Origin of the sequence: Xanthomonas sp. NCPPB 1067 (genome assembly GCF_020783795.1) — a bacterium.
Classification (GTDB): domain Bacteria; phylum Pseudomonadota; class Gammaproteobacteria; order Xanthomonadales; family Xanthomonadaceae; genus Xanthomonas; species Xanthomonas melonis.
Map to the genome: position 1 here is coordinate 1 of NZ_JAJGQG010000017.1, position 56,177 is coordinate 56,177.

The window sequence follows — 56,177 nt, forward strand, 5'->3', positions numbered from 1 at the left end:
CGGCTCGGCGATCTGCGCAGATCGCCGGGCCGGGATCGCCGCAAGTAACGCCGGGGCAGACGCCCAACGCTGCTGGATCAACGCTTGCGAACGCGGAGGCCGCCATCGTTCAGCGCGCAGGCCGCTTTTTGCCTACCATATCGGCAGTAACCGGTGTGTCGTGTCTGATGAAACTTGGGGTGGGCGCCCGCGGCAGGGGCGAGAACGGAAATGCCGGCAAGGCGCGGGTACGCAGGCATCGGCAGTGGTGGCGCTGGCTTGGCGCCGGCGTGTGCACATGGTTGTTGCTGTGCGCATTCGTCGTAGCCGCCGAGCCCGTCGGCACTGCGCCATTGCGCAACTACGCCATCGATAGCTGGAGCTCGCGCAACGGCCTGCCGCACAATTCACTGCGCGATATCGCGCAGACGCCAGATGGCTACCTGTGGTTCGCCACCTGGGAAGGGCTGGTGCGCTACAACGGCTTGGAATTCAGCGTCATCGACCGCAGCACCCGGCCGGGTCTGCCCGACAACGGCGTCGGTGCCCTCTACGCCGATCGCGACGGCGCGCTGTGGCTGAGCGATGCGCGCGGCAATCTGGTCCGGCATGGCGCCGATGGGCAGTGGCGTGACTGGCAGCGCCAGGGGCAATGGCCTCAGGCGCTGATCCATGCGATGACGATGGACCCGCAAGGCCGCATGTGGCTGCTGTTCGAAGGGCATGGGTTGGGATGCCTGTGGCCTGACGGACGCTTCGTGTATTTTCCGCCGCGCGACGGTGTGCCGCTGCAGAGCAGCTTTCCACGCATGTTGTTCGACGCACGGGGCCGGCTGCTGATCGGCACCCTGGATGGATTGATCTATCGCGAGCCGGATGGACGCATGCACCGTGCACCGGCCGCCTTCGGGTTTCCACCCGGCCTGGCGTGGCCGTATCGCGCCGCGGACGGCACGCTGTGGGTGGTGGCGGGCGATGGGGTGTACCGCCTGCACGACGAACGCGCCGAGCGGGTGCATCGCCTGCCGGGGCAGGGACACTTCACCGCGATGCTGCAGGATCGCAACGGCGATCTGTGGCTGGGCAGCGAAAACCGGGGGCTGTTGCGCATCGGCAGGCATGGGGTGGAACACCTGCCAGCGGGGCGCGGCCTGCCGACTGGCCGCATCGTCAGCCTGCGCGAGGATGCCGAAGGCAGCATCTGGGTGGGCGCCAACGGGGGACTGTTCCGTCTGCGCGAGACCTTGTTCAGCAGCTACAGCCAGCGCGACGGGTTGAGCGGCGACTATGCGCGTGCCGTGCTCGAAGATCGCGACGGCAGTCTGTGGATCGCCAGCACCGCAGGCCTGGATCGCATGTTGCCGGACGGCCGCATCGTGCCGGTACCGGTCGCGTTGCCGTCCGGACGCCGGCCGTCGGTACTCAGTCTGGCGCAGGATCGTCGCGGCGACCTATGGGTGGGGACCTACGCCGACGGCGTCTTCGTGCTGCGCGACGGGCGGCTGCTGCGGCACTTCGGCGAGGCGCAAGGCATTCCCAGCGGCCATATCCGCGCCATCGCCATCGACGCACAGCAGGCGGTGTGGCTGGCCACCCAGCGTGGTGTGGTGAAGCTGGTGGACGGCAGGCGCGTGCCGCTGGCGATCGCCGGCATGCCCGATGGGGTGATCACCGCGTTGGCCAGTCTGGATGGTGCGCTGTGGATCGGCTCGGTCGACGGTGCGGCGGTGCTGCGTGATGGCCGCTTGCAGCAACTGGATCTGGAGCGCCTGGGCGGCGCGCGTAGCGTGTTCGGATTCCGCTCCATCGGTGACGCGGTGTGGATCTCCACCGATCGCGGCCTGTATCGCACACGTCGCGGCACGCTCGCACGCGTGGGCCTGGAGCAGGGGATGCCGGTCGATACGGTGTTTCAGCTGGTCAGCGACCGGCTCGGCAATGCGTGGATCAGCAGCAACCGCGGCGTGCTGCGCACCGAGTTCGAGGCACTCGACGCAGTGGCCGATGGGCGCGGCACGCTCGCGATCGAGCGTTACGGCGAGATCGACGGCATGGGCAATGCGCAGGCCAACGGCAGCTCCGGCCCGAGCATGATCGAGCGCACGGACGGTTCGGTGTGGGTGGTGACCGCAGGCGGCGTGAGCACGGTCGATCCGGCACGTCTGCAGCGTTTTCGCGAACGCCGCCCGCCGCCTTCGGTGATCGAAAGCGTGCAGCTGGATGGGCAACCGTTGGGCTGGCGTCGACAGGCCAGGCTGCCTGGCGGTCGCCGGCTTACCGTGGCCTACGCCGGCATGAGCTTCCTGCTGTCCGAACGCATCGAGTACCGCACGCGCCTGGATGGCCTGGACAGCGCCTGGATCGAACGCGGGCGGCAACGCAGCGTCGAATTCATCGGGCTGCCTCCCGGCCATTACACGCTGCGCGTGAGCGCACGCCACCCGGGCGGGGCATGGAGCGGGCAGGAGGCACGCTGGACCTTCGACGTGCTGCCGCTGTGGTGGCAACGCCAGGATGTACGCCTCGCGGCGCTGCTGGCGGCGCTGATCGCGCTGACCCTGTCGTACCGGCTGCTGCTGCGCCGTTACAAGACCCACAACGCCCGGCTCGCCGAACTGGTGCGCAGCCGGACCCAGGATCTGCAGCGGCAGGCGCAGCGATTGCTGCAGGCCAACCAGGAGAAGAGCGAGTTGCTGACACGCCTGCGCATCAAGTCCGAGGTGTTCGAGCGCCAGGCCCACGAAGACGCGCTGACCGGGCTGCCCAACCGTCGCCATTTCGACGAAGCGCTGGCGCGCGACATCAGCCGCGCGCGTCGCAGCGGGCGTCCGCTGGTGCTGGCGATCCTGGATATCGATCACTTCAAGCGCATCAACGATCATTACTCGCACGCCAGCGGCGACGCGGTGCTGCACGAAGTGGGCGCACTGCTGACCGCCGCCGCACGCGCCACCGACCTGCCGGCGCGGTTGGGTGGCGAAGAGTTCGCACTGCTGCTGACCGACACCGGGCTGGACGACGCCCAGCCGCTGTGCCTGCGTATTCGTGCGCTGTTCCACGCCCGCCGCGATTGGGGAGGTGTGGAAGGACTGCAGGTGACCTTCAGTGCCGGCCTGGCGCAGTTGCGCGACGACGACACCGCATCGTCGCTGATGCAGCGCGCCGATCATGCGCTGTACGACGCCAAGAGCGCGGGCCGCGACCGGATCAGCGTGGGTTAGACGCCGGGATTGGGCATTCGGGATTCGGGATTCGTAACGCCTGCTGTGCCGGCGCTTCGCCTTTCCGATGAAGGCCTACGCTTTGCAGTGGTGAGGTGTTCAAACCGATTGTGAATACATGCTGCGAGAGGATCTGTGGCCACGCACAAGCTGTGTTCATGGTTTCAATAGGACAAGCTCTCAGCCCGAACGCGGCGTGCTCTTGCCAATCCCGAATCCCGAATCCCCAATCCCGGCCTAAACGGGCCCCGGCCAGGCATTGGCGATCGTGCAGAACAGCCGAGCGGTCTGCTCGGTATCGTAGACCGCGCTGTGCGCATCGGCGGTGTTCCAGTCCAGCCCAGCCGCCTGCGCGGCGCGCGCCAGCACGGTCTGCCCATAGGCCACGCCGGCCAGGGTCACCGTATCGAACACGCTGAAAGGGTGGAAGGGGTTGCGCTTGTGCCCAACGCGCGCGACGGCCGCGTTGAGGAAGTTCAGGTCGAAGTGCGCATTGTGGCCGACCAGGATCGCACGCTGGCAGCCGTACTTCTTGACCGCCGCGCGTACCGGCGCGAACACGTGGTCCAACGCGTCCTTTTCCTGCTTGGCGAAGCGGAACGGGTGGTCCAGCACGATGCCGGTGATTTCCAGTGACTTCGGGTCGATCTCCAGCCCTGGCGCGGGCACCAGATGCGCACTGGCGGTTTCGCCGGGAAAAAAGCGCCCGTCAGCATCCATTTCGATCGGCACGCACGCGATCTCCAGCAGGGCGTGCCGGTTCCAGTCGAAGCCACCGGTCTCTACGTCCACCACCACAGGCAGGTAGCCGCGGAAGCGCCGCGACATGGGCAGGAAGGCAGGGGCAGGCTGCGGGTCGACCGGTTCGTTCATCCGCATAGCCTAGCAGGTCGCACCGCGGCGCTGACCTGGGTCATCCTTTGCCATCCGGTGTGCTCTTTCGCTCGATAGCCAGGCGCTGGGAGACGCGGGCGGGGCGGTGGCCGGCATGTGGTCCGTGGGCATCCTGACCGTCGACGCGCGCCCCGAGCGCGCGAGGACCTGCCCGCTTGAATCGATGGACCGCGGTGGTCGGAAAAACAAGGCCCGTGCCACGGAGCCGTGGCACGGGCCAACCCGACGACGCTTCAAGCCGACGGCGGTGCGCAACCAGCGCGCCGCGCACCGGGTACCGGTCGGCAGCGCTCGATACGCGGCTTCTGGCGGCTCAGACCACGCCGGTGGTACTGGTATCGTCGCGCTTCACGCGAGGCGGCAGCGGCTGTTCGCCATGCACCAGGAACCACACGTTCTCGGCGATGTTGGTGGCGTGGTCGCCGATGCGTTCCAGATTCTTGGCCATGAACAGCAGGTGCGTGCAGGGAGTGATGTTGCGCGGGTCTTCCATCATGTAGGTGAGCAGTTCGCGGAACAGCGCGGTGTATTGCGCATCCAGGCGCGCATCTTCGTCGCGTACGCGCACCGCCGCATCGGCATCCTTGTCGCGATAGGCCTGCACCGCTGCGCGCACCGCATCGGCCGCCATCCGGCCGAGCGCGCGCAATCCCACCGTCTGCGGCAGCGGCGGTGCGGAATTGAGGGCGATCGAGCGTTTGGCGACATTGGCCGCGTAGTCGCCGATCCGTTCGATATCTGCCGGAATGCGCAGGCCGGCCAGGATCTCGCGCAGGTCGCGCGCCATCGGCCCGCGTAAGGCCAGGCGCATCACGTCGTGGCTGATGGCATGCTCCAGCGCATCGATGGCTTCGTCGTTGACCACGATGCGGTGCGCGGCGTTGTCGTCGCGGCGTTCCACCACGTCCAGCGCAGCTTCCAGCTGCGCCACCGCCGTCTCGCCCATGCGCACGATTTCGGCGACGAGACGGTGTTGCTCCTCGTCGTAGCTTTTGACGATGTGGTCGTTGAGGTGCTGGTTCATCGTGGTCTCGCTCGTGGCAGGGGTGGATGTCCCTCGCCTGCGCACGCACGGCGTCACGCGCGCGCGGGCAGGGCAGGGGAGCCGCTTCGCTGCGGCGCAGGTGACGCGTCGTCTTACATCAACCGAACCGGCCGGTGATGTAGTCCTCGGTCTGCTGTTTGGACGGCTGGGAAAAGATCGTTTCGGTGCGGTCGTGCTCGATCAGATCGCCCAGATACATGAAGGCGGTGTAGTCGGACACGCGTGCAGCCTGCTGCATGTTGTGGGTCACGATCACGATGGTGTAGTCGCGCTTGAGTTCTTCCACCAGTTGTTCGATGCGGCTGGTGGAGATCGGATCCAGTGCCGAAGTGGGTTCGTCCAGCAGCAGCACGTCCGGCCGCAAGGCCACCGCACGCGCGATGCACAGGCGCTGCTGCTGGCCACCGGACAGGCCCAGCGCGCTTTGCCCCAGCTTGTCCTTGACCTCGTCCCACAGCGCGCCCTGGCGCAACGCCTGCTCCACGCGGTCCTGCATGTCGGCCTTGGACAGTTTTTCGTGGTGACGGATGCCGTAGGCCACGTTCTCGAAGATCGTCATCGGGAACGGCACCGGCTTCTGGAACACCATGCCGACCTTGCTGCGCAGGCGGTTCATCGGGTACTTCGGCGACAGGATGTTTTCCCCGTCCAGCAATACCTCGCCGCGCGCTTCCATCTTCGGATACAGCGCATAGATGCGGTTGAAGATGCGCAGCAGGGTCGACTTGCCGCAACCCGATGGACCGATCAGCGCGGTGACGCGCTTTTCCGGAATTTCCAGATCGATGCCTTTCAACGCGTGGTACTTGTCGTAGTAGAAGTCCAGATTGCGTGCGGCCACCTTCACCGACGCCTGCGCCGTCGGTGCCCCCTTGGCGGCCGGAACCGCGATGCGATGCATCGGCTTGGCGTTTTGGAGATCGTTCATGTCAGGTGTCCGGAGGGAAAGGTCAGTCATTGGAAATCTTGTTGCGCACCAGCAGCGCACGTGCGCCAAGGCTCACCAGCAGCACGAACACGGTCAGCACCAGCGCGCCGGCCCAGGCCAGCGTCTGCCAGGACTCGTAAGGGCTGCCGGCGAACTGGTTCATGATCACCGGTACGCTGGCCATCGGTTGAAAGATGTTGCTGTTCCAGTACTGATTGCCGAAGGCGGTGAACAGCAACGGCGCGGTTTCCCCGCTGATACGCGCCAGCGCCAGCAGCACGCCGGTGACGATGCCGGCTGAGGCGCTGCGGTACAGCACCTGCACCGTCACCTTCCACTGTGGAATGCCCAACGACAACGCCGCCTCGCGCATCTGCGCAGGTACCAGCCGCAGCATCTCGTCGGTGGTACGTACCACCACCGGCAGCACGATGAAGGCCAGCGACAACGCGCCGGCGAACGCCGAGAAGCGACCGCCGGTCTGCATGACGTACAAGGTGTAGACGAACAGACCCAGCACGATCGACGGCGCCGACAGCAGGATGTCGTTGACGAAGCGCACCACGATACCGGCCTTGCGCGCATTGCCGTATTCGGCCAGCCAGGTGCCGGCCGCCACGCCCAGCGGGGTGCCGATCGCCAGCGCCAGGCCACACATCACCGCACTGCCGAAGAAGGCGTTGAGCAGGCCGCCTTCCTGCATCGGCGGCGGTGTCATCTCGGTGAACAGCTTGAGGTCGATGCCAGGCACGCCCTTGGACAACAGGGTCCACAGGATCCAGGCCAGGAAAAACAGCCCGAACAGCGCGGTGATGCACGAGATCAGCAAGGCCACCGCATTGGTGATGCGGCGCCGGTTGTACAGCGACTGCGAGACCGAGGACATCAGTTGCCCTCCCGGCGCGACAGCTGCATGAGCATGAGGCGCGCGATGGCCAGCACGATGAAGGTCACGATGAACAGCACGAAGCCCAGCAGCAGCAATGCCGAGCGATAGGTCTCTGTAGCCTCGCCGAAGTCGTTGGCGATCAATGCGGCGATGGTGGTTCCAGGCTCCAGCAGCGACGGCGACAGGCGCACCGTATTGCCGACCACGAAGGCCACCGCCATGGTCTCGCCCAGCGCGCGCCCCAGGCCCAGGAACACGCCGCCGATCACCGCCGAGCGCGTGTACGGCAGCACGATGTCCCAGCTGACCTCCCACTTGGTGGAACCCAGTGCGTACGCCGATTCCTTCAGGCGGGTGGGAACGGTCAGGAACACCTCACGCATCACCGAGGAAATGAACGGGATCACCATGATCGCCAGCACGAAACCGGCGGTCAGCAGGCCGATCCCCAGCGGCGGCCCCTGGAACAGCGGGCCGATCAACGGCAGCGTGCCCAGGTGGTCGTTGAGCCATGGCGTCACGTGTTCGGTCATCACCGGGACCAGCACGAACAGGCCCCACATGCCGTAGATGATCGATGGAATGCCGGCCAGCAATTCGATGGCGGTGCCGATCGGGCCCCGTAGCCAGCGCGGCGCCACCTCGGTGAGGAAGAACGCGATGCCGAAGCTCACCGGTACCGCGATCAGCATCGCGATCAGCGCCGTGACCAGGGTGCCGTAGATCGGCGCCAACGCGCCGTACTTGTTCTCCACCGGATTCCAGTCGGCGGAATAGAAGAAGCTCAGGCCCTGCATCTGCAACGCATGGCGGCCTCCCCACAGCATCGACAATGCCGCGCTGCCCAGTGCGAGCAGTACGAACACCACGGTGGCCGCCAATGCCAGCTTGAACAGACGATCGGCGCGCGCATCGCGCAGGTCGCGGCCGCGCGGGGCGGTCATCGCTTCGGGAATGGCAGTGGCATTCATTCGATTGAACCCGTCACCCGCGCAGTGGCGGGGCGTGAGAGATCAGGAGCGGCAAGGCACCCGCAGGCACCTCGCCGCCGCGCAGCCCGCCGCGCAGGCGGGTGCAGGCCTTACTTGAACTCGCTGCCCCAGTAGGCTTCGATCTGCTTCACCAGCTCCGGCGGCAGCGGCACGTAATGCAGTTCGCTGGCCTGAGCCTGGCCGTTTTCCAGCGCCCACTTGAAGAAGTCGAGCGTCGCCTTGCTGCGCGCCGCGTCCTTGGCCTGCTTGTGCATCAACATGAAATTGGTGGCGGTGATCGGCCAGGCCTTTTCGCCCGGCGCGTTGGTGATCACCAGGTTGAAGTCCTTGGCGTTGGCCCAGTCGGCACTTGCGGCCGCGGCGGCGAAGCTGTCCGCGTTCGGCTCCACCCACTGGCCGGCCGCGTTCTGCAGCGAGGTATAGGGCATCTTGTTCTGCAGCGCATAGGCCAGCTCGACATAGCCGATCGAGCCCTTGATCTGCTGCACGTACGAAGCCACGCCCTCGTTGCCCTTGCCGCCGACGCCGCCCGGCCATTGCACCGAGGTACCTTCGCCCACCTTGCTCTTCCACTCCGGGCTGACCTTGGACAGGTAGTTGGAGAAGTTGAAGGTGGTGCCCGAACCGTCTGAGCGATGCACCAGGTTGATCTTGGCAGCCGGCAGGGTCACGCCTGGGTTGGCCGCGACGATCGCCGCGTCGTTCCACATCGTGACCTTGCCCAGGAAGATGTCGCCCAGCAGTGCGCCGGTCAGGCGCAGCTTGCCCGGTGTGATGCCTTCCAGATTTACCACCGGTACCACGCCGCCGATGGCCGACGGGAACTGGCCCAGGCCGGCCTGCTGCAGTTCGGCGCTGTCCAGCGGCTTGTCGGTCGACCCGAAGTCCACGGTGCCGGCCTTGATCTGGGCGATACCGCCGCCGGAGCCGATCGACTGGTAATTCACCTTGTTGCCGGTGGCAGCGTTGTAGTCGGCCGACCACTTGGACACCAGCGGATAGATGAAGGACGCACCGGCACCCGAGATTTCGGCGCTCTTGCTGTCGCCTGCCGTTGCGCCGGCGCTGGCGGCGCCCTTGGTCGCATCGCCGGATTGCGCGTCCTTGCCGGGCGAGCACGCGGCAAGCGCGATGGCGAGGGTAAGAGACAGGGCGGTCAGGCTGGCCGACTGCAATTTCATGGAAGCTCCGAGACTGGATTGGCCGGATGTCCGGCAGACCACGCTATGAAATGATGTTTTTGTTACACGTGCATGACAGCGTCTTCTGGCGAAGGCATCACAAAAAAAGACGCGGACCACGGAGGGCGGTACACCCTCCGGGATCCGCGTCCCGGTCCCGGCGCCGGGGAGAGAGACGGCGTCGGTCCTGACCTGCTGGGCGCCTACGGCGAGGGCGGCACGACAGGATTCACCACGTGCCAGCCGATGCGCCTGGGGCAGGGTGTCTGCGTGGACCACGGTCCCCTACCGGCCGAGGCATCGCATGTCCCTGTTGCCACCGTATCGCCGAGATGCGGTGTGCTCAGTGCGGCAGGTTCGTGGCCCAATACGCTTCGATCCGGGTCACCAGCGCGTCCGGCAGCGGCACATAGTCCAGTTGCTTGGCCTGCGTATCGCCCTTGCTGTACACCCAGCGGAAGAACTCCAGGGTGTTCTTCAGGCCGGCCGGATTCTTGGGCTTCTTCTGCACCAGGATGAAGTTGGTGGCGGTGATCGGCCAGGCGTTTTCGCCGGCGGCATTGGTCATCACCAGGTAGAAGTCCTTGGCATTGCCCCAGTCGGCGCTATCGGCAGCGGCGGCGAAACTCTCATCGGACGGCTGCACGAACTTGCCGGCCGCATTCTGCATCGCCGTGTAGGCCATCTTGTTCTGCAGCGCGTACGACAGCTCGACATAGCCGATGCCGCCCTTGATCTGCTTCACGTAGGCGGCCACGCCCTCGTTGCCCTTGCCGCCGATACCGGTCGGCCACTGCACGGCGGTGCCTTCGCCGACCTTGCCCTTCCAGTCGGCGTTGACCTTGGACAGGTAATTGGTGAAGTTGAAGCTGGTGCCCGAACCATCGGAACGGTGCACCACGGTGATCTTGCCGGCCGGTAGCTTCATGCCCGGGTTGAGCGCGGCGATGGCCGGATCGTTCCAGGTGCTGACCTTGCCCAGGAAGATGTCGCCCAGGATCTTGCCATCGAGCTTGAGCGCACCGGCCGCGATGCCCGGCACGTTGACCACCGGCACCACGCCGCCGATCACCGACGGGAACTGCGCCAGGCCGGCGGCGGCCAGCTCTTCCGGCTTCAGTGGCGCATCGGAGGAACCGAAGTCCACGCTGGCGGCCTTGATCTGCGCGATGCCGCCGCCCGAGCCGATCGACTGATAGTTGACCTGCTTCTTGGTGGCGGTGTTGTAGTCGGCCGACCACTTGGACATCACCGGATAGATGAACGACGCACCGGCACCGGTGACGTCGGCGGCCTGGGCGCACAGCGCCAGCGAAGCGGCGAGTACGCCGACGGCCAGACGGGTCTTGAAGAGATGGATCACGAAGCGGCTCCAGAATGGGTTGGGTCAAGACAGCCCCGCAGTCGCGCCATTGCAGGGCAGGGGCGTGACCGCGCGGTGTCGCATGGATGACAGATCGATGACGGGCAGGGGCGTGCCCGCGGTGACAGGGAGTTGCAGGTGGGCGTGCATGGGCGCAGCCCGGCACCGACGGCACTACCAATAGAACTGCGCGCGCGCCTCGACGATCGACGGGTTGTCGTCGACCAGACCCCGGGTGGTGCTGTTGTAACGGGTGCTCTCGACCTTGGCGTAGTTCAGCGCAAGCTTGAAGTTGGAGCGCCAGTACCAGTTGGCACCGATCGTCCAGACGTCCATCTTGCCGCCCAGCACGCCATCGACGAACGGCGTGTTGCCGTTGGACACCAGGTGGCCGTCGTTGAGATCCAGGGTGTCGTAGCGCACCGCCAGTTGCCACATGCCCGAGGCCGGCGCATTGGGTAGCGGGGTGGTCGGCACGCCGGCCTTGTAGCCCCAGGTCTCGCCGGTCAGGTTCCAGACGCCGCTGACATACCAGCCGTCACTCTTGTAGTCCTGCGCGTTGCCGATGCGCTTGGCGTCTTCCTGGAAATACTCGCCCTGCAGCTTGAACGGGCCGCCGATCCACATCGCCTCGGCGCCGGCCACGCCCACGCGGTCCACATTGGTGAGCGCGCCGGTGTCGATCAGGCGAATGGTGGTGAGGTCCGCATCCGGGCGCGCACGCAGGCGCAAGGTGTCGTCGTCGGTGTCGTAGTCCAGATAGCTCAGGCCGAAGTGCAGCACACTGCCGGCTTCGTTGATCGGGGCCCAGGTGCCGCGTGCCCCATAGCCGCTGCCGTGGGCCTGGTTGCGGGTCAGTTCGCGGCCGAAGGCGCTGGCTGTCACGCTCCAGTCGTTGTCGCCCATGGCATAGGCCAGGCCGAGGCGACGCGAGATGCCGTAGGTGTTGGTGACCGCGGCCTTGGAGACGAAGTCGTTGTTCCGGGTGCTGGACAGTTCTTCCAGGCTGTTGGGCTGCTTGAACTGGCCGATCTGCAGGTAGTTGTTGGCGTTGCCGCCGAACTTGTACTTGATGTTGTTGTCCAGGAAGCGCCCGCTGCTGCGGATGGTGGTACCGCGGATGGTCACCTCCTTCAGCACGCTCGGGTCGTAGCCGGCCACCCAGTCGATATTGCCCGGGCCCTTGCCTTTGAGCGACAACTCGGCGCGGCGGATGCTGAATTCGGAGTTGTCGCCGTTCGCACCGATCGGGCCATTGAGATCCTGCACATCGTTGTGGAACCAGTTGCCATCGGCCTGGATCAGGCCCTCCAGCGAGATCTCCGAGCCGCCGATGACGTCGATAGCGATCTCGGCGTGCGCTGCCGGCGCAGCGAGCACCAGCAGCAATGCGGAGCAGAGCAGGGTAGGAGCGGATTTCATGGAGCGTGCGACCTGGCGGGAAAGTGGGCGCAGGCTATGGTGTGAAGGTTGCGTTAATGTGACAAATCGGCAAACCGTCACATTGTATTTTTTGTCAATAAAGACAATAGTTTACGGGTGTTTCAATTATGTCGTCGTGTGTCGTCGGCCTGAACGTCGCCAGCGTGTAACCACCGTCCGGAGAGCGGGGAAAATCGGCACCCGGCGGGTTACCGGGCTGGCGACCTGAACCGGAAACATGACACCCTGAACATATATGTCAGCTTGTGCAACGCACCACTTGCATATGCCCGTTCCAACTTGTTAGTTTCGAGGCCATGTTTCCGCGAATTCTCCAACTGCTGCTGGTCTGCCTGCTCGCGCTCGGCGTGTGGTCGGCTGCCAGTGCCCAGACGCGCGTCCAGGACGCGTGGGTGGGCGACGGCGTGGCGGTGATGGCGGAGGCTGGCGACGAGCGTGATAGCGCAGACATCCTGCAGGGCGATGCCGACGCGCAGAGCCAGGTCGACACCCATCCTGCAGACGATATTCCCTTGCCCTCCCAGGCTTGGCCGATGCTGGCGCGATACTCGCCCTCCTGGCATGCGCACCATGCGCCTGCCAATCAGAAACGCGACCTGATCCCACAACTGCGTCCTCCAAACGCGTTGCTTGGCTGATCCCCGCTGTCGCGATACCCGGTGCGCTGCGCGCCGGCTTTCTCTTTGATTTGATTGTCTTTTTCAATCCGCGGCTCGCGTCGGGGATTGCTATCCGTTGCCTAGAGGAATCTCCCATGGAAAGTTTGCTAGAAGGTTTTCGCCATTTCCGTAAGGAAGTCTATCCGCGCCAGAGTGCGCGCTTTCAGGAGCTGGCCGGCGGCCAGAGCCCGCACACGCTGTTCATCACCTGCGCCGATTCGCGCGTCATGCCGGAATTGATCTTCTCCGCGCAACCCGGTGAACTGTTCGTCTACCGCAACATCGGCAACGTGGTGCCGCCGTACTCGCAGCACGTCAGCGGTGTTGTCGCGGCGATCGAATACGCCATCGCCGTGCTGGGCGTGCGTCACATCGTGATCTGCGGACACACCGACTGCGGCGCGATGAAGGCCGTACTCAAACCGGAATCGCTGGAAGACGTGCCCTCCGTGGCGGCCTGGCTCAAGCACACCGACGCAGCGCGTCATGTCACCGCCCACCACGGCCACGATCCGCACAGCCATGATGCACTGAGCTGCATGACCGAGGAAAACGTGGTCTCGCAGCTGGATCACCTGCGCACCCAGCCGGTGGTTGCCGCGCGTCTGGCTGCCGGTACCTTGCGCATCCATGGCTGGATCTACGACATCGCCCATGGCGATATCCGCGCATTCGATGCCGAGAAGGGCGGCTTCCGGCCGTTGCTGGCCGATAGCACGCCCGAAGCCACCCCGCGTCCGCGACTGCAGCAAGTCGTTCGCGCCGAACTCGCCTGACGGAGCCGATCATGAGCACATCAGGTATCGGCGGATATTTCCGTCAGGGACTGTTCGGGCGCGATTTGTTGTCGTCGGTCGTGGTCTTCCTGGTCGCATTGCCCTTGTGCATGGGCATCGCGATCGCTTCCGGCATGCCGCCGGCCGCAGGCTTGATTACCGGCATCGTCGGTGGTCTGGTCGTCGGCTTCCTGGCGGGCTCTCCTCTGCAGGTGAGCGGGCCGGCCGCCGGCCTGGCTGTGTTGGTGTTCGAGCTGGTGCGTGAGCATGGTGCCGCAGCCCTGGGGCCGGTGATCCTGGTCGCCGGTGCGATCCAGCTCATCGCCGGCCTGTGCCGCGCAGGCGTGTGGTTCCGCATGACATCGCCGGCCGTGGTGGCCGGCATGTTGTCCGGCATCGGCATCCTGATCGTGGCCTCGCAGGCGCATGTGCTGATGGATGCAGCGCCCAAGGCGCGTGGTCTGGAGAACTTCGCTGCACTGCCTGGCGTGTTGTGGCAGGCCATCAGCGAAGGCACCGGGCGCACCGCGTTGTTCGTGGGTCTGGCAACGATCGGCATCATCCTGGCTTGGGAGAAGCTGCGTCCGCAGCGTCTGCGCTTCCTGCCCGGCGCGCTGATCGCAGTGGTCGCCGTCACCGCCACCGCGCAGTTGCAGGGGCTGAACGTCAATCGCGTCGACGTTCCGACCAATCTGTTCTCCGCGATCTCCATCCCCAGCGTCTCCGACATCTTCGGCGTGTTCAACCACACGCTGCTGGTGTCGGCAGTGACCTTTGCGTTCATCGCCAGTGCCGAGACTCTGCTGTCGGCAGCGGCCGTGGACCGCATGCATCAGGGTGCACGCACGCAGTACGACCGCGAGCTGGCGGCACAGGGCGTGGGCAATATGCTGTGCGGTTTCCTGGGTGCGTTGCCGATGACCGGCGTGATCGTGCGCAGTGCGGCCAACGTGCAGGCCGGTGCCGCCACACGCGCGTCGACCATCCTGCATGGCAGCTGGCTGCTGGTGTTCGCAATGCTGCTGCCGTGGCTGTTGCGGATGACGCCGGTGGCGTGTCTGGCCGGCATCCTGGTCTACACCGGCGTGAAGATGATCAAGATCGGGCAGGTCAAGGAACTGGCGACCTATGGCCGTGGAACGGCTGCGATCTATCTGGCGACCACTCTGGCGATCGTGGCGACCGACTTGCTGACCGGCGTGCTGATCGGCTTCGGACTGTCGCTGTTCCGTCTGGCGCTGCACTCCTCGCGTCTGAAGGTCGAAGTGCGCGAGCACGCCGACAAGAAGGACGAGATGCATCTGACCCTGCAGGGTTCGGCCACCTTCCTGAAAGTGCCGGCAATGGCGCGTACGCTGGAAAGCGTGCCGCCGAACACCGCGCTGCATCTGGACGTGGCCAAGCTGCATCACGTCGACCACGCCTGCATCGAGTTGCTGCGTGATTGGAGCCGGAACGCGGCTTCGCGCGGGTGCGAACTGGTGGTGGACTGGAACGAGCTGGATCGTCGCGTCGAAGGCCCGGCGAAAACCGAAACTGCGGTGGTGGACGCGCCGCGCAAGGCGGCCTGACGCCGTTGCAGCCCCGGCGTACGCGCCGGGGCCAGTGTGTCGCGATCGGATGATGCATGGCGCCATAAGACGCATCATCCGGTCGCGATTTTTTTTGGGCCGGGATGTGGGAAGCGGGATTTGGGATTCGCAAAAGCACGTGCCGGCTTTGTCGGCGTGATGGCCTGGCGTCGGTTTGCGGGTTGGTTGTCGTGACGCCTGGTCAGCCTTTGGGTGCTCTCGGCCGTTCGGCGGGTGCGGGGGTCTTGTCGCGATAGCGGCACAGGTCGTGGATCACGCAGCCTGGGCAATCGGGTTTGCGCGCCTTGCAGACATAGCGGCCATGCAGGATCAGCCAGTGGTGCGCGTCATGCAGGAACTCGGCGGGAATGACCTTGACCAGCAGGTCTTCGACGGCGCGCACGTCCTTGCCGGGCGCCAGGCCGGTGCGGTTGGCGACGCGGAAGATGTGCGTATCCACCGCCATGGTCGGCTCGCCGAACGCGGTGTTGAGCACCACATTGGCGGTCTTGCGGCCAACGCCGGGCAGCGCTTCCAATGCGGCGCGGTCGTGCGGGACCTCGCCGCCGTACTGCTCCAGCAGGACGCGGCAGGTGGCGATGGCGTTCTTGGCCTTGGCGTTGAACAGCCCGATGGTGGAGATATAGCGCTTCAGGCCCTCTTCGCCCAGATCCAGGATGTCGCGCGGCGTGTTGGCCACCGGATACAGCTTGCGGGTGGCCTTGTTGACGCCGACATCGGTGGCCTGCGCCGACAGCAGCACCGCGATCAACAACTCGAACGGGGTGGTGTATTCCAGTTCGGTGGTGGGGTGCGGATTGAGTTCGCGCAGGCGTTCGAACATTTCCTGTATTTCGGGCTTGCGCATGCGGCCGCTGCGGCGTGCCGGAGCAAGCGAAGGCGTGGCGCTCATGTCGGGGTCTGGCCTGCCGCCCGGGCTTTGGCACGCGCCAGGATCGCTGCCGCCAACGGCGGCAGCGCGGGGGCTGCCGGTTGGCTGGGTGCCGGTGGTGGCGTACGGCGGGCATCGCGTTCTGCGGCACGCCGCTGCAGCCGCGCCGCGCGTGCGCGGTAGCGTTCGCGGGCGGCCCAGGCAACGCGCAGGCGTTGCTGCGCGGCGAGCAGCGCGGCAACCACCTGCGCGGTCGCCGGATCGCCAGCGTCGGCGTGCGGTTCGGGCCGGTAGTCCATCAAGCCAAGCGCCAGCGCGCGATCGAGATCGTCGGCCTGCACGCAGTCGAACAGTTGTAGAGGCAGCGGGCGGGGTGCGGCAGCGGTGTCGGGCAGCATGGCCGCGCTCACCGGTTGCGGAACTGCGCGGGGCGCTTTTCGATGAAGGCGCGAGTGCCTTCGCGCATGTCCTCGCTGGCGAACAGTAGCGAAAACTGCGCGGTTTCCAGCTGCAGACCTTCTTCGATGCCGCATTCGCCGCCGAACGTCACCGCGTCCAGGACGCCGCGCACGGCCAGCGGCGCGGCGGTTGCCAGGCGCTGCGCCATGGCCAGGGTCTCTTGTTGCAGGGCGTCCGGTTCCACCACGCGGTTGACCAGGCCCAGTTGCAGGGCGCGGGAGGCTTCGATGGGCGCGCCGAGCAGGCATAGCTCCAGCGCAGCAGCGCGCCCGGTCAGGCGAAGCAGGCGCTGGGTGCCGCCAAAGCCCGGGATCAGGCCGAGGTTGATTTCCGGTTGGCCCAGACGCGCGGTGGCCGCGGCGATGCGCAGATGGCAGGCCATCGCCAGCTCAAGCCCGCCACCGAGCGCAAAACCGTTGACCATGGCGATCACCGGCTTGGGCATGCGTTCGATGCGGCGCATCAACCGTTGACCGACCAGGGAGAATTCGCGTCCTTCCATTGCCGACAGCGCGCTCATTTCGGCGATATCCGCGCCCGCCACGAAGGACTTGGGGCCGGCACCGGTCAGGACCACGACCCGCACGTCATCGGCATTGGCCGCGTCTGCAAAGGCCTGGTCCAGCGCCAGCATGGTGTCGCGATTCAGGGCGTTCAGTTTGTCCGGTCGATTGACCGTAATGGTCCGGACGGTGGCGTGGTCGGCGATCAGAATGGCGTCAGTGGACATCGGGAACCTTGCGAACGTAAAAAAATAGTAAATGCGGAACTTCCGAAAGCCTTGCTGGTCCTAGCTTTCGCGACAGGTAGCGGTTCGGTATCGCGGCCGCTATCCTAGCGCGTCATCTCAGGCGGCAGACCCGTCCTGTGCCACCACCCTGGAGAATTGTTTGATGAAGTTGCGTTCTATCGCGGTCGCCGTGGCGGCCCTGGCCCTGACGGGCAATGCACTGGCCCAGGACACGACGTCCGAGAAGGGCAAGTTGAGCTACTACTTCGGTTACGACTACGGCAACAACCTTGCCGAGCTCTCCGGTCGCGGCGAGCAGCTCGACATCAACTCGGTGGTCAAGGGTCTGCAGGACGCCTACGCCAAGAAGCAGCCGGCGATCACCGCCGATCAGCTGAAGCCGGCCGTGGAAGCGTTCCAGAAGCGTGAGCAGGGCCGTGCACAGCAGGCCAAGGCCGAATACGACAAGGCCGCTGCCGCCAACAAGACCAAGAGCGACGCGTTCCTGGCCAAGAACAAGGGCACTGCGGGCGTGCAGACGCTGCCGAGCGGTGTGCAGTACCGCGTGATCGAAGCGGGCAAGGGCGCCAAGCCGACCCAGGCCAGCACGGTGCAGCTGGAAGTGGCCGGTCCGTTCCCCTTCGGCGACCGTGAGAAGGCGCGTCCGGCGCAGCAGATCCCGGCCATCAAGGTCAGCGAAGTCGAGATGCAGGCCATGCGCGACACCTTGCTGCAGATGCCGGCCGGTTCCAAGTGGGAAGTGACCCTGCCGCCGGAAAAGGCCTATGGCGCCGATCCGCGGACCCCGTTCCCGCCGAACGTGGCGGTGCAGTTCGAGATCAAGCTGGTCAGCGTCAAGTAATCGCATCCGATGGTGCAGTGACAACGCCGGCCGTGGGCCGGCGTTGTCGTTTCGATCCGTCCAACTGTTCGGGCAATGCGATGCGAAGCCACTTCGGCGAGCCCAGGAGCGGGCGATGAGCGGCACTGTTGCGGCCAACGGGCGGCTGCCCAGCCCGTGTATCGGTGTATGTTCGCTGGACACGCAGTCGCACTGCGTCGGTTGCCTGCGCAGCCTGGATGAAATCGCACGCTGGATGAGCATGAGTGAGACCGAACGCCAGGAGTTGTTGCAGACCGTGCTGCCGGCGCGCGCGCTGGTGGCAGCGCTGGCCGAACACGCGCAGCTGCAGCGTGCGCTGTACCCGCTGGACACCGCACCGGATGGACCGGGCTGGAATCACGCCGAACTGGTGGATCTGAGTGAAGGCGGCCGCCTGGCCGAGGCGGCGGTGCTGTGCGGGCTGGTGCCGCGCGCGGAAGGCACCATGGTGTTGCTGACCCGGCGCACCGACAGCCTGCGTCACCATGCCGGGCAGGTCAGCTTTCCCGGTGGGCGGATCGAGCCTTCCGATGCCGATGCGGCGGCCGCAGCGTTACGCGAGAGCTGCGAGGAGATCGCGCTGGGCGCGCAGCAGGTGCATGTCCTGGGTTATCTGGATCCATTTCTGACCGTCAGCGGATTCCGGGTGACGCCGGTGGTGGCGGTGATCGATCCCGCGTTCGTCGCAGTCCCGCAGCCCGACGAGGTGGCCGAGGTGTTCGAAGTGCCGCTGGCCTACCTGATGGAGGCGGACAACCTGCGCAGCGTGGAACTGGAGTTCCGCGGGCGGCCGCGGCGTGTGCTCGAATACGACTGGCCCGGGCAGCGCATCTGGGGCGCCACCGCCGCCATTCTTCTCAATCTCCGTCGCCGCCTGGAGCAGGTTGCATGAGTGCCGATCCGAACTGGACCACCTTGGTCGACAGCGCCGCGCTGGCGGCTGTCTTGGAACACCCGCAGTTGCGCCTGCTGGATGCGCGCGCTGCGCCGCCGACCGCACCGGATCCGGCGGCCGCACGCATCGCCTATGCGCAGGGGCATCTGCCGGGCGCCCATTACGCCGATCTGGATGGCGATCTGGCCGACCTGTCGCGCGCCGGGCAAGGGCGGCATCCGCTGCCGCATGGCGCGACCTTCGCCGGGCGTCTGGGTGCCTGGGGCATCGATCCACAGAGTCAGGTCGTGGTCTACGACGCGGGCGACGGCAGCATGGCCGCCGCGCGCGCCTGGTGGATGTTGCGGCTGATGGGCCATCGCCGCGTGGCGGTACTCGACGGTGGGCTGGCCGCCTGGCGTGCCGCCGGCTTGCCGGAGACGACGCAGCTGCCGGCAAGGCGCGATGGCCCTGCATATCCGGGCCGTTTCGACGCCGACGCGGTGGTCGATGCCGAATATCTGCTGGCACGGCTGCAGCAGCCGCCGGGTTGGCTGCTGGACGCGCGGGCGGGCGAGCGCTTTCGCGGTGAAGTGGAGCCGATCGATCCGGTCGCCGGGCACGTGCCCGGCGCGCTGAATCGTCCGCTGGGCCTGAGTCTGCGCGACGGCCGCTTCAAACCCGCCGAAGAATTGCGCGCCGAGCTGTCGGCGTTGCTGGGAGCGTATCCACCGGAGCAGGCGGTGGTGATGTGCGGATCGGGTGTGACCGCCTGCCATCTGCTGCTGGCGCTGGAAGTGGCCGGCCTTTCCGGTGCGCGTGTGTACGCGGGCTCGTGGAGCGGTTGGCTGCAGGATCCGGCGCGCCCGGTCGAAACCACGGGCTGATGCATGCACAATGGCTGCAGGAACGGTGGCCTGTGCAAGTGCGGGCTCGCTGCGCGGAGCGCAGTTTCTTGCGGTGGTGGGGACGCGCATGTGGCTGCAATGGCGAGCTTGTCTCGTGGGGGTGGCGCTGTGTTCGATGGCGGCGTGTAGTGCAGGGTCGACAGCCGAGGCCGACGGTACGCCGGAGGACCGGCTCGGCGACGCGCAATCCAGTTACCAACTGACGCTGGCGCATGCCCGCGCGCAGCGCCTGGCGCGCCTGCGTGCGCCCGAGGGCTGGCTGAGTTTCATCGGTTCGGGCCGTGTGCAGGTGGGCCGACACCGGGTGGGCAGCGATGCAGACAGCGATATCGTGCTGCCGGTCGGGCCGACGCAACTGGGGCAGCTGACCCTGGATGCGCAAGGCCATGCGCGATTCGAGGTGGCACAAGGCGCTGCGGTGACGGTCAACGGCCAGCCGGTGCAGGTCGCGGAGCTGCGGCCGGAGCGTGCCGGGCAGCGGGGCGATCGCCTGGAAATGGAAGGGAGGCAGTTCTTTCTGGTGCAGACCGGCCACGCATTCGGCTGGCGGTTGCGGGATCCGGCGGCGCCAGGATTGAGCCAGTTCGAGGGGCTGGAGTACTTTCCCACCGATCCGCGCTGGCGCGTGCGGGCGCACTGGCAAGCCTACGATCCCGCGCGCACCGCGACGCTGCTGACGTCGATCGGGACCACGCTGACGGTGCAGGTGCCGGGCGAGGCGGTATTCGCACGCGACGGCCGGCATTACCGCCTGCAGCCGATCGCGCAGGATGGCGGCGGTCTGGTGTTCCTGTTCGCCGACCGCACCAGCGGCAAGGAGAGCTACGGCGGCGCGCGCTATCTGGTCACCGCGTTGCCGCACGATGGCCAGGTGGTGCTCGACTTCAACCTGGCCGAAAACCCGCCCTGCGCCTTCACGCCGCATGCGGTCTGTCCCATCGCGCCGTTGCAGAATCGCCTGGCGGTTGCGGTGAATGCGGGCGAAACCCTCTATCGCCCCGCCGATCCCTGAGCCGGCGCAGGCGTGGCGCCGATTTCTGGGTCGATCGCAGCGATGGCATTGCAGCGCGCCCGGCCGCGTCAGCGCATCGGCCGGAGTGGTGCAATGGATCGATCGCCAGCGTGATGGGCGGCACGCGCGCGCAGCCGTGCCTGGCTTTGGACAGACCTGTGCGTTTGGGCGCCGCTCAGCGCAGGCGGTGCGACCAGGCAACCGCCGCTTCGATCCGTGCCCATGGGAACAGCGGGCCGGGGTCGAGCTTGCGCCGGATCTTGCAGGCCGGATCGTCGCTGGCCGCTTCGAGGGTGGTGTCCAGCTCCTGGTGGCCGGCAATGCGGCGTACCGAAGGAAGCTGTTGTTGCAACCACTGCAGCAGCGTGACGAGTGCGGCGATCTGCGCATCCGGGTAGGGCTCGTGCATCGTCTGATGGCGCGAATCCAGCCAGTGCGGATAGCGGCCGCTGTTGACCAGTTCGATGCCCAGCGTATGCGGGTTGTGGCCGCGGACATGGTGCGCGACGCGGTCCAGCGCGACGTATTGCTGGATGCTGCCGTTGCGGTCGATGTAGTAATGCCCGCTGTTGCCGGTGCCGCTGTCGTACAGCACGCGCTCGCCGTAGTCGCGCGCCATCGCCATGTCCGGCAGTTCCGTGCAGTGGATGACCACCATGTCGATCTGGCCGAGCGCGCGGCGGGCCAGGCGCGATTCGTAAGGCAACGGCGCGTAGGTGATCGGCGGCGACGGCAGGGCGGCATCGGACATGAAGCGGATGCTAGCATTGCCCGATGGCTTTGAATCCCGACAGCCCGCTGGGCAAATTGATGGCGACGCTGCCGCAAACCGGTCAGGTGACCTGGATCGGCGTGCGCCCTGCGCGCGATGCGCGCATGCTGGAGGTGGATGCGGTGCAGGCCACCGCCGGTCTCGGTCTGGTGGGCGATCGCTACCAGGGCGGCAGTGGCAAGCGTGGAGTCACCCTGATCCAGGCCGAGCATCTGCCGGTGATCGCGTCACTGGCCGGGCATGCGGCGATCGCGCCGGCCACCCTGCGCCGCAATCTGGTGGTGGGCGGCATCCCGTTGATTGCCTTGAAGGGGCGGCGGTTCCGGATCGGCGATGTCGAACTGGAAGGCACCGAACCGTGCGACCCCTGCTCGCGCATGGAAGAGGCGCTGGGCGCGGGGGGCTATAACGCGATGCGCGGGCACGGCGGCCTGTGCGCGCGCATCCTGCGCGGCGGCGTGCTGCGTCTGGGCGATGCGGTGCAGGCGCTATGAGTCGCGGTCACTGCATTCTGGCGCACGGGTTCGAAAGCGGCCCGGCGGCACGCAAGGTCAGCGCACTGGCCGAGGTGGCCGAGCGCCTGGGCTGGACCCACGAGCGCCCGGATTTCACCGACCTGGACGCGCAGCGCGACATCAGCCGGCTCGGCGATGTGCAGGGTCGGCTGCAACGCCTGCTGCAGATCGCACACGCCGCTGCCGACAAGGGGCCGCTGGTGCTGGTCGGTTCCAGTCTGGGCGCGTACATCGCCGCGCAGGTGTCGCTGCAGGTGCCGGTGAGGGGCCTGTTCCTGATGGTGCCGCCGACGACCATGGGCCCGCTGCCGGCGCTGGACGCCGCGCAGGTGCCGATCTCGATCGTGCATGCCTGGCGCGATGCGCTGATTCCCGCGGCGGACGTGATCGCCTGGGCACAGGCGCGGTGTGCGCGGCTGCTGCTGGTCGACGACGAACACGATCTGGCCGCGCACGTGGACGTGTCCGCGTGCGCGTTCGCCGAATTGTTGGGCAGCCTGTGATGCGCGCGCACACGTGCCTGCCGCGCGGCCAATGACGATGGATGTGCTGATACGCGAGGCCACCGCAGGCGATGCGGCCGCCATCGAGATCCTGACCATGGTGGCGTTCATGCGCGAGCCGCAAAGCCGCCACGACGCGCACCAGGTGATCGCCGCACTGCGCGAAGACGGCGCGCTGGCGCTGTCGCTGGTGGCCGATCACGAGGGCTACGTGGTCGGGCATGTGGCGGTGTCGCCGGTGTCGCTGTCGGACGAGGCGTCCGGTTGGTATGCACTGGGTCCGCTGGCAGTGGGGCCAGGGCATCAACGGCAGGGCCTGGGCACGCGGCTGGCGCAGGCCGCGCTGGCCACGCTGCGCGAGCGCGGCGCGGCAGGCTGCGTGGCGTTGGGCGCGCCGGCCTTCTTCCAGCGCTTGGGATTCGCGGTCGAACCCGGCCTGACATTGCCCGGCGCGGTCGTCCCCGAGCTGCAGGCGCTGGCATTCGGCGACCGCCTGCTGCCGTTGGCCGACGTCGCCTATCACCCGGCATTCGGACTGGGCTGAGCCGTGTGCATGGCTGCCCGGCGCCTTGCCTCGGCCTGCGGTCGCGTTCGTTCGCCGGCAGACTGCATCGCTCTGGTCACCGTCGCGGCCAGCGTCAGCCGTCACCATGGTCGATGGACCGCGATCAACGCTTGACGAGGTGAACGATGCAACACGAGACGCAACCGGTGTCGCCGCAGGCGCGCCTGATTTCGCACGCGGGCGATCTGCCGCGGGACGATGCGACCCTGCTCGCCTCGATCAAGGCGCGGCTTGGCCAGGACCCGGCACGGTCCGCGGCCGAGGTGGAGCGCCTGCTGCAGTTGCTCGATGCGCTATGGGAGGTGGAGCTGGGCCGGTTCCTGCTCCGCAACCGCGGGCTGGATGCGTCCTGGACCCATCGCCTGGTGACGCACCCACCAGGCAGCCTGGCGCGCGAGGCCACGCCGGCACTGGAATACGCCCTGTTCGAGACACTCCCGGCCGTGCTCGCCACGCGCGAGCGGTTCGGTATCTTCCGTGCGCAATTGCAGGCCCTGCTGCGGCCTGGCATGACGCTGGCTTCGGTGCCTTGCGGCTGGATGGGCGACGTGCTGAGCCTGGACTACCGGCAGTGTCCGGAGGTGCAGTTGCTCGGCATCGACCTGGATCCGCAGGCGCTGGAAGGTGCGTTGAAACTGGCGCGCCAGTACGGGCTGGAGGGGCGGCTGTCGCTACGGCTGGAAGACGCCTGGACGCAGGGCGATGCCGACAGCGTGGACGTGCTGACCAGTAACGGACTCAATCTCTACGAGCCGGACGACGCGCGCGTGATCGCCCTGTATCGCGCGTTCTTCCACAGGTTGCGGCCCGGCGGCACGCTGCTGACCAGTTTCCTGACTCCTCCTCCGAGCCTGTGCGCGCACTCGCCATGGCAGATGACGCTGATCGACCCGGCGGCGCTGGCATTGCAGAGCCAGATCTTCGTCGATATCGTGCAGGCACGCTGGGCATCGTTCCGCACGCACGCGCAAACGCGCGGGCAACTGGAGAGCGCCGGCTTTGCCGACATCCGTTTCATCGACGATCGCGCCAGCCTCTTTCCCACCGTTATCGCACACAAGCCCGCCAAGGCCTGAGAGGCGGTCACTGGCCGGTACGCCCGCGGCAGTGGCGGCGTTCGGCGGTGCCGCTGCCAGGTCCGGGCGATCCGGTCATCGCGGCAATTGGTGGGCGTTGCAGGCAGTCCCGGGCACTGAGCGGCGTGCGCTGGTGGCGCTGGCATCGGGGAAGACTGGCATCGTGGTGAACCGTGCAGGGGGGCGTCTGGCCGACGGGCTGGTAATGCTGGCTCCGATGGCCGACCATTTGCGCCCGTCCACGGCGGCCACGGCCCAGCTCCTGCGGGCGCCGGCCCGTTGTCCTGTTCCCACGCTCGCCGCCGCGGCCAGCGTCTTTATCGATACCTGCCCACGTGAAATTCTTCGCATCCTGCGCCAAAGGCCTGGAATACCTGCTTGCCGACGAGCTGCTGACGCTGGGCGCCAGCAAGGCCACCGCCACCATTTCCGGCGTCAACGTCGAAGGCCAGTTGCGCGATGCGCAGCGCGCGGTGCTGTGGTCGCGCCTGGCCAGCCGGGTGCTGTGGCCCCTGACCGAATTCGACTGCCCGGATCAGGACGCGCTGTATGCCGGCGTTGCCGCGCTGCCATGGCATGAGCATCTGGCGGTGGGGCACACCCTGTCGGTGGATGCGCACGTCTCCGGCACTGCCATCACGCATGCCCGCTACGCGGCGCAGCGCATCAAGGATGCAGTGGTCGACAGCATGCGCCGGCAGGGCCTGGAACGCCCGTCGGTGGACGTGGACAGCCCGGACCTGCGTTTGAACCTGTCGCTGCGCAAGGGCCGCGCCACCATTTCGGTGGACCTGGGCGGTGGTCCATTGCATCGGCGCGGCTGGCGCATGGCGCAGAACGAGGCGCCGTTGAAGGAAAACCTGGCTGCGGCGGTGTTGCTGCGCGCCGGATGGCCGCGCGTGTATGCCGATGGCGGCGGCCTGCTGGACCCGATGTGCGGCAGCGGCACGCTGCTGATCGAAGGGGCGCTGATGGCCGCCGACGTGGCGCCCGGCCTGCAGCGTTATGGCAGCGACGTGCCCAGCCGCTGGCGCGGTTTCGACCGCGAGGGCTGGCAGCAACTGGTCGGCGAGGCGCGCGAACGCGACAGCCTGGGCCGCGCTGCACTCAGGCAGGTGATCCACGGTAGCGACATGGATCCGCATGCGATCCGTGCTGCCAGGGAAAATGCGCAGGTCGCCGGCGTGGCCGAGGCGATCTGGTTCGGCGTGCGCGAGGTGGGTGATCTGCAGACGCCGCCGCAGGCCACCGGCGCGGTGGTGTGCAATCCGCCCTACGACGAACGCCTGGCCGCCGATGCGGCGTTGTATCGCCGGCTCGGCGACACCTTGCAGCGGGTCGTGCCGCAGTGGCGCGCCAGTCTGCTGTGCGGCAATGCCGAGCTGGCCTATGCCACCGGCCTGCGCGCGGGCAAGAAATACCAGGTGTTCAATGGTGCGATCGAGTGCGCCCTGATCGTCTGCGACCCGATCGCAGTGCCGCGACGCACCCCGCTGGCGGCACCGACCGCGCTCAGCGACGGCGCGCAGATGGTGGCCAACCGCCTGCGCAAGAATCTGCAGAAACTCAAGAAGTGGCGTGCCCGCGAAGGCATCGAATGTTTCCGCGCCTATGACGCCGACCTGCCGGAGTACTCGGCCGCCATCGACGTGTATCAGCAGGCCGATGGCGACCGGCGCAGCTTCCTGCATGTGCAGGAGTACGCCGCGCCGGCGACGATTCCCGAAGCCGATGTCCGCCGCCGTCTCAACGAATTGCTCGCCGCTGCGCGCGAGGTCTTCGAGGTCCCGGCCGAGCGCGTGGCGCTGAAGTCGCGCGAGCGCGGCAAGGGCGGCAGCAAGTACGGCCGTTTCGAGCAGCGCAACGAGTTCATCCACGTGCGCGAACATGGCGCGTTGCTGCGGGTGAACCTGTTCGACCATCTGGATACCGGGCTGTTCCTGGATCACCGTCCGTTGCGCGGGACCATGGCGCAGCAATGCAGGGGGCGGCGTTTCCTCAACCTGTTCTGCTACACCGGCGTCGCCAGCGTGGAAGCGGCGGTGGCCGGGGCCAGCGCCACCACCAGCGTGGATCTGTCCGGCACCTACCTGCAGTGGTGCGCCGACAACCTGGCCTTGAACGGGCTGAGCGGCGCACGCCACACGCTGGTGCAGGCCGATGCGCTGGCCTGGCTGGAAGCCGAACGTGCGCATTACGACGTTGTGTTCTGCGATCCGCCGACCTTCTCCAATTCGGCGCGCGCGGACGACTTCGATATCCAGCGCGAGCACGTGCGTCTACTACGTGCGGCGGTGGCACGGCTGGCGCCCGGTGGCGTGCTGTATTTCTCCAACAATTTCCGCCGTTTCAAACTGGACGAGGTGGCGGTGGCCGAGTTCGCGCAGTGCGAGGAGATCAGCCCACGCACCATCGATCCGGATTTCGAGCGGAATGCACGCATCCATCGTGCCTGGCGGTTGACGGCGTGAGTTGAGGCCGGCTGCCGGGACGGCATGACGCGTAGCGCTGGCGAGGTGGGCGTGCGTTGCCGCGACGCAGGCGCGTTCACCCAGGCGAGGGCGGAGCGCAGCGCAGTGAGCCCATGACGGCGCTGCGGTATGCTGGCTCGCATGTACTGGAGTCGACGATGACCGCACCACCCCGTATCGCCTTCCTGGCCAGCCCCACCGAGCCTGCGATGAACGCGCGCGCCCGCCTGGTGCAGCGCTATGGCGACCATCCGCTGGAGATGGCCGATGTGGTCTGCGCGCTGGGTGGGGACGGCTTCATGCTGCAGACCCTGCATCGCCACGGCGCCGCCGACAAGCCGGTGTTCGGCATGAAGCTGGGGTCGGTGGGATTTCTGATGAACCAGTACCGCGATGGCGAGGACGATCTGCTGGCGCGCCTGCAACGTGCCGAGCCGGCCCATTTGCGGCCGCTGGAAATGCTGGTGCAGACCGAGTCCGGCACCAGCGCCGGCTCGCTGGCCTACAACGAGGTGTCGCTGTTGCGGCAGACCCGGCAGGCCGCGCATCTGAGCGTGGATCTCAACGGCCAGACCCGCATCGCCGAACTGATCGGCGACGGCGTGATGGTGGCCACGCCTGCCGGCAGTACGGCCTACAACTACTCCGCGCACGGGCCGATCCTGCCACTGGGGTCGCATACGCTGGCGCTGACCCCGATCGCGCCATACCGCCCGCGGCGCTGGCGCGGCGCCATCCTCAAGGCCGATACGGAAGTACGCTTCCGCGTGCTCGATCCCTATAAGCGCCCGGTCAGCGTCACCGCCGATTCGCATGAGATTCGCGATGTGGTGGAAGTGACCATTCGCGAATCCAGCGAGCGCCGCGTGACCCTGCTGTTCGACCCGGAGCACAACCTGGAAGAGCGCATCTTCAGCGAGCAGTTTGCGGTTTGACGGCGGGGATTCGGGAGTGGGGATTCGGGATTGATCATGACAACGGCACGGCACGCGATGCCGTCTGCCTGCGGTCGCGCCGACGCGTTAGCATGCGGCGCGGGTCGTGCAACGCCTGATTTCCCGTTCCCGATCGCCGCGCCAGACCAATCCCGAATCCCCAATCACCAATCCCGGCCTTTCCAATGCCCGACAACTCCCCCAGGTTATTGACCGTCGCAGTGACCTCGCGCGCGCTGTTCGATCTCGAGGAAGGCCATGCCTTGTTCGAGGCCAGCGGGGTGGAGGCGTATTCGGCATTCCAGCGCGAGCACGAAGACGACATCCTGCAGCCGGGTGTGGCCTTTCCGGTGGTGCGCAAGTTGCTGGCGCTCAACCACGATGCGCCGGAAGAAACCCCGCGCGTGGAAGTGATCCTGCTGTCGCGCAATTCGGCCGATACCGGCCTGCGCATCTTCAACTCGATCCAGCACTACAACCTGGGTATCGTGCGCGCCACGTTCACCTCGGGCGAGCCGACCTGGCCGTACGTGAAGCCGTTCGGCACCGACCTGTTCCTGTCCGCCAATCCGGAATCGGTGCGCCGCGCGCTGGCCCACGGCATCGCTGCGGCGACCATCATGCCGCGCGCACCCGGCGAGCGCGCCGAGGCCGCGGCTGCGATCGCCGACAACGACGAAAGCCGCCTGTCCACGCAGCTACGTATCGCCTTCGACGGCGATGCGGTGATCTTCGGTGACGAGAGCGAACGTATCTCGCGTGAGCAGGGCGTGGAGGCGTTCGGGCGGCACGAGCGCGAGCGTGCGCGCGAACCGCTGTCGGTCGGGCCATTCCGCAACTTCCTGTCGGCGCTGCATACCCTGCAGGCCGCGTTTCCGCCCGGCGAAGCGTCGCCGATCCGGACTGCCCTGGTCACCGCGCGCTCGGCGCCGGCGCACGAACGGGTGATCCGCACCCTGCGCGAATGGGGAGTGCGCCTGGACGAGGCGCTGTTCCTCGGCGGACGGCACAAGGGCCCGTTCCTGCAGGCGTTTGGCGCAGACATCTTCTTCGACGACTCCCAGCACAACATCGACAGCGCACGCCAGCATCAGCACGTGGCGGCCGGACATGTGCCGCACGGGGTGGCCAACGACCCGCCGCAGGCATGAGCGGGGGGCCACGGCCGCCGGCGCGTGCCGGGCTGCTGCGCACCTGGCGCAAGCTCGAACTGTCCTTCAGCGACGACACGGTGCAGACCCGCATGTCGCGCTGGGCACCGCATCGGCTGGTGTTGCCGTACACGCGCAGCATGTTGGCAGCGCTGTGGCTGCAGCCACGCCCGGCATGCATCGGATTGATCGGCGTAGGCGGCGGTGCGCAGCTGAAGTTCTGCCACCGCTACCTGCCCAGCACACGCATCGAGGCGGTGGAAGCCGATGCGCAGGTGCTGGCGTTGCGCGATGCATTCGTGCTGCCGCGCGACGACGCGCGGCTGGAGATCACGCTGGGCGATGGGGCGCAGTGGATCGCCAGCCGCGCCGGGCGCTACGACCTGTTGCTGCTGGACGCCTACGACGCCGACGGCATTCCGCCGGCGCTGTGTACGCCGGAGTTCTACGCACAGTGCCGGGCCGCGCTGCGCCCAGGCGGGGTGCTGGCATTCAATCTGTACGATGTGCCGATCGCCGAGCATCTGGGGCAGCTGCGCACGCTCTTCGACGGCCTGGTGCTGGTCTTGCCCGAGCCTGATCTGCGCAACCAGATCGCGTTCGCCTGGACCAGACGAGGGACGCCGGCACCGCTGGAGCAGGCGCTGGCGCCGTTGCCGTGGATGGCGCGTCGCCAGCTGCGCCCGTCGATGCGGCGGCTGCAGGCGGCCTGGCAGGAACGGGCCTGGCGGTTTTCATAACCGGCGCGCCGCCGCCACAGCGCGGCACGTGCAGCCGCTGCGCCGCGCACTACGGTGTGGGCGCCGTTGCCGTATCGGTCAGCGGCAGCCGGATATCGGTCAGCCGCCAGCGCAGGCCCTGGCGGGTCAGCACGAACACCACCGGCGCGCCGGCCGCGGTCTGCGTGGTGGCGGTGAAGCGGCGGATGGATTCGAAGCGCTGGTTGGCGTCCTGCAGCGGGCGCGCCGGTGCGGCCGCGGCATAGGTGTCGGCACTGACGGTGTCGCCGGTCACGCGATTCCACACGTGATGGCCCTGCAGCACGGCGCCGATGCCCAGCGGCGTGACCAGGGTATCCACGCCCGCACCGCCGATGCCGCTGGCCAGTTGCAGGGCGAAGCCGCCGAACAGGCTCGATTGCAGGCCGCTGCCGGCCTGACGCACCAGATAATCGTCCAGCTGCGCCTTCAGGTTGACGCGCAGGCTGGGAAAATCCACGTAGCGCTCCAACCGCGCGGCATCGCGCTCGGCGATGGCCTGGCTGATGCCGCGGATGGCCAGATACGGCCCAGCGATCACGTAGCCGGCCAGCAGTACCACCGTTGCCAACGGCAACAGCCACCAACGCTTCTTCATCGTTCGCACCCGGTTGCCGTGTGGGAGGTGTCGGCGCGCAGCCGGCCGATGCAGGCGTGGAGTGAATCGCGCAGGCGATCCCGCGTCACCGCGAACGCCAGCTCGCGCCCGGGTGCGAGCCTGCGGGAGGACGTGGGGCTGGCTACCGACTTTTCGCCCGGCACTCGAGCAGCCGCGGGATGCCGGTAGCCGCGCCACGGGGCGCGATGGGCGTTGCCGATGACGCGTGGCAACTGCAGGCCTGCGACGGCTTGCCTCGCCTGCCGCATCAGAATTCCAGATCCAGCGCCGCGCACAGGTAATCGACGAACGGGGCCAGGATGACCAGGTCCGCCTCGATGGTCTGGCGCAGGCGCGGCCCGGTCATGATGCTGTCGTCCAGATGGCGCAGGTAGGCCCAGTTGCGGTGCTTGAGATCGTCGATGAACTCGAAGTCGTTGGGAAAACCACGCGGTGCGCGCACCAGTTTTTCGCTGTCGTCCAACGCGAACTTGCGGCGCAGCGTGGGGCTGTGCGCGGCGGCCTTCCAGCTGCCGGGATTGTCGAAGATGAACTGGCGCAACTTGCGCTGGGTGTCCGGCTCGGGATGCCAGAGACCTGCGCCGACAAAGCTCTCGCCCGGTTGCAGATGGAGATAGAACGACGGCGCCGGCACCTGCCGCCGGCGCGCATGGAACAGGCGCGCGCCCTGCCAGGTCTTGTACGGCGATTTGTCGTTGGAAAAGCGTGCGTCGCGGTAGATGCGGAACAGCGAGCCGCCCTGGGTCTTGGGATCGGCGCGATAGTGTTCGCTCACCTGCGCAAGCGCCGGCTGCAGATCGGTGATCAGCTGCAGGAATGGCTGACGCACATGGGCTTCGTACTGATGCCGGTGGTCGTTGAACCAGGTCTTGTCGTTGTGGCGGGCCAGGGCGCGCAGGAACTTGAAACTGGCGTCGGAAAAATAGGTGGTCATAGCGTGCGTTGGAGATCCGAGCCCCAGGCGGCGAGCTGGTCGAGCAGGGCTTGCTTGGTAGCATCGTCGGGGTGAGCAAGCCGTAAATCCGCGATCTGCGCGTGGTACTGCTCCAGGGTGAGTTCGCCCAGGCCACGGTCGTCGAGCAGGCGCTGGCGGCGGTAGGCATTCCAGCGATCGAGTTCTGCGATCGACAGCGTGTGCGGCCAGTTGCGCGCGCGATAGCGGAACAGCAGCTCGATCAGGCGCGGATCGCGAAACCGCGTTTCCAGTGCGCCCAGTTCGGCCGGTGCGCTGGCGCGCACCTGGCTCAGCAGGCGCTTGTCGCCTTCGGCAAGGAAACCGTCATAGAGCGAGGCGTCGGCGTCGTTACCCGCCGCATCGGCGCTGCGCTCGCCCGCATACACCTGGCGCACCTTCTCGGCCAGGGTCGGGCCGAGTGCGCGCAGGCGCTCGGCCTTGGCCAGTACCGCCGCCCGGTCCACGCCCAGGCGCTGCAGATCGGCCTCGCGCAGATGCTGCCAGGCGACCAGTGCCGGCGACTTGTTCAGATGCACTTCCTTCAGCGGGATGCGTTGCTCGCCCTCGGGCAGATCGGCAGCGCGGATGTACAGGCGCTCGGCGATCTGATCCGGGCTCAGCCGCAGCAGCACCTCCGGATCGCCTTCCAGATCGAACACGATCACCCGGCTGTCGATGCGCGGATGCCGGGTCAGCGGCAACACTACCGCCGCGCACAGGCGCGAGGCGGGATAGCGCTGGGAAATGTGCAGCACCGGCTGCATGGCGATCACATCCAGCAGGGTGGCGGCAAAGCGCTTGTCGCGCAGGCGCAATGCGTAGTCCCATAGTTTCGGCTGGTGCTGCTGAAATTTGCGCGCCATGCCGATGGTGGCGTATACGTCGGACAGCGCTTCATGCGCGTCTCCCTCGCGCACGTCGTTGGCGTCGGCCAGGTGTTCCAGCTTGAACGAGGTGGCGCCATCCTCGCGCTGTGGCCAGACGATGCCGTCGGGGCGCAATGCATGCACCAGACGCAGCACATCCAGCAGGTCCCAGCGCGAATTGCCGCTGCGCCACTCGCGTTCGTACGGGTCGTAGAAATTGCGGAACAGGCCGCAGCGCACGAATTCGTCGTCGAAGCGGATCGAGTTGTAGCCCAGCGTGCAGGTCTGCGGGCGGCTCATCTGCTCGGCGATCCGTGCGAACGCTTCGGCCTCGTTCACACCTTCGCGCAGCGCGTGCTGCGGGGTGATGCCGGTGACCATGGTGGCGTAGGGCGAGGGCAGCAGATCGTCGGCAGGCTGCACGAAGAAGCTGATCGGTTCTTCGATCACGCGCAGCTGCGCATCGGTGCGCACGGCGGCGAACTGCGCAATGCGGGTGCGGCGTGGGTCCTGGCCGAAGGTTTCCAGGTCGTAGAAGAGAAAGCTCTCAGGCATGCGGTGGCGACATCCGGATCCGCGGCGCACGGCGTATGCGCCGCCAGTGGCCGCTAGTATCCCTCATCGCCGGGTCCGCACGCTGAGGCGCGGCTGTGCGGCCGCGCGCGACACGCTGCAGGCGCCTGTTTCAGTGCGCGCCCTCCAGCGGCTCCAGGCGCGCATGCACCACCGTTTCCAGCGCGGCCCAATCGATCCGCGACAGGTCGCGATGCCCGCGCGTGGCATCGACCAGGATCTGCCGCTGGATCTCGCTGCGCGCCAGCGCGATCGAATAGCGCGTGCGCAGAAAGGTGACCATGGTGTAGTGCGGCACGAAACGGGTGGGCCAGCGCGCCTGCAGTTGCTGTTCGAGTTCGCGTTGCAGCAGGAAGTCGGCATCGCCCACGCGGTCGCGCATTTCCAGATAGTTCTCCAGCGCCATCTGCTGGATCGCCGCGGCATCGTCGCGGCGTGCGGCCTCGAATGCGGCGAACGCGCTGCCGATGTCGTCGTGCGCATCCATCTGCTCGGCCAATGCCACGCAGTCTTCGAATGCGCAGTTCATGCCCTGGCCGTGGAAGGGCACCATCGCATGCGCGGCGTCGCCGATCAGCAGCGCACGGCTGTCCAGGTGCCAGCGCTCCAGGGTCAGGGTGCCGAGCAGGCCGGGCGGATGTTCTTCCCAGTGTTCTTCCAGCTGCGGAATCAGCGGCAGCGCGTCGGGAAAATCGCGGGCGAACAGGGCGTGGGCTTCTTCGCCGGTGCGGGTGGTGGCGAAACTGGGGTCGCCGGCGTTGGGCAGGAACAGGGTCACGGTGAAGGTGCCGCCGTCGTTGGGCAGCGCGATGCACATGTAGCGCCCGCGCGGCCAGATGTGCAGCGCATTGCGCTCGATGCGGAAGCCGCCATCGGGCAACGGCGGAATTTCCAGTTCCTTGTACGAATGATCGAGAAATTCGATGCGCTCGCCCAGCGGCGATTTGCGCTGCATCGCCGCGCGCAGTGCCGAGCCGGCCCCGTCGCTGCCGATCAGGCTCTGGAAGTGGATCTCGTGCGGCTGGTCGTCGCGGTCGTCGATGAAGCGCGCGTAGCCGGCATCGAAGTCCACCGTGTGCAGGCGGCGATGGAAGTGCACGCGTGCGCCGGCCTGTTCGGCCAGCTCCAGCAGCGCAACGTTCAATGCGGCGCGGTGGATGGACCAGATCACCTCGCTGTCGTCGCGGCCGTAACGCTGCAGCTGCGGCTCTGCGCCGATCGGGTGCACCATGCGTCCGCGCATCATCACCGCCTTGGCCATCACCGCCTCTTCGGCACCGGCCTGGCGCAGTGCGTGGCGGCCGCGTTCGGCCAGTGCGAGGTTGATCGAGCGGCCGGACTCGTAACCCTTGATGCGCGGGTCGCCACGGCGCTCGTACATGGTGATCTGCCAGCCGCGGCGCGACAGCAGGATGGCCAGCAGGCAACCGGCCAGGCCGGCGCCGATCAGGGTCAGGGAGCGGGGGGAAACTGGGCTCAATGCAATGTCCGGCAGCAGCCGGACGCAGCGCCGGCGAAAAGGGGGAAGACAACGGCTGGCAATGACGGCCGCCCTGGCATCAGCCGTGGGCGGGCTCGGAGTGTACGTTGACCTGCAGTGATTCCGCGCGCCGGCCGTGCGGCGTGGTGGCGGTGCAGTCAGCCTGAGCGCTCAGGCCGCGGCCCAGGCTTCGACCTGTTCCACGAAGGTGTGCAGATCGCTGAAACGGTTGTACAGCGGCACCGGCGCGATGCGGATCACGTCAGGTTCGCGCCAGTCGCCGAGTACGCCGACCGAACGCAGATGCTCGAACAACGCCCGCCCCTGCGTGCGCCCGCCAACCACGCGCAAGGACAGCTGGCAGCCGCGCCGCGCAGGTTCGGCAGGAGTGACGATCTGCAGCACCTGCGGCAAACGCGCATGGATCAACTGCTCCAGATGGCCGGTCAGCCGTTCGGACTTGGCCCGCAATGCGGCCATGCCGGCCTGGTCGAACAACGCCAGCGAGGCGCGCAGCGGTGCCAGCGCCAACACCGGCGGATTGCTCAGCTGCCAGCCTTCGGCGCCGGGCGAGGGGACGAACTGCGGGTCCATGCGGAAGCGGGTGTGCTGCTCATGTCCCCACCATCCCGCCATGCGCGGCAGCTCGCTGTTGGCATGCCGCGCGTGCACGAAGCAACCGCCCACCGCGCCCGGGCCTGCATTGAGATACTTGTAGTGGCACCACACCGCGAAATCGACGCCATCGTCATGCAGGGTCAGCGGGATGTTGCCTACCGCATGGGCCAGATCGAAGCCCACCGCGGCGCCCTGCGCGCGCGCCAGCCGCGCGATTTCGCCCAGATCGAATGCCTGCCCGGTGCGGTACTGGATACCCGGCCACAGCACCAACGCCAGGCGCGGACCGTGCTGCACGATGGCATCGGCAATGGCCGCCATCGACAACGTGCCGTTGGCTTCATCGGCCTCCACTTCGATCAGATGCGTGGCCGGATCCAGCCCGTGCAGGCGCAGCTGCGATTCGACCGCGTGGCGATCGGACGGGAAGGCACCGGCCTCGATCAGGATCGCGCCGCGCTCGGCAGTCGGGCGGTAGAAGCTGGCCATCATCAGGTGCAGGTTGACGCTGAGGGTGTTCATCGCCACCACTTCGCCGGGTTGCGCGCCGACCACGCGCGCCAGCCCGTCGCGCACCAGCTGGTGATAGGTCAGCCATTGGGTCGGGCCGGTGAAGTGGCCTTCCACCGCCAGCGCGCCCCAGTGATCGAGTACCTCGTCCACCATGACGCGCGCATCGCGGGGCTGCAGGCCCAGCGAATTGCCGACGAAGTAGGTCTGGTCCGCACCGGCATGCTGCGGGAAAACGAAGGCATCGCGCAGCGCGTGCAAGGGGTCGGCGGCATCCAGCGCTGCGGCATGGGAGCGGGACAGTGGGTCGGTGGTCATCGGGCTGGCAGTGGTCTGTAGCGATGCGGCAGTTTACCCGCCGGCTCCGTGGACGCCGTCATGCGCTGCGGATGTTTCTGTCGAGATCGCTCGCGCGGGGCGCAGCAGATGGGTGAGCGTGCCGATGCTGTCGGTGACGCGGTCGATGGTATCGGCCAGGGCGGCGCTGGCGGGCGAGCTGTCGGGCAGTGCGGCCAGCGCTTCGGAGAGCGTGCGCTCGGCGCTGCGCAAGGTGGCTGCGGCCGGCGTGCCACCGTCGACCAGGTAGGTAATGAGCTCGGCCAGGGCCTGGTCGGCGCGATCGGCAAACGCCGATAGCGCATCCAGCCTGGGCAAGGTATGGCCATCGCGCAGCACCGCTTCCAGCAGCAGGGTGGCGCGGATCAGCCGGTTGCCATTGGCCAGCAGCGACTCAGCGAGTTTGAGCTCCTGCAGGTTGCGCCGGCTGCGCGGCTCGCCACGCAGGCGTTCGATCGAGGCCTGCGTGTTGGTACGCGCCACGCGCGCCGCAGCGCGGCTGTCGCCCAGGCGGTCCATCCGCCCCAGCAGCAGGTTGTGCAGGTGCTCGCGATAGGCGTCGAGCAACTGCGCCAGCGCGGCGCGAATATGCCGACGTTCGCGCGTGGGCCACAGCGCATAGGCGATCAGCGCCAGCGTGCTGCCGGCCACCGTGGCTTGCAGGCGCGCGCCGACCGCTTCGCCGGGCGTGACGCCTTCGAAGGACAGCAGCAGCACCAGCATGCCGGTGAGGAAGGCCACGCCGATGCCGTAATTGACCTGGGTCAGCAAACGGAACCCCAGGCAGAACAGCGCCAGCAAGGCCAGGCGAATGCTGGCGCCATCCATCGCCAGGTGCGCCAGCAAGGTGGCCAGCAGCAGCCCGACGAAGGTGCCGGCCACGCGTAGCGCGCCGAAGCTGAAGGTGCCGCCGAAATCCGGCTTGAGCACGATGGCGGTGGTCATCGGAATCCAGAAGCCGTGCGGAATCTGCTGCCAGCGCTGGAAGGCGATGGCCAGCGCCAGGCACACGCCGCAGCGCAATGCGTGCCGGAACGCCACCGAGGATAGATTCAGATTCGCGCGCAGGGTGGCCCATCTGGCTGCCGGCCGTAACGCGGCCGGTAACCGCGCCTCGGCCAGTTGCGCCTGGATATCGCCGCGGCTGCTGGCCCAGTGCGCATTGCGGATCAACGCACGCAGTTGCCCGCCCAGGCCTTGCGCACGCGCCACCGCCACGCGCACCAACCGGCGCTCGCGGGTGTCGGCATTGTCGTGCTGGATCTGCGCCATCGCGGCGATCAGATCGTCGAATCCGGTCATCGAGGCAGCGGCCGCCTCCGGGTCTTCGCCCACCGTCATCGCATGCGCCAGCTGGTCCAGCACGACGGCGCTGCGTTCGAGTACCCGTTCGATCGCCGGGCGCGCCTGCGACTCGCTCAATCGGGTGTCGGCGTCGGCCAGCGACAGCAACTCCAGCCGCACGCGATCGCACAGCTCGGCGATGATGCGAAAGCTCTGCACGGCGATCGCGCGCGAGCGGTGCTCGCCATGCAGCATCACCATCGCATCCAGCACTTCCTGGGTGGCCGGCGGTGCCGCGCTGGCCTCCGGACGTTGCCGGGCGATGCCGGCCAGCTGGCGCATCAGCTCGGCCAGCGCGAAACGCTCCGGCCGGTAGCGCTGCAACGGCCAGGCCGCCAGCGCCAGCAGCACCTGCAGCAGGCCGCCGGCGAAGATCAGCGCCGCCACGCCGGGCGCCTGGTCGACCGGCAGCCGCATGTCGGCGCTGACCACCAGCAGGATCATGCTGGTCAGGCCGACCCGCGCCGCCACCGGGCCCAGTGCCACCAGCAGGCCACCACCCAGGCCGAGCAGCAGCCCGGCCAACACCAGGGCCGGCGTGTCGTGCCCGACCCACACGCCCAGCAAGGCCGCCAGACCCGCGGCCAGCGCGGCCATCAGCATGCGCTGCAGGCGTGCGCGGTACGGGCCGGGTTGATCGGAGAACATGGTATTGAGCGCGCCGCTGCACACCGCCAGGCCGGCGGCGACATGCCCGGTGGCGACGCCGACGGCCAGCGGCAGCACGACCGCCGCCGTATTGCGCAAGGCGACGCGCAGCGGCACATCGCGCGGTTTCAGGTCGATCAGTGCGCGCAGCATGGTGCCGGCGGCCGTGGGGCCAGTGGAGGGAGCTGACTCGGCGGCTGCCTGCGTACGCCAGATCCGGGCGGTTCGGGAATGCGGTTGACCATGCCCTGTCCCGGGCACGTCACGGCGCACGCCCGCGTCGCGTCAGGCCTGCCGCCCACTCAGTCGCCAGCCGCGGCATATCGTTCGGGCGCAGGGTGCACCTGCCCGCATCGGGTGCAGGTACGCAGCGCGAGCGAGCGGTAGAAGTGATCGAACACCGGCGGGAAGTCGGTTTCGATATTGCGCAGCGGGAACATCGCCTCGTACAGCTTGTGATTGCAGTGCGCGCAATACCACTGCAGCCCGTCGCGCTCGTTGGGCAGGCGCTCGCGCTCGATGACCAGGCCGACCGAGCCGGCGGCACGCTGCGGCGAATGCGGCACCTTCGGCGGCAGCAGGAAGATTTCGCCGGCGCGGATCGGAATGTCGCGCGCCACGCCCTCGTCCTGCACCTTCAGCACCATCTCGCCTTCGAGCTGGAAGAACCACTCCGGGCCTTCGTCGTAGTGATAGTCGGTGCGCGCGTTTGGCCCGCCGACGATCATGATGATGAAGCCGTCCTGCTGGATGCATTTGTTGCCCACCGGTGGCTTGAGCAGGTGGCGGTGCTGCGCGATCCAGGCATGCAGGTTGATCGGCGGGACCAGCATCGACGTTCCTCGGCAAAGAAGACGTCCAGCATAGCCAACCGGCGGCGCCGATGGGCGCCGCGGTGGACCATGCGTGCGGCGGCGACTCAGCGTTCGGCGTGATCGGCCTGGATCTGCGCCAGCGCGGCGTCGTAACGCTCCTGCAGCAGCTCCGGGCGATCGATGGACATGCCCAGATCGTGCGCATGCCCATCGCGCAGGCTGTACACCCAGCCATGCACGCACAACGCCTGGCCACGGTCCCAGGCATCGCGCACGATGGTGGTGCGGCAGACATTGACCACCTGTTCCAGCACATTGAGCTCGCACAGGCGTGCATGCTGCACCGGCAGGTCGCCCGCGTCGTGCAGGCAGGTTTCATGCTTGTCGGCCACGTCGGTGACGTGACGGATCCAGTTGTCCACCAGGCCCATCCGCTTCTGGGTGAGGCTGGCGAACACGCCGCCGCAGCCGTAGTGGCCGACTACCAGGATGTGCTTGACCTTGAGCACATCGACCGCGAACTGGATCACCGACAGGCAGTTCAGATCGGTATGCACGACCACATTGGCGATGTTGCGATGGACGAACACCTCGCCCGGCGCCATGTCGATGATTTGATTGGCCGGCACGCGCGAGTCCGAGCAGCCGATCCACAGGTACTCGGGCGTCTGTTGGGTGGACAGTTTGGAGAAGAATTCCGGATCTTCGCGACGGATACGCTCTGACCAGGCGCGGTTGTTGTCTAGCAGATGGTTGAGTTCGTTCATGGCCACGATTATTTCAGACGCATGTGCAGTGCGTGTCATGGCCGCGTCGTGGATGCGCCGTCACCGTGGAGTGGGCGCATGGCGGCCAGCCAGGTCGCGATCGGCCGCCGCGCGCAAACTGGAACCGGCGCCGAGATCGGGCAGCGGCGCCCGCGCTAGAGTGGGCGGAACTCCGGACAGACCTGTATCCCATGGCCGACTTCATGCAGTTCTTTCCCACCTTCCTGCGTTTTCAGGGTGGTTTCGTCGATGCGCCCCAGGACCCCGGCGGGGCGACCAACATGGGGATCAGCCTGGCGACGTTCAGCCAGACGGCCCAGGCCACGCTCGGCGTGCAGCCGTCGCTGGAGTCGCTGCGGGCGCTGACCGTGGCCCAGGCGGCCACGCTGTACAAGACGCTCTACTGGGACAGGCTGCAGGGCGATGCGATCCAGCTGCAAGCATTGGCCGACATCCTGTTCGATTTCTATACCGAAGCCGGCTCCGCGGCGGTGAAGCTGCTGCAGTCGCTATTGGGCGAGATGGGACAGCAGGTGCCGGTCGATGGCAGGTTCTCGGCGCAGACGCTGGCAGCGCTGCAGCAGGTCGACCAGACCCAGCTCTACATGCGCTACAAACAGGGGCGCGTGGACTACTACACCCGGCTGGCGACAGCACGGCCGACGCTGCGGCCCTTTTTGAAAGGCTGGCTCGCGCGCGTCGCCAGTTTCCCGAACCTGTCATGACCTGGAGTCTTATCGATGCACCAAGCGACCGGTAGCGAGATGGGCGATTTGAGCGAGATCCGCTTCGTGAAGCGAATCGCGGTGCGCAAGGGCCACGGCGACCGGCCGACTGCCGACGACCAGGATGCGCGGGCGATGGACCTGCTCAACCGCTGTCTGGCGGAATTTCCCAAGGGGCGCATCATCGCCATCGAGAAGCACTCCAGCACGGAGCAGATCGGGGCGGAGCAGGTGTCGGTGGAGTGGGTGTGTTACCACGTGGGCTTCCCGCGCCGACCGGCGTGGCTCGTAGACATGGACTGAAGAACCCTCGCCGATGCGCGTGACCGCATGGTCCGGTACCGTGGGATCATCCGGCCTCTTCCTCCCTGCTGCAGACAAGGAGCGTGCGTCACTGATCGGCGCAACTGACCGGCGCGGCGGGATACTGAGAGCCGCTAAAAAAAACGTGGTGAGCAATCGTCAGGCGGATGCGGGACAGCGCGGAGAAACCGGAGCGTACGAGTAGTACATGCCGATTCCGAGCACCGGCCACTGCACAGCAGTTGTTGTTGGCTGTTCCTATTGCGTGCCCGCGGCGTCCTGCGTGTCCTGCATCCACATCGCAACCGCGCGCGCGTCCTCGCCCGGTTGTTGCGCCAGCGCCTGGCTGACGCTGCGGCGATTGGCCGCCGGGTGGTTCTGGCTCAACTTGAACGTGAGCTCGATACGGCGGGGGACGAAGCGAAAACCGACCAGACCGCGCAACTGGCGGCGATGGCTGTCGCGTTCCATCTCGAATTGCCAGTCGCTGCCGACGCGCTGCTCGAAGTGACGGCTCATGCGGCCGATCAGATCACCTAGGGCCTGCTCGTCCTCCACCCGGCTGCATTCGCCATGCAGATGCGCAACGGCGTAATTCCAGGTCGGCACGCGCGCAGCTGCCTCCTTGTCCGGATACCAGTTCGGCGACACATAGGCGTGCGGCCCGTGCACCACGATTACCGCATCGCCAGTGGCGCGGGCCTGCGGATTGGGGCGCGCCCAATGCCCCTCGATGGTGACGGCCTCGCCATCGCGACGGTAGAGCACCGGCAGGTGCGAGATCGCCGGGACACCGTCGTCGCTTGGACTGATCAGGGTGACGAACGGGTCGCGCGCCAGCAGGCGGTCCAGCAGCGCCAGATCGGTCCGGGCGAAGGCGCGCGGTGCGTACATCTCAGGCGCGGCCGCCCATGTTCACCACCATGCGTTCGCGCAGGTCGGTGTCGTCGTCGCCTCGCGGTGGCGTGATCTCGTGCAGCGAGAAGCCGCGGATCAACGCATCTTCTTCGTCCAGCCCGTCCAGCGCCACGAATTCGGCGTCGAACAGGGCGGCGCGCGCGCTGTCTTCGCTGTCGTAGGCCAGTGTCTTGCCGTCGCTGTCCAGCACCTCGGCGGTGCCGGCGGCCTTGATGCGCAAGCGCGCCCAGATGAGGGTGCGGCCGATGGTGGCCAGCCACCATTGATCGCGATCGAGGTCGGTATCCGGTGCAGCAGTCGTCATGTCAGAACCTTGGAGAGCAGGCCGAGCAGGGCCGCCATGCCCAGGCCGAAGAAGATGGTCAGCAGCGAGAGCCAGGCGGGCGTGGCCAACCCGGACAGCGCATTGTCGCGGTAGCTGCGGTAATGGCGCGCCAGCAACCAGCGCAATGCCACGGGGCTGATGAAGGCCGGGTCGCCGAAGCTTTCCAGCGCCTGCGGATGGCGGTCGCGCAGGTGCACCAGGGTCAGCGGCCAGAAGATCAGCAGCGCGGTCAGACCTGCGACGGCCAGGCCGACGAAGCACAGGGCGAAGAACAGAATCATGCGGCCGCCAGCATCAGGAAAAGTTTCGGAAGTAGCGCGCCAATGATCAGCGCTGCAATGGCCCAGCGAAGCGGAGCCGTGGCATGCCGGGTTGCGGTACGCGCGCTGTTGGTCTGCCACCAGCGTTGCGGATCCAGCTGGCGCGACGCCAGCCGCGCCAGCAACACGTTACGTATCGCTGTCAGCCCGCCCGTAATCGCCGCCAGCCCGAAGGCCAGCGATTGGAGTATGGGGATGGCGGCCGGCAGGTTCACCTCAAAATTCCGCGCTGCCTGGCGCGCGCGGGTAGGCGATGGCGTCGCGGATATTGCTCAGCCCGCACACGTAGACCACCAGGCGTTCGAATCCCAGGCCGAAACCGGCATGCGGCACCGAACCGTAGCGGCGGAAATCGCGATACCAGCCGTAATGCTCCTTGTCCAGGCCGAACTGCGCCATGCGCGCATCCAGCACGTCCAGGCGCTCTTCGCGCTGGCTACCGCCGATGATCTCGCCGATGCCCGGCGCCAGCACGTCCATCGCCGCGACGGTCTTGCCGTCGTCGTTCAGGCGCATGTAGAACGCCTTGATGTGTTCGGGATAGTTGGTCACCACCACCGGGCGGCCGATGTGGTCTTCGGTGAGCCAGCGCTCGTGCTCGGTCTGCAGGTCCAGGCCCCATTCCACCGGGAAGTCGAACTTCTTGCCGGCGTTCTGCAGCAGCTTCACCGCATCGGTGTAGTCGATCTGTTCGAACGGCGCGTTGATGAAGGCTTCGAGCTTGGTGATCGCGTTCTTGTCCACGCGCTCGGCCAGAAACGCCAGGTCGTCACCGCGTTCGTCCAGCACCGCGCGGAACAGGTACTTGAGGAAGTGTTCGGCCAGGCGTGCGTCTTCGGCCAGATCGGCGAAGGCGATCTCCGGCTCGATCATCCAGAATTCGGCCAGGTGGCGTGTGGTGTGGCTGTTTTCTGCGCGGAAGGTCGGGCCGAAGGTGTAGACCTTGCTCAGCGCCAGGCAGTAGGCCTCTACGTTGAGCTGGCCGGACACGGTGAGGAAGGTCTCCTTGCCGAAGAAATCGCGGCTGAAATCCACATTGCCGGCGGCGTCGCGCGGCAGGTTGACCATGTCCAGCGTGGACACGCGGAACATCTGCCCGGCGCCTTCGGCATCGGAGGTGGTGATGATCGGGGTGCTGATCCAGTTGAAGCCGTTCTGGTGAAAGAAGCGGTGCACCGCCTGCGCCAGGCAGTTGCGGATGCGGGTGACCGCGCCGAACAGGTTGGTACGTGGGCGCAGGTGCGCCACTTCGCGCAGGAACTCCGGCGTCATCGGCTTGGGCTGGATCGGATAGGTCAGGGGGTCTTCGACCCAACCCACGATCTCGACGCCACTGGCCTGGATCTCGAACGACTGGCCCTTGCCCTGCGACTTCACCAGCACACCCTTGGCGATCAGCGAACAGCCGCTGGTCAGGCGCTTGAGTTCGTCGAAGTTGGGCAGGGTGTCATTGGCCACCACCTGGATCGGAGCGAAGCACGAGCCGTCGGTCACGTTGATGAAGGCCAGTCCGGCAGATCCGCGCAACGTGCGCACCCACCCCCGTACCGTGACTTCGCCGCCTTCGGGCAGTTTGCCCGCAAGCGCATGTTCAACGCTGACCACCGTCATGACTATTCCCCGCCGTTGCGACCTTGAATGACCTGCGAGTTTACTGGCTGCGGCCGCGCTGGCGCGAGCATCTGAACAGCTTGCCCGGTGCCCGCTTGTCGCGCGCGCGTGCTGCCCCCATGTGTTGCAGACCCCGCCACCCGGCCTGCCACCCGTGATGTGCGGCCTCGCTATACTTGCCACCACCGTTCTGGAGAGCCCCCATGGCCGTCAGCCTCACCCCCGCCGCGCTGGAGCGCGTGCAGCGTTTCGTGCAGCAGACCCCGGGTGCGTTGGGTCTGCGCTTTGGCGTGACCAAGACCGGATGCTCCGGCTGGGGCCACATCACCGACCTGGCCCGCGAGGCGCGCGACGACGACGCGGTGTTCGAGCAGGGTGGGGTGCGCATCTTCGTCGACCCGGTCAGCCTGCCGCTGGTGGATGGCACCCGCATCGATTTCGGCAAGCACGGTCTGAGCGAGACTTTTACTTTCAGCAACCCCAACGCAACTGCCGAATGTGGATGCGGCGAGAGCTTCACTACCGACGCCGAGCACCGGGCGACAGAGATGTAGATGATGTCTATCGAGTTGCGAGGTGGGCGTCCTTATTCGGCGATTCCGGCCGGGGACGTCGAGGTCGTGTGGCAGTAGCAGGCACTTCGCCGCGATCACCACGTGTAGTGGGTCAGTAGCAACTGCGGATCCAGGTCCAGTCGCGCGAAGCCGATCTGGCAGACCTGTGCGCGGACGAACTGCGCACACAGGGTCTCGGTGAGCCGCAGGTGCAGGCGCTGTTGCATCATGTCCACCGCGCAAACGCGGGCTGCGGCGAAGTCGAAGTAGCGTCCAACCGCGCCGAACGCGGCCTTGAACAGGCTTTCCTTGGCGGAGAACAGGGCGGTCAGGAGCGCGTCGTGCGACCACTGCGCATCGGCCGCGGCGGCCAGTAGGTCGGCCTCGTTCCCATCAATGGCCATCCCGAGCACGGCTTCGCGTGCGGCAGGCGCAAGCAGCCGTTCCAGGTCGATACCGATGCCATGGGCCTGGCCGGACCGCAGCGCGACTGCTGCTGCACAGCCATCGCTGTGGGAGATGCTGCCCAGGCTGCCGGCCGGCCAACAGGGCTGGCGCGCCGTACCGATCGCGATCTCGGCCTGCGCCTGTACCGGGCCGAGCACCTCGCCCAGCGCCAGCCGCGCGGCCAGGCGCCCGAACAGGAATTCCGCCTGGCGCTTGCGCACGCTGCGCGCGATGCTGTCCGGACAGGCGATCGCTGCAGCGGCGAAGGCCTGCGGCTGGAAGCGCTCGGCATCGAAGGCCAGCGTGTACAACGGCGTGCCGTCCTGCAACAGGTAGCGATGTGCACGGCGCAGCGCCGTGCTGACCGCCGGTGGCAGGTCCAGTTGCAGCGACGGAGTCGCGTGCGGGGCATGCATGGGGGCGCTCAAGGTGCATCTCCGGCCGTCACGGCCTCGGTCGGGGAGCGCGGCAACCGGCAGGCGCGCCGGCCTGGCCGCGCGGTCGTGGCTGTGGCAGCGGCCAGCACGGCCCGCCGCGCAGGCCGGTGCGCATGAAAGTGCATGGCTCTGGTGGCGGGGTGTGCGGAAGGTCCGTCATTCACCCGGCGAGTGTCGCAAAGTCCGGTGCTGACGCGGCAGTCCGGCGGCATGTCGTCTGGCGCATGCATGTCCCTCCCGCGCGGCTGCAAGCCCCGCAGCCTTGCAGTTGGCGCCCGGTGCTGCCATACTTTCGGGCTTCCTGCGCCTGTCGTGGCGGGAGCCCTTGCTCCACCGGCCGCTTGCGCGGACCACCGGGGGGCTGTCCGGCCCACGTGGCCACATCCGAAAGGTAAAACAAACATGAGTCGTCATTACGAAGTCGTGTTCCTGGTCCATCCGGACCAGAGCGAGCAGGTCCCGGCCATGATCGAGCGCTACAAGTCGCTGATCGAAGGCGGTAACGGCACCATCCACCGTCTGGAAGACTGGGGCCGCCGTCAGCTGGCCTACCCGATCCAGAACCTGGTGAAGGCGCACTACGTGCTGCTCAACATCGAAGTGGACCAGGCCGTGCTGAGCGAGCTGGTGGAAAGCTTCCGCTTCAACGACGCGGTGCTGCGTCACCTGGTCGTCAAGCGCGATGGCGCCGACACCGAGCAGTCGCTGATCATGAAGAGCAAGGACGAGAAGGGCGACCGGCCCGAGCGTAGCGACCGTCGTCGTCGTGACGACGAAGAGGGCGAAACCCCCGCCGCCAACGATACCGACGGCGACAACGCCGAAGCCGCTTAAGGAGCGCTGTCATGTCCAAGTTCTTCCGTCGTCGCAAGTTCTGCAAGTTCACCGCCGAGGGCGTCAAGGAGATCGATTACAAGGATCTCAACACCCTGCGTCAGTACCTCACCGAGAACGGCAAGATCGTGCCGAGCCGCGTGACCGGTACCAAGTCCAAGTACCAGCGCCAGCTGGCTACGGCCGTCAAGCGCGCACGTTTCCTGGCGCTGATCCCGTACACGGACAACCACGACGTTTAATCCGAGTCCCTCACAAAAGCCCGCACGGTAATATGTGAGTCCCTCACAAAAGCCCGCACATCCATGTGCGGGTTATCAATTGATAGGCGTCTGGTGGTTCGGGATGCGGTGTCGATCGCGCTCTTGCGATTCCCAAATCCCGAATCCCGAATCCCGTCTTTTCGGACAGCACCCGTTGCGCCCGCCATCGTGCTGGCGCTAACGAATAACGGAGTACCACCATGGATCTGATTCTTCTGCAGAAAGTGACCAACCTGGGCAATCTGGGCGACAAGGTCAGCGTCAAGCCGGGCTACGGCCGCAACTTCCTCGTGCCGCAGGGCAAGGCCGTGCCGGCCACCGCTGCCAACGTCGAAGCGTTCGAAGCCAAGCGCGCCGAGTACGAAGCCAAGGCCAACACCATTCTGGCCGACGCACAGGGCCGTGCCGCCAAGTTCGAAGGCGCCAGCGTCACCATCGCGGCGCATGCCTCGACCGAAGGCAAGCTGTACGGCTCGGTCGGCCCGCGCGATATCGCCGAGGCCTTCACCGCCGCCGGCCTGCCGCTGGAAAAGAGCGAAGTGATCCTGGGCGAAGGCGCATTCCGCAATGTCGGCGAGTACGACGTTGTGCTGCACCTGCACGCCGATGTGGAAACCTCGGTCAAGGTCATCGTCGAATCCGACGTCTGATCACCGCCGCACGCAGTACCCGAAGGGCGCCTGGTTAGGCGCCCTTCGTGTTTTACGGCCGGCCGCAGCGTAGCGACCGCGCCCGTTATACTCATGCCCCATCGCCGGTTGCGTGGCCCGTAGATCTTGTCGATCAAGGGCTTGGCGTCGGCTTCACAGGAAAGCGCCTGCCGGCTGGTCCGCGCGGTGCCCGGAACCCGCCCGTCCATGCGCCTGTCCACGATCAAGCTGTCCGGTTTCAAGTCGTTCGTCGATCCGACGACCTTGCACCTGCCCACCAACATGACCGGCATCGTCGGCCCCAATGGCTGCGGCAAATCCAACATCATCGACGCGGTGCGCTGGGTGATGGGCGAGAGTTCGGCCAGCCGCCTGCGCGGCGACTCGCTGACCGACGTGATCTTCTCCGGTTCCTCGGCGCGCAAGCCGGTGTCGCAGGCGACGGTGGAGCTGATCTTCGACAACTCCGACCACACCATTTCCGGCGAGTTCGCTTCGTTCAACGAGATCTCGGTCAAGCGCCTGGTCAGCCGCGATGGCAACAGCGCGTACTACCTCAACGGCACCAAGTGCCGGCGGCGCGACATCACCGATCTGTTCCTGGGCACTGGCCTGGGGCCGCGCAGCTATTCGATCATCGAGCAGGGCATGATCAGCCAGATCATCGAGGCCCGCCCGGAAGATCTGCGCGTGTACCTGGAAGAAGCCGCCGGCATTTCCAAGTACAAGGAACGCCGCAAGGAAACCGAGACCCGCATCCGCCACACCCGCGAGAACCTCGACCGCCTGGGTGACCTGCGCGAGGAGATCACCAAGCAGCTGGCGCACCTGCAGCGCCAGGCACGCCAGGCCGAGCAGTACCAGGCGTTGCAGGAAGAGCGCCGGATCAAGGACGCCGAGTGGAAAGCGCTGGAGTACCGCGCTCTGGACGGGCAGTTGCAGGGCCTGCGCGAGAAACTGAACCAGGAAGAGACGCGTTTGCAGCAGCTGATCGCAGATCAGCGCGATGCCGAGGCGCGCATCGAAACCGGGCGCGTGCGCCGCGAGGAGGCCGCCGAAGCGGTGGCCAAGGCGCAGGCCGATGTCTACCAGGTGGGTAGCGCGCTGGCGCGGATCGAGCAACAGATCCAGCACCAGCGCGAGCTCTCCCATCGCCTGCACAAGGCGCGCGATGAGGCGCAGAGCCAGCTGCAGGAGCTGTCCCAGCACATCAGCGGGGACTCGGCGAAGCTGAGCGTGCTGCGCGAAGCGGTGGCCGATGCCGAGCCGCAGCTGGAGCAGCTGCGCGAAGACCACGAGTTCCGCCAGGAAGCGCTGCGCGAGGCCGAAGCGCGGCTGGCCGACTGGCAGCAACGCTGGGAGACCCACAATCGCGACACCGGGGAAGCCTCGCGTGCCGGCGAGGTGGAGCGCACGCGCGTGGATTACCTGGACCGCCAGTCGCTGGAAGCCGAGCGCCGCCGCGAAGCGCTGGTCAATGAACGCGCCGGGCTGGATCTTGATGCGCTGGCCGAGGCGTTCGAGCAGATCGAGCTGCGCCACGAAACCCAGAAGGCTTCGCTGGACGGGCTGACCGAGCAGGTGGAGGCCCGCAAGCAGACCCTGTCCGCCTTGCAGGAACAGCAACGTGCCAGCCAGGGCGAGTTGGCCGAAGTGCGTAAGCAGGCGCAGGCTGCGCGTGGCCGCCTGTCGTCGCTGGAAACCCTGCAGCAGGCCGCGCTCGGTCAGGAGCAGGGCGCGGCCGTGGCATGGTTGAAGGCGCGCGGACTGGATTCGGCCGCGCGCGTGGGCGAGCGCCTCACGGTCGAAAGCGGCTGGGAAAACACCGTGGAAAGCGCGCTGGGGCAGTTGATCGAAGGCGTGCTGGTGGATGCGCCCGAACAGCTGGTCGATGCCTTGGGCGAGCTGGGCGAAGGCCGCATCGCCCTGGTTTCCGGCGTCACCGACACTGCGAACTTCGCGCCGACCTCGCTGGCCGCCAAAGTACAGGGGCCGATCGCGATTCGCCGCCTGCTGGCGCGCCTGCACACGGCCGAGGATCTGGAGGCGGCACGCACGCTGCAACGCAGCCTGCCCGAAGGCGATTCGGTGATCACCCGCAGTGGCGAACGCCTGGGCGAAGGCTGGGTGCGCGTGTCGCGCTCGGGCGCGGCCAAGCAAGGCGCGCTGCTGCGCGAGCGCGAGATACAGGAGCTACGCACCCAGATCGAAACCCTGCAGGAGCGCGAGGCCGATCTCGAACACCGGCTTGCCGGCTTCCGCGAGCAGTCGCTGGCGGCCGAGCAGCAGCGCGAAGATGCGCAGCGGCAGCTGTACATGGCCCATCGCAGCGTGTCCGAGCTGGCCGGCCAACTGCAGAGCCAGCAGGGCAAGGTGGATGCGGCGCGCACGCGCATCGAGCGGATCGAAACCGAGTTGTCGCAGTTGCTGGAAACCCTGGATGCCAGTCGTGAGCAGGCGCGCGAAGCGCGCACCAAGCTCGAGGACGCGGTCACCCTGATGGGCGATCTGCAGGGCACCCGGCAGTCGCTGGAGAACGAGCGCCGCCAGCTCACCGACGCGCGCGATCAGGCACGCGATGCCGCGCGCGGGGTGCGCGATGCGATGCATGCGCTGGCGCTCACGCTGGAATCCCAGCGCACCCAGATCGCCTCGCTCAGTCAGACCCTGGAGCGCATGGACAGCCAGCGTGGTCAGCTCGATACGCGCCTGGAAGACCTGCTGTCACAGCTCAGCGAAGGCGATTCGCCGGTCGAGACGCTGGAGCACGAACACCAGGCCGCCTTGAGCGAGCGCGTGCGCACCGAGCGCGTGCTCGGCGAAACGCGCACCCTGCTGGACAGCATCGACGGCGAGCTGCGCAGCTTCGAGCAGACCCGCCAGCAACGCGACGAACAGGCGCTGGCGCAGCGCGAACGCATCAACCAGCGCAAGCTCGATCAGCAAGCGCTGGTGCTCAACGCCGAACAGCTGTCGGCTGCGGTGGTGAAGGCGGGGTTCGTGCTCGAGGACGTGGTCAATGGCCTGCCCGAGGCGGCCAATGCCGCCGAGTGGGAAGCGGCGGTGGGCCAGATCGACGGGCGCATGCGGCGCCTGGAACCGGTGAATCTGGCGGCGATCCAGGAGTACGGCGAGGCCGCGCAACGGTCCGAGTACCTGGACGCGCAGAACGTGGATCTGATGACCGCGCTGGAGACGCTGGAGGAAGCCATCCGCAAGATCGACCGCGAAACCCGCGGCCGCTTCAAGGACACCTTCGACCGCGTCAACTCCGGCGTGCAGGCGCTGTATCCGCGCCTGTTCGGCGGCGGGCATGCGTATCTGGAGCTCACCGGCGAAGACCTGCTCGATACCGGGGTGACCATCATGGCGCGCCCGCCCGGCAAGCGCGTGTCCAGCATTTCGCTGCTGTCCGGTGGCGAGAAGGCGATGACCGCGGTGGCGCTGGTGTTTGCGATCTTCCAGCTCAATCCCGCGCCGTTCTGCCTGTTGGACGAAGTGGATGCGCCGCTGGACGAAGCCAATGTCGGCCGTCTGGCCAACATGGTGCGCGAGATGAGCGAGAAGGTGCAGTTCCTGTTCGTCAGCCACAACAAGGCCACCATGGAAGCGGCGCGGCAGTTGTCCGGCGTCACCATGCGCGAGCCGGGCGTCAGCCGCCTGGTCAGCGTGGACCTGGAAGAGGCCGCCCGTTTGGCGGGTGCGGCATGACGTGCCATGCTTGTCGGAATGACGACACCTGTCACTTTACTGCGGAGGCACGCTGAATGTCCGACATGGCCATGATCCGGATCGGAATCCTGATCGCCGGGCTGCTGCTGGTCGCGGCCATCTTCCTGTTCGGCCGCCCGAAGAAGTCGCCACAGGGGCGTCGGGTCGACAAGGACGAGGGACAGCCGCGCGAGCGGCGCGAGCCGGTGATGTCCGGCGATGCCGACCGCTCCGATGCAGCCCCCGAGCGTGCCCAAGGCGATGTCGAGCAGAGCGAACTCGATCTGGATGCGCAGGACGCGGCCGGCGGTAACGAGGTCGGCAAGCGCCCGAATCAGGATTTCGACAAGATCGTCTCGCTGTTCGTTGCGGCCAAGGCCGGGCAGATCCTGCGTGGCGAAGACGTGGTGGTGGCCGCCGAGAAGACCGGGCTGGTATTCGGCCATATGAATGTGTTTCACCGCCTGGTGGAAGGTCACCCCGAGCGCGGGCCGATCTTCAGCATGGCCAGCATTCTCAAGCCCGGCAGCTTCGACATGGCCAACATCCGCGAGATGCAGACGCCGGCGATCGCGTTCTTCCTCACCTTGCCGGCGCCGATGACGGCGCTCGACGCCTGGGAAAAGATGCTGCCGACCGTGCAGCGGATGGCCGAGTTGCTCGATGGCGTGGTCCTGGACGACAGCCGCAACGCCCTGGGCCGCCAGCGCGTCGCGCATATCCGCGACGAATTGCGCGCCTACGACCGCCAGCACCAGGCGCCGCCGCTGACCAAGTCGCCGCGCTGGTGAGTTGAGCCCATGTTGAGTCTGCAGGGCGTGCTGGCGGTGGCGTTGCTGCTGGTGCTATGGGCGATCCTGGCGATGCCGTTGTTGTGGATCTTTACCAGGATCGCCACGCGTCTGCGCAAGCGCCCGCGACATTCGCCCTGGGTGGTCGTGGGCTTTGCTGCCGCGATCACCTTGCTGGTCGCGCCGGTGCCCACGCCTTTCATCAGCGTATTCATGCCGCACGCCATCGCGCTGCTGGATCGCCGCTACTATCTGCACATCCTGCAGGGCCCGCCGATGCTGCACGAACTGCTGCTGTGGAATGCCGGCTCGATGGCACTGACTTTCGTCATCAGTTATCTGTGGATCCGGCGCACGCTGCGCGCTAAAGCCCCTCTCCCTGCGGGGCGAGAAGGCACGGCTCCCGCGCCGTAGGCGCGCGGGCCTTGGAGCGCCCGCGCCGCAAGCGCGGGCCGGGGTGCGGAGCAGGGGTGCGGGGCGTGGCAGCGGAGCAGTCGGTGATTCAATTCTGACGGCGCGTGGCGACGCGTTCGCCATGACAGACGCTGGCAGATTCCCTAGGCGCCCCCTCATCCGCCCCTTGCGGGGCACCTTCTCCCGAGGGGAGAAGGGATAAGTGCTTCGCTTCACTGAGCGATCAGCGCTTGGCCTTGGCGAACGCTTCACGGAAGCGCAGCATCTCCGCCTCGGTGCCCACGGTCACGCGCACGCGCTTGGGCCAGATCGGCCAGCTACGGCCGACGATGACGCCTTGCTTCTGCATCGAATCGGCGAACACCTTGGCATCACGCTTGACGTCCACCATGAAGCAATTGGCCTGCGATGGCAGGCAGGCGTAGCCCTTGCTCTTGAGCCAGGCGATGGTGTCCTCGCGTACGCGTGCGTTGTCGGCACGCCGTGCCGGTACCAGCTGCGGGTCGCGCAGGCTGGCGATGCCGGCGGCCATCGCCGGCACCGGCAGCGGGTTGCCGCCGAGCGTGGCGAGCTTGGTCAGCAGGCCCGGCGGGGCGATGGCCGCGCCCAGGCGCAACCCGGCCATGCCGTACAGCTTGGAAAACGTGCGCAGCACGATCAGGTCCTGGCGCTGGCGTACCAGCTCCACCACCGAGGTTTCGTTGCTGTACTGGATGTAGGCCTCGTCGACCACCAGCACCGCGCTGGCCGGCTTGTTGGCCAGCAACCATTCGATGTCCGCACGTGGCGTGATCGAGCCGGTGGGATTGTTGGGATTGCAGACGTAGATCAGCCCTGCGTTCGGATCGGCCTTGGCCATTGCCTTGACGTCGTGGGCGCCGTCGGCGCGCAAGGGGACGCGGCGCACCGGCGCGCCGTGCGCGAGCGCGACATCGGCGAGCGCTTCGAAGGTCGGGTCTGCGATCACCAGTCCCGCGCGTGGCGAGGTGAACAGTGCGCCGCTGCGATTGAGCGGGTCGCTCGAACCGGGAAAGAACGCGATATGGTCGTTCGGCAACTGCAGCTCGCCGGCCATCAGATTGCGCAGGTCCTGTTCCATCTCGAACTGGTAGCGGCCGGCACGCGCCAGCGAACGCGTCGCCGCCTCCAGCGCAGCGGGCGATGGGCCGAGCGGATGTTCGTTGTAGTTGAGGTACACCGTGCCGGCTGCAGGCGCCACGCCGGGAGTGGTCGGAGCGGCGGTGCGCTTGCGGGCTGCCCCGGCAGGCGGGCTCAACCCAAGTGCGGAGACCGCCAGCCCGGAGCTGGCAAGACCAAGAAACGAACGGCGCGAAACGGGCAGCGACACGATGAACTCCAGGGCAGGGCGCGGCAAACAGGGCGCCACGCTAGCGGGTTTGTGCCGGTCTGCCTATCGGGAAATGCCGCGTTGGGGCGATCGGACGGCCGATGGGGCGCGCGGATGGGCGCGCGCGCAACCACCACGGCCACGGCTGGCCGCCGTCGTTAGACTATGCGGCCGCCCATGCCGTTGCCGCCCCCGTATGACCGCCAGCCTGGACCCCGCTCAGCGCATCGATGCCCTGCGTCGCCGCATCGAAGATGCGAACTACCGCTATCACGTGCTCGACGAGCCGCAGATGGCCGATGTGGACTACGACCGGCTGATGCGCGAGCTGGAGGTGCTGGAAGCGGAGCATCCGGCGTTGGCCAGCGCCGATTCGCCGACCCGGCGCGTGGGCTACCTGGCGGCCTCGCGCTTCGCGGAAGTGCGCCATGCCCTGCCGATGTTGTCGTTGGGCAATGCCTTCAGCGACGAGGAAGTGAGCGAGTTCGTGCGCCGCATCAGCGAACGGCTGGAGCTCACGCAGCCACTGTTCTGTGCCGAGCCCAAGCTCGATGGGCTGGCGATCAGTCTGCGCTACGAAGACGGCGAATTCGTGCAGGGCGCCACGCGTGGCGATGGCGCCACCGGCGAGGATGTCAGCGCCAACCTGCGTACGGTCAAGGCGATTCCGCTGCGCCTGCGCGGGCAGGGCTGGCCGAAGGTGCTGGAAGTCCGCGGCGAGGTCTACATGCCGCGCGCCGCTTTCGAGGCCTACAACGCGCAGATGCGTGCCCACGGCGGCAAGGTGCTGGCCAATCCGCGTAACGGCGCGGCCGGTTCGTTGCGACAGCTGGATGCGCGCATCACTGCGCAGCGTCCACTGAGCTTCTTCGCCTATGGTGTGGGCGAGGTGCGCGACGGGGCGTTGCCGCAGACCCATTCGGCCATCCTGGCGCAGTTGCGCACCTGGGGATTCCCGGTCAGCGCGCTGGTCGAGGTGGTGCAGGGCTGCGACGGTTTGCTGGCGTACTACCAGCGCATCGGCGCCGCGCGCGACGCGCTGGCCTTCGATATCGACGGGGTGGTCTACAAGCTCGACGATCTGGCCGGCCAGCGCGAGATGGGCTTCGTCTCTCGCGCGCCGCGCTGGGCGATCGCGCACAAGTTCCCCGCGCAGGAGCAGTCCACCACGGTGGAGGCGATCGAGATCCAGATCGGCCGTACCGGTGCGGCGACGCCGGTGGCGCGGCTGAAACCGGTGCATGTGGCCGGGGTGATCGTCACCAATGCGACCTTGCACAACGCCGATCAGATCGCGCGGCTGGACGTGCGCGTGGGTGACACGGTGATCGTGCGGCGCGCCGGCGATGTGATTCCCGAAGTGGCCGGCGTGGTTGCCGATCAGCGCCCGTCAGGCACGCAGGAATGGCGCATGCCTACCCGGTGCCCGGTGTGCGGTTCGGAGATCGTGCGCGAAGAAGGCCAGGCGGTGTGGCGCTGCTCCGGCGAGCTGACCTGCCCGGCGCAGCGCAAGGAGGCGTTCCGGCATTTCGTTTCGCGCCGCGCGATGGATGTGGACGGCCTGGGCGAGAAGTTCATCGAGGTCCTGGTGGACAGCGGCCTGATGCAGGGCGTGGCCGATCTGTATCTGCTCGATCTGGACCGTTTGCTGCAGTTGCGCCTGATCAGCAGCGCCGACAGCCCGCATGCCTTCCTGCGCGAGGCGCGCGAGCATCTGGCCAGTGGCGGGTACGCGCAGCTGGAGACCACCCTGGCCGGTATCGGCGTGGATCTTGCCGGCGAACGCGAGGCGCCGCAGACCTGGCAGGCCGATCTGCTGCGCGCCGGGCTGCCGGCCTTCGACTGGAATCGCCGCAAGATCGCCACCAAGTGGGCCGAGAACCTGATCGAGGCGATCGAGACATCGCGCGACACCACGCTGGAGCGGTTCCTGTTCGCGCTGGGGATCGAGCACGTAGGCGAGAGCACTGCAAAAGCCTTGTCGGCCTGGTTCGGCGATCTGGAACTGATCCGCCATCTGCCGTGGCCGCTGTTCAAGCGCGTGCCCGATATCGGTGGCGAGGTGGCGCGTTCGCTCGGGCATTTCTTCGATCAGCCCGGTAATCAGAAAGCCATCGACGATCTGCTGCAGCGTGGCGTGCGCATCGGCGATGCGCATCCGCCGTCGCCCAAGCTGCGCGAGGCGCTGAGCCTGGCCAGCGTGCTGGAAGACATGGATATTCCCAAGGTCACGCCGGTGCGCGCGCAGCAACTCGCAGCCGCGGTGCCATCGTTGGATGCCTTGCGCACGGCAGGTGCCGATGCCTTGCAGCAGGCGGGCGTGCCTGCGCCGGTGGTGGCCGCGCTGCTGCAGTGGCTGGATCGTGCGGAAAATGCTGCCCTGGCGAGTGCCGCGCAGCAGGCGATGGATACCGTGCTGGCACGGCTGCGGGACGCCGCAGCGGTGCAGGCCGGCCCACTGGACGGCCAGACCGTGGTGATCACCGGCACCTTGGCTGCTTTGACGCGCGATGCCGCCAAGCAACGCCTCGAAGCCTTGGGCGCCAAGGTCGCCGGCAGCGTGTCGAAGAAGACCGCCTTCCTGGTGGCCGGCGAGGAAGCCGGCTCCAAGCTGGAGAAAGCGCAATCGCTGGGCGTGGAGATCTGGGACGAGGCGCGCCTGCTGGCGTTCCTGGGCGAACACGGGCAACAGCCGTGAATCCGGCGCGGATCGATCTGGCGGCCTTGCGGCTGCGTGCACGACTCAATGCCACGATCCGCGACTTCTTCGCCGAGCGCGGCGTGCTGGAAGTGGAAACGCCGGTGCTGTCGCAGGCAGGCAACACCGAGCCGAACATCGAAAGCTTCAGTACCCGCTTCAGCGGGCATGTGGATGCCGGCGCGCCGGTGCGCTGGTTGCGCACCTCGCCGGAGTATCCGCTCAAGCGCCTGCTCGCTGCCGGCGTCGGCGATTGTTACGAGCTGGGGCGCGTGTTCCGCAATGGCGAAGCCGGCGGGCGGCACAATCCCGAGTTCAGCATGCTGGAGTGGTACCGGGTGGGCTGGGACGATCGCCTGCTGGCGCAGGAAACCGTTGCGTTGGTGCAGCGTGCGCTGGCGCTGGTCGACCGCGAGGCGACGGTGCAGGTGCTGAGCTACCGCGAGCTGTTCGCCCAGCGGCTGGGGATCGATCCGTTGCTGGACCCGATCGAGGCGCTGCGCGCGCCCTTGCAGGCCATTGCCATCGATCCGCAGGGGCTCACCCGCGACGATTGGCTGGACCTGCTGATGACCCACTGTCTGCAGCCCGGCTTTGCTGCCGATACCTTGACCGTGGTGCACGACTGGCCGGCCAGCCAGTGCGCGCTGGCGCGGATCCGCCACGACAGCCCGCCGGTGGCCGAGCGTTTCGAGCTGTATCTGGGCAGCGTCGAGGTGGCCAATGGCTACCACGAATTGAACGATGCGCAGGAGCAGCGTGCACGTTTCCAGCGCGACAACGCCGTGCGTGCCGCGCGCGGCCTGCCGCAGTTGCCGCTGGACGAACACCTGCTGGCGGTGTTGTCGCAAC

At 67.1% G+C, this 56,177-nt stretch carries 54 protein-coding genes and 1 other RNA gene (1 of these 55 running past the window's edge); 27 read left to right on the top strand and 28 right to left on the bottom strand.

The window, feature by feature from the left end; all coding sequences use genetic code 11:
- Positions 1-167 precede the first annotated feature (167 nt).
- Positions 168-3,200 (top strand): ligand-binding sensor domain-containing diguanylate cyclase, encoded by a 3,033-nt coding sequence (locus tag LL962_RS13345; protein ID WP_228317256.1) that lies wholly within the window; start codon positions 168-170, stop codon positions 3,198-3,200.
- A gap of 237 nt (positions 3,201-3,437) precedes the next feature.
- On the opposite strand, the gene rnt is transcribed toward LL962_RS13345, so the two are convergent.
- From rnt to LL962_RS13385, 8 genes are all read right to left on the bottom strand, one after another.
- Positions 3,438-4,079 carry a ribonuclease T gene (gene rnt, locus LL962_RS13350; RefSeq protein ID WP_228317258.1) on the bottom strand — a complete coding sequence of 214 codons (642 nt, stop codon included), beginning with the start codon at positions 4,077-4,079 and terminating at the stop codon, positions 3,438-3,440.
- Between the two features lie 328 nt (positions 4,080-4,407).
- A complete protein-coding gene (gene phoU, locus LL962_RS13355; RefSeq protein ID WP_104587918.1) occupies positions 4,408-5,118 on the bottom strand; it encodes a phosphate signaling complex protein PhoU in 711 nt (236 codons plus the stop codon).
- Between the two features lie 118 nt (positions 5,119-5,236).
- On the bottom strand, positions 5,237-6,067 hold the full coding sequence (gene pstB, locus LL962_RS13360) for a phosphate ABC transporter ATP-binding protein PstB (protein ID WP_228317259.1): 831 nt from the start codon (positions 6,065-6,067) through the stop codon (positions 5,237-5,239).
- Positions 6,068-6,089: 22 nt separating this feature from the next.
- A complete protein-coding gene (gene pstA, locus LL962_RS13365) occupies positions 6,090-6,953 on the bottom strand; it encodes a phosphate ABC transporter permease PstA (protein ID WP_228317261.1) in 864 nt (287 codons plus the stop codon).
- Positions 6,953-7,927, bottom strand: a complete 975-nt coding sequence (gene pstC / locus LL962_RS13370; RefSeq protein ID WP_228317262.1) for a phosphate ABC transporter permease subunit PstC — start codon at positions 7,925-7,927, stop codon at positions 6,953-6,955. The genes pstA and pstC overlap by 1 nt, the downstream gene beginning before the upstream one ends.
- 110 nt (positions 7,928-8,037) lie before the next feature.
- Entirely contained in the window at positions 8,038-9,129 is a 1,092-nt protein-coding gene (gene pstS, locus LL962_RS13375) for a phosphate ABC transporter substrate-binding protein PstS (protein ID WP_104587914.1), read from the bottom strand.
- A 343-nt stretch (positions 9,130-9,472) separates the two neighbouring features.
- Positions 9,473-10,492: a phosphate ABC transporter substrate-binding protein PstS gene (gene pstS / locus LL962_RS13380; RefSeq protein WP_228317263.1), complete on the bottom strand. Its 1,020-nt coding sequence runs from the start codon at positions 10,490-10,492 to the stop codon at positions 9,473-9,475.
- A 174-nt stretch (positions 10,493-10,666) separates the two neighbouring features.
- Positions 10,667-11,914, bottom strand: a complete 1,248-nt coding sequence (locus tag LL962_RS13385; protein WP_228317264.1) for an OprO/OprP family phosphate-selective porin — start codon at positions 11,912-11,914, stop codon at positions 10,667-10,669.
- Positions 11,915-12,252: 338 nt separating this feature from the next.
- Here LL962_RS13385 and LL962_RS13390 point away from each other — a divergent pair, with 338 nt between their 5' ends.
- The 3 genes from LL962_RS13390 to LL962_RS13400 all read left to right on the top strand — a co-directional run bounded on the left by LL962_RS13390 (position 12,253) and on the right by LL962_RS13400 (position 14,941).
- Positions 12,253-12,573, top strand: a complete 321-nt coding sequence (locus LL962_RS13390) for a hypothetical protein (RefSeq protein WP_228317322.1) — start codon at positions 12,253-12,255, stop codon at positions 12,571-12,573.
- A gap of 116 nt (positions 12,574-12,689) precedes the next feature.
- The gene (locus tag LL962_RS13395; protein WP_104587910.1) at positions 12,690-13,370 is read left to right on the top strand and encodes a carbonic anhydrase; all 681 of its coding nucleotides are present in this window, start codon (positions 12,690-12,692) and stop codon (positions 13,368-13,370) included.
- 11 nt (positions 13,371-13,381) lie between these two features.
- On the top strand, positions 13,382-14,941 hold the full coding sequence (locus tag LL962_RS13400; protein WP_104587909.1) for a SulP family inorganic anion transporter: 1,560 nt from the start codon (positions 13,382-13,384) through the stop codon (positions 14,939-14,941).
- Positions 14,942-15,143: 202 nt separating this feature from the next.
- Here LL962_RS13400 and nth read toward each other — a convergent pair whose 3' ends face one another.
- From nth to LL962_RS13415, 3 genes are read right to left on the bottom strand one after another with little or no spacing between them, the layout of a single operon-like run.
- The gene (gene nth, locus LL962_RS13405; protein WP_228317265.1) at positions 15,144-15,854 is read right to left on the bottom strand and encodes an endonuclease III; all 711 of its coding nucleotides are present in this window, start codon (positions 15,852-15,854) and stop codon (positions 15,144-15,146) included.
- Positions 15,851-16,231 carry a hypothetical protein gene (locus LL962_RS13410; protein WP_228317267.1) on the bottom strand — a complete coding sequence of 127 codons (381 nt, stop codon included), beginning with the start codon at positions 16,229-16,231 and terminating at the stop codon, positions 15,851-15,853. The genes nth and LL962_RS13410 overlap by 4 nt, the downstream gene beginning before the upstream one ends.
- An 8-nt stretch (positions 16,232-16,239) precedes the next feature.
- Positions 16,240-17,022, bottom strand: coding sequence for an enoyl-CoA hydratase-related protein (locus LL962_RS13415; RefSeq protein ID WP_104587907.1), 783 nt, complete (start codon positions 17,020-17,022; stop codon positions 16,240-16,242).
- A 163-nt stretch (positions 17,023-17,185) separates the two neighbouring features.
- Here LL962_RS13415 and LL962_RS13420 point away from each other — a divergent pair, with 163 nt between their 5' ends.
- The 4 genes from LL962_RS13420 (at position 17,186) to LL962_RS13435 (ending at position 20,699) form a co-directional block, all read left to right on the top strand.
- Positions 17,186-17,884 (top strand): FKBP-type peptidyl-prolyl cis-trans isomerase N-terminal domain-containing protein, encoded by a 699-nt coding sequence (locus tag LL962_RS13420; RefSeq protein ID WP_104587906.1) that lies wholly within the window; start codon positions 17,186-17,188, stop codon positions 17,882-17,884.
- Between the two features lie 115 nt (positions 17,885-17,999).
- Positions 18,000-18,797, top strand: coding sequence for a CoA pyrophosphatase (locus LL962_RS13425; RefSeq protein ID WP_228317268.1), 798 nt, complete (start codon positions 18,000-18,002; stop codon positions 18,795-18,797).
- Positions 18,794-19,666 (top strand): sulfurtransferase, encoded by an 873-nt coding sequence (locus tag LL962_RS13430; protein WP_104587904.1) that lies wholly within the window; start codon positions 18,794-18,796, stop codon positions 19,664-19,666. The genes LL962_RS13425 and LL962_RS13430 overlap by 4 nt, the downstream gene beginning before the upstream one ends.
- Positions 19,667-19,754: 88 nt before the next feature.
- Positions 19,755-20,699 (top strand): DUF1684 domain-containing protein, encoded by a 945-nt coding sequence (locus LL962_RS13435; protein WP_228317323.1) that lies wholly within the window; start codon positions 19,755-19,757, stop codon positions 20,697-20,699.
- A gap of 175 nt (positions 20,700-20,874) precedes the next feature.
- Here the strand turns inward: LL962_RS13435 and LL962_RS13440 are convergent, their stop codons facing one another.
- Positions 20,875-21,450: an N-acetylmuramoyl-L-alanine amidase gene (locus LL962_RS13440; protein WP_104587903.1), complete on the bottom strand. Its 576-nt coding sequence runs from the start codon at positions 21,448-21,450 to the stop codon at positions 20,875-20,877.
- Between the two features lie 23 nt (positions 21,451-21,473).
- Here LL962_RS13440 and LL962_RS13445 point away from each other — a divergent pair, with 23 nt between their 5' ends.
- The 8 genes from LL962_RS13445 to LL962_RS13480 all read left to right on the top strand — a co-directional run bounded on the left by LL962_RS13445 (position 21,474) and on the right by LL962_RS13480 (position 29,427).
- Positions 21,474-21,965 (top strand): MOSC domain-containing protein, encoded by a 492-nt coding sequence (locus LL962_RS13445; protein WP_104587902.1) that lies wholly within the window; start codon positions 21,474-21,476, stop codon positions 21,963-21,965.
- A complete protein-coding gene (locus LL962_RS13450) occupies positions 21,962-22,489 on the top strand; it encodes an alpha/beta fold hydrolase (protein WP_228317270.1) in 528 nt (175 codons plus the stop codon). The genes LL962_RS13445 and LL962_RS13450 overlap by 4 nt, the downstream gene beginning before the upstream one ends.
- Positions 22,490-22,526: 37 nt before the next feature.
- Positions 22,527-23,033 (top strand): GNAT family N-acetyltransferase, encoded by a 507-nt coding sequence (locus tag LL962_RS13455; protein WP_228317271.1) that lies wholly within the window; start codon positions 22,527-22,529, stop codon positions 23,031-23,033.
- 146 nt (positions 23,034-23,179) lie between these two features.
- Positions 23,180-24,130, top strand: coding sequence for an SAM-dependent methyltransferase (locus LL962_RS13460; protein ID WP_104587900.1), 951 nt, complete (start codon positions 23,180-23,182; stop codon positions 24,128-24,130).
- 335 nt (positions 24,131-24,465) lie between these two features.
- Positions 24,466-26,601 (top strand): bifunctional 23S rRNA (guanine(2069)-N(7))-methyltransferase RlmK/23S rRNA (guanine(2445)-N(2))-methyltransferase RlmL, encoded by a 2,136-nt coding sequence (gene rlmKL / locus LL962_RS13465; RefSeq protein WP_228317273.1) that lies wholly within the window; start codon positions 24,466-24,468, stop codon positions 26,599-26,601.
- A 158-nt stretch (positions 26,602-26,759) separates the two neighbouring features.
- Positions 26,760-27,536 carry an NAD kinase gene (locus LL962_RS13470; RefSeq protein WP_228317274.1) on the top strand — a complete coding sequence of 259 codons (777 nt, stop codon included), beginning with the start codon at positions 26,760-26,762 and terminating at the stop codon, positions 27,534-27,536.
- A 185-nt stretch (positions 27,537-27,721) separates the two neighbouring features.
- Positions 27,722-28,687, top strand: coding sequence for a 5'-nucleotidase (locus LL962_RS13475; RefSeq protein WP_228317275.1), 966 nt, complete (start codon positions 27,722-27,724; stop codon positions 28,685-28,687).
- The gene (locus LL962_RS13480) at positions 28,684-29,427 is read left to right on the top strand and encodes a transferase (RefSeq protein ID WP_228317277.1); all 744 of its coding nucleotides are present in this window, start codon (positions 28,684-28,686) and stop codon (positions 29,425-29,427) included. The genes LL962_RS13475 and LL962_RS13480 overlap by 4 nt, the downstream gene beginning before the upstream one ends.
- Positions 29,428-29,476: 49 nt before the next feature.
- On the opposite strand, the gene LL962_RS13485 is transcribed toward LL962_RS13480, so the two are convergent.
- The 8 genes from LL962_RS13485 to can all read right to left on the bottom strand — a co-directional run bounded on the left by LL962_RS13485 (position 29,477) and on the right by can (position 38,976).
- Positions 29,477-30,043 (bottom strand): DUF2939 domain-containing protein, encoded by a 567-nt coding sequence (locus LL962_RS13485; RefSeq protein ID WP_104587896.1) that lies wholly within the window; start codon positions 30,041-30,043, stop codon positions 29,477-29,479.
- A gap of 268 nt (positions 30,044-30,311) precedes the next feature.
- On the bottom strand, positions 30,312-30,998 hold the full coding sequence (locus tag LL962_RS13490; RefSeq protein WP_228317278.1) for a DUF2461 domain-containing protein: 687 nt from the start codon (positions 30,996-30,998) through the stop codon (positions 30,312-30,314).
- On the bottom strand, positions 30,995-32,440 hold the full coding sequence (gene sbcB, locus LL962_RS13495; RefSeq protein WP_228317279.1) for an exodeoxyribonuclease I: 1,446 nt from the start codon (positions 32,438-32,440) through the stop codon (positions 30,995-30,997). Before sbcB ends, LL962_RS13490 begins: the two co-directional genes overlap by 4 nt.
- Positions 32,441-32,570: 130 nt before the next feature.
- Positions 32,571-33,938 (bottom strand): FAD-dependent oxidoreductase, encoded by a 1,368-nt coding sequence (locus LL962_RS13500; RefSeq protein ID WP_228317280.1) that lies wholly within the window; start codon positions 33,936-33,938, stop codon positions 32,571-32,573.
- Positions 33,939-34,109: 171 nt separating this feature from the next.
- Complete coding sequence (kynU, locus tag LL962_RS13505; RefSeq protein ID WP_104587892.1) at positions 34,110-35,384, bottom strand: kynureninase; 1,275 nt, start codon at positions 35,382-35,384, stop codon at positions 34,110-34,112.
- A 33-nt stretch (positions 35,385-35,417) separates the two neighbouring features.
- Positions 35,418-37,547 carry an FUSC family protein gene (locus LL962_RS13510; protein ID WP_228317281.1) on the bottom strand — a complete coding sequence of 710 codons (2,130 nt, stop codon included), beginning with the start codon at positions 37,545-37,547 and terminating at the stop codon, positions 35,418-35,420.
- A gap of 149 nt (positions 37,548-37,696) precedes the next feature.
- Positions 37,697-38,227, bottom strand: coding sequence for a 3-hydroxyanthranilate 3,4-dioxygenase (locus LL962_RS13515; protein WP_228317282.1), 531 nt, complete (start codon positions 38,225-38,227; stop codon positions 37,697-37,699).
- 86 nt (positions 38,228-38,313) lie between these two features.
- On the bottom strand, positions 38,314-38,976 hold the full coding sequence (gene can / locus LL962_RS13520) for a carbonate dehydratase (RefSeq protein WP_104587889.1): 663 nt from the start codon (positions 38,974-38,976) through the stop codon (positions 38,314-38,316).
- Positions 38,977-39,167: 191 nt separating this feature from the next.
- Between can and LL962_RS13525 the strand changes: the two genes are divergently transcribed.
- Together LL962_RS13525 and LL962_RS13530 are read left to right on the top strand one after the other, a co-directional pair.
- Positions 39,168-39,701, top strand: coding sequence for a glycoside hydrolase family 108 protein (locus LL962_RS13525; protein ID WP_228317283.1), 534 nt, complete (start codon positions 39,168-39,170; stop codon positions 39,699-39,701).
- Between the two features lie 15 nt (positions 39,702-39,716).
- Positions 39,717-40,004 carry a hypothetical protein gene (locus LL962_RS13530; protein WP_228317284.1) on the top strand — a complete coding sequence of 96 codons (288 nt, stop codon included), beginning with the start codon at positions 39,717-39,719 and terminating at the stop codon, positions 40,002-40,004.
- Between the two features lie 132 nt (positions 40,005-40,136).
- Here LL962_RS13530 and LL962_RS13535 read toward each other — a convergent pair.
- The 6 genes from LL962_RS13535 to asnS form a co-directional block, all read right to left on the bottom strand.
- Positions 40,137-40,214: non-coding RNA, sX9 sRNA (locus LL962_RS13535), on the bottom strand.
- 48 nt (positions 40,215-40,262) lie between these two features.
- Complete coding sequence (locus tag LL962_RS13540) at positions 40,263-40,898, bottom strand: FMN-binding negative transcriptional regulator (protein WP_228317285.1); 636 nt, start codon at positions 40,896-40,898, stop codon at positions 40,263-40,265.
- 1 nt (position 40,899) lies between these two features.
- The gene (locus LL962_RS13545; RefSeq protein WP_104587886.1) at positions 40,900-41,226 is read right to left on the bottom strand and encodes a hypothetical protein; all 327 of its coding nucleotides are present in this window, start codon (positions 41,224-41,226) and stop codon (positions 40,900-40,902) included.
- A complete protein-coding gene (locus LL962_RS13550; protein ID WP_104587885.1) occupies positions 41,223-41,528 on the bottom strand; it encodes a hypothetical protein in 306 nt (101 codons plus the stop codon). Before LL962_RS13550 ends, LL962_RS13545 begins: the two co-directional genes overlap by 4 nt.
- A complete protein-coding gene (locus LL962_RS13555; RefSeq protein ID WP_228317286.1) occupies positions 41,525-41,782 on the bottom strand; it encodes a hypothetical protein in 258 nt (85 codons plus the stop codon). Before LL962_RS13555 ends, LL962_RS13550 begins: the two co-directional genes overlap by 4 nt.
- 1 nt (position 41,783) lies before the next feature.
- Positions 41,784-43,178: an asparagine--tRNA ligase gene (gene asnS, locus LL962_RS13560; RefSeq protein ID WP_104587883.1), complete on the bottom strand. Its 1,395-nt coding sequence runs from the start codon at positions 43,176-43,178 to the stop codon at positions 41,784-41,786.
- Positions 43,179-43,381: 203 nt separating this feature from the next.
- On the opposite strand from asnS, the gene LL962_RS13565 reads away from it, so the two are divergent.
- Complete coding sequence (locus LL962_RS13565; RefSeq protein ID WP_228317287.1) at positions 43,382-43,732, top strand: HesB/IscA family protein; 351 nt, start codon at positions 43,382-43,384, stop codon at positions 43,730-43,732.
- Between the two features lie 95 nt (positions 43,733-43,827).
- Here LL962_RS13565 and LL962_RS13570 read toward each other — a convergent pair whose 3' ends face one another.
- A complete protein-coding gene (locus LL962_RS13570; protein ID WP_228317288.1) occupies positions 43,828-44,595 on the bottom strand; it encodes a 4'-phosphopantetheinyl transferase family protein in 768 nt (255 codons plus the stop codon).
- Between the two features lie 423 nt (positions 44,596-45,018).
- On the opposite strand from LL962_RS13570, the gene rpsF reads away from it, so the two are divergent.
- The 6 genes from rpsF to LL962_RS13600 all read left to right on the top strand — a co-directional run bounded on the left by rpsF (position 45,019) and on the right by LL962_RS13600 (position 51,279).
- Entirely contained in the window at positions 45,019-45,450 is a 432-nt protein-coding gene (rpsF, locus tag LL962_RS13575) for a 30S ribosomal protein S6 (protein WP_104587881.1), read from the top strand.
- 11 nt (positions 45,451-45,461) lie between these two features.
- Positions 45,462-45,692 carry a 30S ribosomal protein S18 gene (gene rpsR / locus LL962_RS13580; RefSeq protein WP_002804494.1) on the top strand — a complete coding sequence of 77 codons (231 nt, stop codon included), beginning with the start codon at positions 45,462-45,464 and terminating at the stop codon, positions 45,690-45,692.
- Positions 45,693-45,913: 221 nt separating this feature from the next.
- On the top strand, positions 45,914-46,363 hold the full coding sequence (gene rplI, locus LL962_RS13585) for a 50S ribosomal protein L9 (RefSeq protein WP_104587880.1): 450 nt from the start codon (positions 45,914-45,916) through the stop codon (positions 46,361-46,363).
- A 207-nt stretch (positions 46,364-46,570) separates the two neighbouring features.
- Positions 46,571-50,074, top strand: a complete 3,504-nt coding sequence (smc, locus tag LL962_RS13590) for a chromosome segregation protein SMC (RefSeq protein ID WP_228317289.1) — start codon at positions 46,571-46,573, stop codon at positions 50,072-50,074.
- A 56-nt stretch (positions 50,075-50,130) separates the two neighbouring features.
- Entirely contained in the window at positions 50,131-50,865 is a 735-nt protein-coding gene (gene zipA / locus LL962_RS13595) for a cell division protein ZipA (RefSeq protein ID WP_104587879.1), read from the top strand.
- A gap of 9 nt (positions 50,866-50,874) precedes the next feature.
- Positions 50,875-51,279 (top strand): hypothetical protein, encoded by a 405-nt coding sequence (locus LL962_RS13600; RefSeq protein WP_228317290.1) that lies wholly within the window; start codon positions 50,875-50,877, stop codon positions 51,277-51,279.
- A gap of 223 nt (positions 51,280-51,502) precedes the next feature.
- Here LL962_RS13600 and LL962_RS13605 read toward each other — a convergent pair whose 3' ends face one another.
- Positions 51,503-52,627, bottom strand: a complete 1,125-nt coding sequence (locus tag LL962_RS13605; protein WP_104587973.1) for a pyridoxal phosphate-dependent aminotransferase — start codon at positions 52,625-52,627, stop codon at positions 51,503-51,505.
- Positions 52,628-52,823: 196 nt separating this feature from the next.
- On the opposite strand from LL962_RS13605, the gene ligA reads away from it, so the two are divergent.
- Positions 52,824-55,325, top strand: coding sequence for an NAD-dependent DNA ligase LigA (gene ligA, locus LL962_RS13610; RefSeq protein ID WP_228317291.1), 2,502 nt, complete (start codon positions 52,824-52,826; stop codon positions 55,323-55,325).
- On the top strand, positions 55,322-56,177 hold the 5' portion of the coding sequence (gene epmA, locus LL962_RS13615) for an EF-P lysine aminoacylase EpmA (RefSeq protein WP_228317292.1). It continues 107 nt past the right edge of the window; 856 of the gene's 963 nt are visible here — the first part of the coding sequence; the start codon lies at positions 55,322-55,324; its stop codon lies beyond the right edge, outside the window. The genes ligA and epmA overlap by 4 nt, the downstream gene beginning before the upstream one ends.

Bases quoted from the DNA above. Each gene is read 5' to 3' on its own strand.
- smc (WP_228317289.1), top strand. From the start codon at position 46,571: ATGCGCCTGTCCACGATCAAGCTGTCCGGTTTCAAGTCGTTCGTCGAT.
- LL962_RS13410 (WP_228317267.1), bottom strand. From the start codon at position 16,231: ATGCTGCCCGACACCGCTGCCGCACCCCGCCCGCTGCCTCTACAACTG.
- phoU (WP_104587918.1), bottom strand. From the start codon at position 5,118: ATGAACCAGCACCTCAACGACCACATCGTCAAAAGCTACGACGAGGAG.
- LL962_RS13510 (WP_228317281.1), bottom strand. From the start codon at position 37,547: ATGCTGCGCGCACTGATCGACCTGAAACCGCGCGATGTGCCGCTGCGC.
- LL962_RS13525 (WP_228317283.1), top strand. From the start codon at position 39,168: ATGGCCGACTTCATGCAGTTCTTTCCCACCTTCCTGCGTTTTCAGGGT.
- LL962_RS13415 (WP_104587907.1), bottom strand. From the start codon at position 17,022: ATGTCCACTGACGCCATTCTGATCGCCGACCACGCCACCGTCCGGACC.
- pstB (WP_228317259.1), bottom strand. From the start codon at position 6,067: ATGAACGATCTCCAAAACGCCAAGCCGATGCATCGCATCGCGGTTCCG.
- LL962_RS13450 (WP_228317270.1), top strand. From the start codon at position 21,962: ATGAGTCGCGGTCACTGCATTCTGGCGCACGGGTTCGAAAGCGGCCCG.
- kynU (WP_104587892.1), bottom strand. From the start codon at position 35,384: ATGACCACCGACCCACTGTCCCGCTCCCATGCCGCAGCGCTGGATGCC.
- LL962_RS13485 (WP_104587896.1), bottom strand. From the start codon at position 30,043: ATGAAGAAGCGTTGGTGGCTGTTGCCGTTGGCAACGGTGGTACTGCTG.
- LL962_RS13385 (WP_228317264.1), bottom strand. From the start codon at position 11,914: ATGAAATCCGCTCCTACCCTGCTCTGCTCCGCATTGCTGCTGGTGCTC.
- LL962_RS13435 (WP_228317323.1), top strand. From the start codon at position 19,755: ATGTGGCTGCAATGGCGAGCTTGTCTCGTGGGGGTGGCGCTGTGTTCG.
- rplI (WP_104587880.1), top strand. From the start codon at position 45,914: ATGGATCTGATTCTTCTGCAGAAAGTGACCAACCTGGGCAATCTGGGC.
- nth (WP_228317265.1), bottom strand. From the start codon at position 15,854: ATGAGCGCCACGCCTTCGCTTGCTCCGGCACGCCGCAGCGGCCGCATG.
- pstS (WP_104587914.1), bottom strand. From the start codon at position 9,129: ATGAAATTGCAGTCGGCCAGCCTGACCGCCCTGTCTCTTACCCTCGCC.
- LL962_RS13515 (WP_228317282.1), bottom strand. From the start codon at position 38,227: ATGCTGGTCCCGCCGATCAACCTGCATGCCTGGATCGCGCAGCACCGC.
- LL962_RS13600 (WP_228317290.1), top strand. From the start codon at position 50,875: ATGTTGAGTCTGCAGGGCGTGCTGGCGGTGGCGTTGCTGCTGGTGCTA.
- LL962_RS13480 (WP_228317277.1), top strand. From the start codon at position 28,684: ATGAGCGGGGGGCCACGGCCGCCGGCGCGTGCCGGGCTGCTGCGCACC.
- can (WP_104587889.1), bottom strand. From the start codon at position 38,976: ATGAACGAACTCAACCATCTGCTAGACAACAACCGCGCCTGGTCAGAG.
- zipA (WP_104587879.1), top strand. From the start codon at position 50,131: ATGTCCGACATGGCCATGATCCGGATCGGAATCCTGATCGCCGGGCTG.
- LL962_RS13395 (WP_104587910.1), top strand. From the start codon at position 12,690: ATGGAAAGTTTGCTAGAAGGTTTTCGCCATTTCCGTAAGGAAGTCTAT.
- LL962_RS13400 (WP_104587909.1), top strand. From the start codon at position 13,382: ATGAGCACATCAGGTATCGGCGGATATTTCCGTCAGGGACTGTTCGGG.
- LL962_RS13425 (WP_228317268.1), top strand. From the start codon at position 18,000: ATGAGCGGCACTGTTGCGGCCAACGGGCGGCTGCCCAGCCCGTGTATC.
- pstC (WP_228317262.1), bottom strand. From the start codon at position 7,927: ATGAATGCCACTGCCATTCCCGAAGCGATGACCGCCCCGCGCGGCCGC.
- LL962_RS13420 (WP_104587906.1), top strand. From the start codon at position 17,186: ATGAAGTTGCGTTCTATCGCGGTCGCCGTGGCGGCCCTGGCCCTGACG.
- LL962_RS13445 (WP_104587902.1), top strand. From the start codon at position 21,474: ATGGCTTTGAATCCCGACAGCCCGCTGGGCAAATTGATGGCGACGCTG.
- LL962_RS13345 (WP_228317256.1), top strand. From the start codon at position 168: ATGAAACTTGGGGTGGGCGCCCGCGGCAGGGGCGAGAACGGAAATGCC.
- LL962_RS13545 (WP_104587886.1), bottom strand. From the start codon at position 41,226: ATGACGACTGCTGCACCGGATACCGACCTCGATCGCGATCAATGGTGG.
- LL962_RS13475 (WP_228317275.1), top strand. From the start codon at position 27,722: ATGCCCGACAACTCCCCCAGGTTATTGACCGTCGCAGTGACCTCGCGC.
- rnt (WP_228317258.1), bottom strand. From the start codon at position 4,079: ATGCGGATGAACGAACCGGTCGACCCGCAGCCTGCCCCTGCCTTCCTG.
- pstA (WP_228317261.1), bottom strand. From the start codon at position 6,953: ATGTCCTCGGTCTCGCAGTCGCTGTACAACCGGCGCCGCATCACCAAT.
- sbcB (WP_228317279.1), bottom strand. From the start codon at position 32,440: ATGCCTGAGAGCTTTCTCTTCTACGACCTGGAAACCTTCGGCCAGGAC.
- LL962_RS13455 (WP_228317271.1), top strand. From the start codon at position 22,527: ATGGATGTGCTGATACGCGAGGCCACCGCAGGCGATGCGGCCGCCATC.
- rpsR (WP_002804494.1), top strand. From the start codon at position 45,462: ATGTCCAAGTTCTTCCGTCGTCGCAAGTTCTGCAAGTTCACCGCCGAG.
- LL962_RS13570 (WP_228317288.1), bottom strand. From the start codon at position 44,595: ATGCATGCCCCGCACGCGACTCCGTCGCTGCAACTGGACCTGCCACCG.
- LL962_RS13565 (WP_228317287.1), top strand. From the start codon at position 43,382: ATGGCCGTCAGCCTCACCCCCGCCGCGCTGGAGCGCGTGCAGCGTTTC.
- LL962_RS13550 (WP_104587885.1), bottom strand. From the start codon at position 41,528: ATGATTCTGTTCTTCGCCCTGTGCTTCGTCGGCCTGGCCGTCGCAGGT.
- LL962_RS13470 (WP_228317274.1), top strand. From the start codon at position 26,760: ATGACCGCACCACCCCGTATCGCCTTCCTGGCCAGCCCCACCGAGCCT.
- LL962_RS13430 (WP_104587904.1), top strand. From the start codon at position 18,794: ATGAGTGCCGATCCGAACTGGACCACCTTGGTCGACAGCGCCGCGCTG.
- ligA (WP_228317291.1), top strand. From the start codon at position 52,824: ATGACCGCCAGCCTGGACCCCGCTCAGCGCATCGATGCCCTGCGTCGC.
- LL962_RS13440 (WP_104587903.1), bottom strand. From the start codon at position 21,450: ATGTCCGATGCCGCCCTGCCGTCGCCGCCGATCACCTACGCGCCGTTG.
- LL962_RS13540 (WP_228317285.1), bottom strand. From the start codon at position 40,898: ATGTACGCACCGCGCGCCTTCGCCCGGACCGATCTGGCGCTGCTGGAC.
- rpsF (WP_104587881.1), top strand. From the start codon at position 45,019: ATGAGTCGTCATTACGAAGTCGTGTTCCTGGTCCATCCGGACCAGAGC.
- asnS (WP_104587883.1), bottom strand. From the start codon at position 43,178: ATGACGGTGGTCAGCGTTGAACATGCGCTTGCGGGCAAACTGCCCGAA.
- LL962_RS13490 (WP_228317278.1), bottom strand. From the start codon at position 30,998: ATGACCACCTATTTTTCCGACGCCAGTTTCAAGTTCCTGCGCGCCCTG.
- LL962_RS13530 (WP_228317284.1), top strand. From the start codon at position 39,717: ATGCACCAAGCGACCGGTAGCGAGATGGGCGATTTGAGCGAGATCCGC.
- LL962_RS13460 (WP_104587900.1), top strand. From the start codon at position 23,180: ATGCAACACGAGACGCAACCGGTGTCGCCGCAGGCGCGCCTGATTTCG.